Raw genomic sequence first — 54,734 nt, 5'->3', positions numbered from 1 at the left:
CGCCATCGCGCTGACGCGATGGGGGCATACATCAGGTTTGGTCGGCGTTTGCTCTCAAAACTTGAGCAACGAACAGCCACCAGCCCTGGATACAGGGATGAGCGGTGCCGCAAGACCGATCGGCGGCAGCCGCGGCCTCAGAGCTGCCGCAGCAGGCGCCCGACGCTGGCCAGCGCGGCGTCTCGCGTGGCGGCGTCGGTGGCGCTGTCGTCCAGGTAGGCAGTGACGATCAACGGGGCCCGCTGCGGCGGCCAGGCGATGCCGATGTCGTTGGCCGCGTCGCCGGCCGTGCCGGTTTTTTCGCCCACCCGCCAGTCAGCCGGCACACCGGCACGCAGGCGCTTGCCGCCGGTGGTATTGGCCAGCAGCCATTGCCCCAGCCGCTCACGCGAGGCCGGCCGCAAGGCCTCGCCCAGCAACAGCGTGCGCAGGGTGTGGGCCATGGCGCGTGGCGTGGTGGTGTCCAGCGGCGCACCATCGGCCGGGCGGCGGTTCAGCCCGGGCTCGTTGCGGTCCAGCCGCGTGACCGTGTCACCCAGTTGGCGCGCGTAGGCGGTGAGCGCGGCCGGGCCGCCGTAGCTGGCGAGGATGAGGTTGGCGGCGGTGTTGTCGCTGGTGGTGATGGTGGCCTCGCACAGCTGCGCCAGGCTCAGGCCCTCGCCACCCACGTGGCGCTCGGTCACGGGCGACCACGGCACCAGGTCTTGCGCGCGGTAGCGGATGCGCCGCTCCAGCGACTCCTCGCCTCGGTCGGCGCGGTGCAGCACCAGCGCGCTGGCCAGCAGCTTGAACGAACTCAGCATGAGGAAACGTTCGTCGGCGCGCCAGCCCTGTTCGCGCCCGGTGGCGGTGTCGATGATGTGCACGCCCAGGCGGCCCCGCGCCCGTGCTTCGATCTCGCGCAGGCCTGCCTGCAGCGTGCCCGTGTCGGCCCAAAGATTTCCCGTGGTCAAGCCGACCAGGGTGGCGGTGGATGCCCTGCAAAAGAATCGCCGATCAATCATGAAGTTCTCCTTGAAAAGCGCCGTATCGTAGGCAGGCTGGTGGACCACTTCAAATGGAAATAATCGAGGTCACACCCAAGAAAAACCGAGGACGACCCCCATGGACCTACCACTCAATGCCCTGCGTGCCTTCGAGGTGTCGGCACGTCACCTGAGCTTCACGCGCGCCGCGCAGGAGCTGAACCTGACGCAGACCGCGGTGAGCCAGCACGTGAAGAATCTGGAGCAGCGCCTGGGCAAGCCGCTGTTCCGCCGCGTGCCGCGCGGCCTGACCCTGACCGACGAGGGCATGGCCTTGTTGCCGACCCTGGTGGACGCGTTCTCACGTGTCTCGGCAACGCTCGAATCCTTCAAGGGTGCGCACAGGCGCGAGGTGCTGTCGGTCGGTGCCGTGGGCACCTTCGCGGTCGGCTGGCTGCTGCCGCGCTTGCGCGACTTCCAGGCGCGCCACCCGTTCGTGGAGCTGCGGCTGTTCACGCACAACAACCGCATCGACCTCGCGGCCGAGGGGCTGGACTGCGCGATCCGCTTCGGCGACGGCCAATGGCCTGGCCTGCAGACGCGGCACCTGCTGGACGCGCCACTGGCACCGGTCTGCGCCCCCGCGCTGGCGCACCGCATCCGCACGACCGACGACCTCCGGCGTGAGACGCTGCTGCGTTCGTACCGGACCGACGAGTGGACGCAGTGGTTCGAGGCCGCGGGCGGGCACTGCCCGCTGCTCACCGGGCCGACATTCGACGCCTCGCTGGTGCTGGCCGACGCGGCCGCGCAAGGCGCGGGCGTGGCGCTGTTGCCGGTGGCCCTGTTCGACCGCGACCTGCAGAGCGGGCGGCTGGTGCGCCTGTTCGACGTGCAGGTGGACGTGGGCAGCTACTGGCTCACGCGCCTGAAGACGCGGCGCAAGACCACGGCGATGAAGGCGTTCCAGGACTGGATCGAGGCGCCGCACCCGGCATCGAGACCCGGTTGAGGCACCGGCGCGCCACACCGCTGGTGGCGGGCTGAATCCGCCTAGAGCCCGAGCGCGCTCAGGCCCGGATGGTCGTCGGGGCGGCGGCCCAGAGGCCAGTGGAACAGCCGTTCGCTCTCGTGGATCGGGCGGTCGATGATGCTGGCGTGGCGCTGCTCCATGTAGCCATCGGCATTGAACTGCCAGTTCTCGTTGCCGTGCGAGCGGAACCAGTGGCCCGAATCGTCGCGCCATTCGTAGACGAAACGCACGGCGATGCGGTGGGCGTCGAAAGCCCACAGCTCCTTGATCAGCCGGTAGTCCAGCTCCCTGGCCCATTTGCGCACGAGAAAGGCGTGCACCGCGTCGCGGCCCACCGGGAACTCGGCGCGGTTGCGCCAGCGCGTGTCCTCGGTATAGACCTTGACCACACGGTCCGGGTCGCGCGAGTTCCACGCGTCTTCGGCCAAACGCACCTTCTCGATGGCCGACTCGCGCGTGAACGGCGGCAGGGGTGGACGTGATTCCATGAAAGTCCTCGTCTGAAGAAGCGGACCGTGCGCCACGCGCCCATCCAGGGGCGACGAGGGTCCGGCTTCGCCGGCCCAAGCCGCCGCCCCCCTTTCAGGGGGGACGCGCGCAGCGCGGCGGGGGGTCAATATTGCTTGTACGGCAGGAACTTGCCCGACATGACGATCTGCACGCGGTCACCGTTCGGATCGGCCTGGCGCTGCATGTCCATCTTGAAGTCGATCGCGCTCATGATGCCGTCGCCGAACTCTTCGTGGATCAATTCCTTGAAGGTGGTGCCGTACACGCTGACGAGTTCGTAGAAGCGGTAGATCAGCGGATCGGTGGGCACCGAGGTGGGCAGCGAACCCTTGTAGGGCACGACCTGCAGCCACCTCTGTTCATCGACACTGAGGCCGAAGATCTTGCCCAGCGCCTTGGCCTGTGCAGGCGTGGCCGTCATCTGGCCCAGGCAGAGCGCCGTGGTCCATTCCTTGGACTGCCCGACCTTCTTGGCGACGTCCTCCCATTTCAGGCCTTTGCTGACCTTGGTGTTGATGATCTTTTCAGTGACTTCGAGTCGGCTCATGGTGATTGCCTCTTGGTTGACGAAACGGTTGAGTGAAAGGTTTGATCCAGGGGCACCACGGGTCCGGCTCCACCGGCCACAGGTGCTGCCCTCTTGAGGGGGTCGCGCGAAGCGCGGCAGAGGTGGTCAATGGGCTCGCGCCCGCGAGACCAGAAAGTCCACGATGTGGTTGCGCAAGTCGTAGTAGCCATCCAGGTGATGCAGCTGCGCGCGTGTGCGGCTGCGAGGCAGCGGGTTGACCACCACCTCGGCCATGCCGCCGGGCACGTAGCCGCTCGGGCCCTCGTTGCCGTTGCTCATGAGCAGGATGCGGTCGGCCAGCAGGATGGCCTCGTCCACGTCGTGCGTGATCATGAAAACGGTCTGCTGCGTCTCGCGCACGATGGCCATCAGCTCGTCCTGGATGGTGCCGCGCGTGAGCGCGTCCAGCGCGCCGAAAGGCTCGTCGAGCAGCAGCATCTTGGGCTGGATGGAGAAGGCGCGCGCAATGCCCACGCGCTGCTTCATGCCGCCGGAGAGCTGGCTCGGCTTCTTGTCGATGGCGTGCGACAGGCCCACCAGCGCCACGAACTTCTCCACGTGCGCATTGAGTTCGGCGCGCGGCTTGTCGGGCCAGCGCGACTTGACCGCGAAAGCGATGTTCTGCCGCACCGTGAGCCAGGGCATGAGCGCGTGGCTCTGGAACACCACGCCGCGCTCCAGACTGGGGCCGGCAATCTCGCGCCCGTCCATGAAGCAGTGGCCCGCGCTGGCCGTGTCGAGCCCGGCCAGCACGTTGAGGATGGTGGTCTTGCCGCAGCCGCTGTGGCCGATGATGCAGACGAACTCGCCCTTGTCGATCTGGAAGGACACGTCGGCAAACACCGGCTTGTCGGCCTGGTAGGCCTTGGCGAGTTGCTGCACCTGCAGGAAACCGGTGGTCATCTTGGGGACTTTCGTTGAAGCGGCGGGCAATGCGCCGGACAAGGAGGCGGTGCGCTCGCTGGATTCACTCCACATAGGTCACCGCCTTCTGCAGTTGGGCGAACATCAGGTCGAGCAACATGCCGACGACGCCGATCAGCAGCACGGCGAAGATCACGTTGGTGAGCGACAGGTTGTTCCACTCGTTCCAGACGAAATAACCGACACCGGTGCCACCCACCAGCATCTCGGCGGCCACGATCACCAGCCAGGCGATGCCCATGCTGATGCGCATGCCGGTGAGGATGGTGGGCGCGGCCGCCGGCAGGATCACCTGGAAGGCCTTGCGCAGCGGGTTCACCTCCAGCGTGCTGGCGACGTTGAGCCACTCGCGCTTGACCGACGCGACACCGAAGGCCGTGTTGATCAGCATCGGCCATACCGAGCAAATGAAGATCACGAAGATGCCGCTCACGTTCGAGTCCTTGAGCGTGTACAGCGCCAGCGGCATCCAGGCCAGCGGACTGATGGGCTTCAAGACCTGCACGAAGGGATCAAACGCCTTGCGCATCAGCGGCGACATGCCGATGAGGAAACCAAGCGGGATCGCCACCGCCATGGCCAGCGCAAAACCCAGGCCGACGCGGGCCAGCGAGTGCGCGAGCTGGATGCCGATGCCCTTGTCGTTCGGGCCCTTGTCGTAGAACGGGTCGGACAGCTGGGCCCAGCTCGCCTTGGCGACTTCGAGCGGCGGCGGGAAACCGGTGCTCTTGGCCGCACCGGGGTCCTTGCCCATCATCCTGGCGTACTCGATTTCTTCCGCCGTCATGCCGGCCGAAGAGCCGCCGATGCTGGGGCCGGTGGTGGAGAGCTGCCACACCCCCACGAACACGGCGAACAGCAGCAGCGACACCAGGGCGGAGCGCAGATTGAGGTTGAGCTTGTTCATGCTCCAGCGGCCTTCTGGATCGCGAAGCTCTTCAGGTACTCGGCAGGTTTGGCCGGGTCGAACACCTTGCCCATGACGGTGTGCTTCACATAACCCGGGCCGGCGGTGAAGGGCTGGCCGAGCTCCTTCATGTGCTTGCGCGCGTCGGTGATGAGGAACACTTTTTCGGCGATCTGCTGGTAGTTCACATCGCCCTTGATGTAGCCCCAGCGCTGCATCTGCGTGAGCATCCACACCGCCATGCTCTGCCAAGGCATCGGGTCGAAATCGGCGCGGTCGGGCACGGTCTGGATCTTGCCCAGGCCGTCGGCGAAGCGGCCGGTGAGCACCTGCGTGAGCACAGCCTCGGGCTGGTTGAGGTACTGGCTGGGCGCGATCACCTTCGCGATGAGTTCGCGGTTCTTCGGGTCGCGCGCCATCGCGGCCGAGGTGAGCACCGCGCGGTACAGCGCCGCGAAGGTGTTGGGGTTCTTCTGGATGAACTCGGCGCTGGTGCCAAAGGCGCAGCAGGGGTGGCCGTTCCAGAGGTCCTTGGTGAGCACGTGGATGAAGCCGACCTCGTCGAAAACCGCGCGCTGGTTGAACGGGTCGGGGCCGAGGAAGCCGTCGATGTTGCCGGCGCGCAGGTTGGCCACCATCTCGGCCGGCGGGATCACGCGCAGCTGCACGTCGGTGTCCGGGTTCAGGCCGGCTTCGGCCAGGTAGTAGCGCAACAGGAAGTTGTGCATCGAGTACTCGAAGGGAATGCCGAACTTGAAGCCCTTCCAGTTCTTCGGGTCGCGGTTACCCTTGTGCTTGAGCGCCAGCGTGATGGCCTGGCCATTGATGTTCTGGATGGTCGCCACGTTCATCGGCGTGGGGTTGCTGCCCAGGCCCATGGAGATCGCCAGCGGCATGGGCGAGAGGAAGTGCGAGGCGTCGTACTCCTTGTTGATCATCTTGTCGCGCACCAGAGCCCAGCCCGCCGTCTTGGTCACCTCGACGTCGAGCCCCTGCTTGCTGTAGAAGCCCAGCGGGTGCGCCATGATCAGCGGCGTGGCGCAGGTGATCGGGATGAAGCCGATCTTGAGCTTGGTCTTCTCCAGCGTGCCGGGCTTGCCGACCTCTTGCGCCATGGCCTGCATGGTGCCCACCGGCAGCACGCTGGCGATGGCCGCCATGGCCGTGCCCTTGCCGACCGCGCGCAGGAAGCGGCGGCGCACCTCGTCGTGCGGGAACAGCGCCTTGACCAGCGTGGCTTCGATGAACTGATTGCTGTAAGCCTCGAACTCGGCGGTCTCGCTGCGCCGGCGCAACTCAATGGCGGCGCTGTCGGCCGCCACCTCGGCGTGGTGGTCGGCCACGGTGTGGTCGCGCCCGCAGCTGCACTTCATCATGAGCGGACGGTCGGCGTTGTAGGGATCGAAGAATTCGGACATGGCGCACCTCGTGTGTTGAAGACGGGGTGGGCTTTGCAAGCACCGGGCCAGAAACGCCGCCGCAGGCGCCATGGATCGCCTGCGTGCGCAAGTCGTGCCGCGCCGACCGACGCGGTGTAGGGCCAGCCCTACACGGAACGGCGTTTCAGCCGGTTTTGGGGGCGCGCGCGTGGCGCTCGGCGTAGAGCGCGAGTTCCACGTCGTTCTTCACGCCGGTCTTTTCCAGCACGCGTGCACGGTAGGTGCTCACGGTGTTGGGCGCCAGGCCGAGTTGCGCACCAATTTCGCTCACGGTGCGCCCCTGTGTGAGCAGGCGGTAGACCTGGTACTCGCGGTGCGACAGCGCCTCGGGGCCACTCTGTGCGCCAGCGCTGCCCACGGCGGCGGCCAGCGCCTCGGCCGTGGCCTGGCTCACGAACACCGCACCGCCGGCGGCCTTGCGCACCGCGGCCAGCATGTCGTCGGGGTCGGCACTCTTGTTGAGGTAACCGCAGGCGCCCAGGCGGATGCAGCGCACCGCGTACTGTTTCTCTGGATAGGTGCTGAGCATGAGCACCGGCAGGCGCGGGTATTCGCGCTTGATGGCCAGCAGCACGTCCAGCCCATCCAGCCCCGGCATGGCGATGTCGAGCAGCACCAGGTCCAGCCCCTGGCTGCCGCCCAGCGCCGCCACCTCGGCCAACACCTCGGGCCCGGTCTGCGCTTCGGCCACCACCTGGACGTCGGGCGCGTCGGCCAGGATCTGCTTGAGCCCCTCGCGCACGATGCGGTGATCGTCGCCGATCAACACGCGGATGGTTTCGGCCAGCACATCAAAGGTCGTGTTCATGGTTGTTGCCGTCAAGGGGCTCCGCTGAATCGGATTCGCCGGGTCTCTGGTGCCGCCCCTTGGGGGGTGACGCCGCAGGCGGCACGGGGGGGAGCGTCAAAGTGAATCGCGTGCCTTCGCCCGGTGCGCTGTCGATCTGGATGTCGCCGCCGAAATGGCGCGCCCGCTCGCGCATGCCCATCACGCCGTAGGCGTTCGCGGCTTCGAACGCATGCGGCGGCGCACCCACGCCATTGTCTTGCACACACAGGCTCAGCGCAGTACCGCGCACGACGATGTGCACACCCAGCCGGTCGGCGTGCGCATGGCGGCCGACGTTGCTGAGCATCTCCTGGAAGATGCGGAACACCGCCATGGCCAGCGGCTCGGGCGGCTCGGGTGCGTCGGCCACGGCCATGTGCCAGTCCAGCGCCATCTCGGCGGATTGCACGAACTCCTGCGCCTGCCACTCCAGCGCCGCCCACAGGCCCTGGTGGTCGAGGATGCTGGGCCGCAGGTCGGTGATGATGCGGCCGACGTTGTCCACCGCGGTCTCGATCAGGCGGCTCATGTTCTGGCATTTGCAGCGCATGCGCTCGCGCATGTCGTGCGCCGCCTCGGCGCTGCGCTGCTCCTGCTCGGACAAGCGCTTGTCCATCCAGTTCACGTCCATCTTGAGCGCCACCAGCAGGCTGCCGAGCTCGTCGTGCACCTCGCGCGCGATGCGGGTTCGCTCGTCCTCGCGCACGGTTTCCGAACGCGCCGCCAGTTCGCGCACCTGTTTCAGGGCAGTGGCCAGTGCGAGCGTGCGCTCACCCACGCGCTCTTCGAGCTGGTCCTTGGCGCGCTGCAGGGCATCGGCCGCGCGCTTGCGTTCGGTGATGTCGACGAAGGTGACCACCGCGCCGCGCACCGCGCCGCCGTCCACGATGGGGTGGCTGGAGTACTCGACCGGGAAGCACGAGCCGTCGCGACGCCAGAACACCTCGCTGTCGATGCGGCAGGGCAGGCCCTGGCGGAAGGCGTTGAAGATCGCGCAGTCCTCCACCGGGTAGTGCGCGCCGTCGGCGTGCGAATGGTGGGTCAGGTCGTGCATGTTGGCGCCCAGCAGCTCGGCCGGCTCGAAGCCGATCATGCGCGCGCCGGCGTGGTTGATGAAGACGCACAGGCCGTCGAGGTCGACCCCGAACACTCCTTCGCCGGTGGACGCCAGCAGCAGGGCCAGCGGGTCGCGCCAGGCGCCGTTGGACGGCGCTTCGGGGCGGCTGACGAGGTGGGCGGATTCCAGTGGCATGGTCCCGTACACAAGCAATGGATGTGCCAAAGTGGTGCAAATGGGCCGGATGGGGTGACAATCACCCGTTTTCCCGCCCGTTCACCGCCGTTACCTGCCATGGCCTTCTTCTCTGCCCTCTTCGCCAACCGCAACGACAGCGCCAGCGTGTACCGGCGCCGTGTCGAGGCGCGGCGCGCCGGCGTGCGTGCTTCGGTCACGGCCCTGCGCGCGGCCGAGCTGCTGCGCGCGCCCACCGCGCTGATGCAGCTCAACGAGTCCGAGGCGCTGACGGTGGTGGGCTACATGGCAATGCGGCGCTGCGCCGAAGGTGAGGCGGTGATCCGCCAGGGCGACAGCGGCGGCACCGGCGACGACGGCTTCATGGCCCTGGTGATCGACGGCGAGATCACGGTCGAGACCGAAGACATGGGCCGCATCGGGCCACACACCGTGAACGTGCTGGGCCCGGGGCACCTGATGGGCGAGATGTCGCTGATGGACGGCGCGGCCCGCTCCGCCACCTGCATCGCCAGCACCGACGTGCGCTGCGCCGTGCTCACGCGCGAGGCCCTGACCACCCTGATCACCGAAGAGCCGGCCACCGCCGCCAAGCTGCTGAGCGCGGTGGCGCTGCGGCTGAGCCACCGCCTGCGCGAAGTTGACGGCAAGCTGCGCCTGTACAGCCAGCTGGTGCAGAGCATGCAGCAGGAAATCCACCGGCTGGTGCCGGACATGGACTGAGGGCGACGGCAGCAGAGCCGTCGCCTGCGCTCAGGCGGTTTCCTTGTAGAAGTAGTCGCGCCGCACGTCACGCGGCGCCAGCGGCTCCACGCTCAGGCGGATGGCTTCGATGTGCTGCGGCGTGGTGCCGCAGCAGCCCCCCACGATGTTGACCAGGCCCTCGGCCGCGAACTCGCGCAGCAGGCGGCTGGTGTCTTCCGGCGTTTCGTCAAAGCCGGTGTCGCTCATCGGGTTGGGCAGGCCGGCGTTGGGGTAGCAGCTGATGAAGGTGTCGCCCGCGGCCTTGGCCAGCTCCTGGATGTAGGGCCGCATCAGCGCCGCACCGAGCGCGCAGTTCAGCCCCACGGCCAGCGGCTGCAGGTGGCGCACGCTGGCCCAGAAGGCGGTCACGGTCTGGCCGCTGAGGATGCGGCCCGAGGCATCGGTCACGGTGCCGCTGATGATCAGCGGCAGGCGCAGGCCGGACTGCTCGAAGAACTGATCCACCGCGAACAGCGCGGCCTTGGCGTTGAGCGTGTCGAAGATGGTTTCGACCAGCAGCACGTCGGCACCGCCCTCGACCAGGGCCTCGACCTGCTCCAGGTAGGCCGCGCGCAGCTGCTCGAAGGTGACGTTGCGCGCCCCGGCGTCGTTCACGTCCGGGCTGATGCTGGCGGTCTTGGGCGTGGGGCCGAGCGCGCCGGCCACATAACGCGGCTTGTCGGGCGTGCTGAACTTGTCGCAGGCTTCGCGCGCGATGCGGGCCGAGGCCAGGTTCATCTCGCGCGCCAGGTGCGCCATCTCGTAGTCGTCCTGCGCGATGGTTGTGGCGCCGAAGGTGTTGGTTTCGATCAGGTCGGCACCGGCGGCCAGGTAACCTTCGTGGATGTCGCGGATGACCTCGGGCCGCGTGAGGCTGAGCAGCTCGTTGTTGCCTTTGACGTCCTTGTGGAAGTCCTTGAAGCGCTCGCCGCGGTACTCCACCTCGCCCAGCTTGAAGCGCTGGATCATGGTGCCCATGGCGCCGTCGAGGATGGCGATGCGCTGCTTCAGGATCTCGGGCAGCGCTTGGGCATGGGTGTAGGCGGAGGCGGTCATGGCCTCGATTGTATGAAGCCACCCCGCGCCCGGACCGGCCGGCGAACCGGCGGCCTTGCGAATTCCCCGACAATAGCCCGCTATGAAACACCTCACGCCCCAGCAAGCCTGGGCCTGGTTGCAGGCCGAAAGCGAGCAGCGCGCCGCCCGCGGCGACGCGCCTCCGCTGTTCGTGGACGTGCGCATGGAAATCGAATCGCTGTACGTGGGCCGTCCGCCCGGCGTGGAAAACATTCCCTGGTACGAGTACCCCGACCTCATGCCCGACCCGGCACGTTTCGCCGAAGCCGTGGACCGCGAGGCCGGCTCCAAGCAGCGCCCGGTCCTGCTGATCTGCCGCAGCGGCAAACGCACGCTGGACGCCGGCAAGGCGCTCGAAGCCGCCGGCTTCACCGACATCGCGCACGTGCTGCACGGTTTCGAGGGCGAACTCAACGACGACTTCAAACGCTCCAGCATCAATGGCTGGCGGTACGAAGGCCTGCCCTGGGAGCAGATGTGACCGGCGCTTGGACGACAGGTATTTGACCCAAGTGAATCACGACATGATCGACATCGCGCCGGGCAGCGAAATCCTGGAGACCAGCCTCGGCGTGCTGCACGAGGTATTCGGCTACGACAACTTCCGCGGCCCGCAGGCCGAGATCGTCTCGCACGTGGGCGGTGGCGGCGACGCGCTGGTGCTCATGCCCACCGGCGGCGGCAAGTCGCTCTGTTACCAGGTGCCGGCCATCGTGCGCGAGCGCGCCGGCCAGGGCCTGACGGTGGTGGTGTCGCCGCTGATCGCGCTGATGCACGACCAGGTCGGCGCGCTCATCGAAGCGGGCGTGGCCGCGGCCTTTCTCAACTCCAGCCTGTCGAGCGAAGACGCGCAGCGGGTCGAGAAAGAGATGCTGCGCGGCGAGCTCACCCTGCTGTACGCGGCTCCCGAACGCCTGACCACGCCGCGTTTCCTCGCCCTGCTCGACTCGCTGCTGGAGCGCGGCAAGCTGGCGCTGTTTGCAATCGACGAAGCGCACTGCGTGAGCCAGTGGGGCCACGACTTCCGCCCCGAGTACCGCGGGCTGGCGGTGCTGCACGAGCGTTTTCCGCAAGTGCCGCGCGTGGCGCTCACCGCCACCGCCGACGACCTCACGCGCGCCGACATCATCGAGCGCCTGCAGCTGCAGGAAGCGCGCACCTTCATCAGCAGCTTCGACCGCCCCAACATCCGCTACCAGTTGGTGGAGAAGAAGGACGCCACCTCCCAGCTGCAGCGCTTCATCCGCGACGAGCACCTGGGCGCCGACGGCCACGACGCCGGCATCGTCTACTGCCAGTCGCGCCGCCGCGTGGAAGAAGTGGCCAGCATGCTGAGCGAGGCCGGCTTCAACGCCCTGCCCTACCACGCCGGCCTGGACGCCGCCGTGCGCCAGCGCCACCAGGACCGTTTCCTGCGCGAAGAAGGCCTGATCATGGTGGCCACCATCGCCTTCGGCATGGGCATCGACAAACCCGATGTGCGTTTCGTCGCCCACCTGGACATGCCCAAGAACATCGAGGGCTACTACCAGGAGACCGGCCGCGCCGGGCGCGACGGCGAACCCGCCACCGCCTGGATGGCCTACGGCCTGCAGGACGTGGTGAACCAGCGCCGCATGATCGACGAAAGCCCCGCGGCCGACGAGTTCAAGCAGGTGCTGCGCGGCAAGCTCGACGCGCTGCTCACCCTGGCCGAGGCCAGCGACTGCCGGCGCGTGCGCCTGCTGTCCTACTTCGGCGAAGCCAGCCAGCCCTGCGGCAACTGCGACAACTGCCTGACACCGCCCGAGCTGTTCGACGCCACCGAGTCGGCGCGCAAGCTGCTCTCGTGCATCTACCGGGTGCAGCAGGCCAGCGGCACGGCCTTTGGCGCCGGCCACATCATGGACATCCTGCGCGGCAAGGCGACCGACAAGGTCAAGCAGTACGGGCACGAGAAACTCTCCACCTTCGGCATCGGCGCCGACCTGTCCGAAACGCAATGGCGCGCCCTGCTGCGCCAGCTGATCGCACGCGAAGCGGTGCAGGTGCACGACGCGCCCTACAACACCCTGCACCTGGCCGACGCGGCGCGCGACATCCTCAAGGGCCAGCAGCAGGTCTGGCTGCGCACCCTGGCCGACAAGGCCGCGGGGGCGACGCGCAGCGGGCGGCAACGCGCGGCGCGCGCCACCGCCAAGGACGAGGGCGTGCCGCTGAGCCTGTCCGAGCGCGACTGCCTGGAAGCGCTCAAGGCCTGGCGTGCCGAGGTGGCACGCGAACACAACCTGCCGGCCTTCGTGATCTTCCACGACGCCACCCTGCGCGCGGTCGCTGCCCGCAAGCCGGAAAGCCTGGCCGATCTGGACGGCATTGCCGGCATCGGGCAGAAAAAACGCGAGGCCTACGGCAGCGAGGTGCTGCGCGTGGTGAGTGCTTTCGTCTGAGGCCGGCGCGGCCACTTCGCCGCCGCTGTTCACCTAGGTGTGACAGGGCCTTCTACCTATGGTTGCAGGCCCGAAAAACCCGGTTTTCGGCCTCAAGTTCGCGCCCCGTTTGCCGATGATTCTGGTGAGGCTGGGAATGGGTTTCCCGAGCGAAGAAGCCACGAAACGGAGCGCGTCATGTTTTTCAGGTTGCCATGGTTTGGGAAGTCCCGGGCAGCGAAGCCGCAGTACCACGACACGCAAGTGCTGGAGCTGGACTTCCTGGTCGACGAATTCCACGAAGCCATGTCCGACATCCAGGACCCGGTGCAGCAGCGCATGCACGCCGCGCTGATGTCCTGCCAGAGCCCGAAGGACCTGTGGTTCCTGCGCAGCAAGCTGTTCGGTCTGATTTCCAAGCACCACTGCGAAAGCGTGGCCAACAGCCGCGTCGCCCGGCTCGACCAGAAGCTGCGCTTCTTCGTCACCAACCACCCGGACTACTCGTCGGAAGATCTGCCCAGCGGCCCGATGGCCTTGTTGCACTGATCCTCCCGCGGTGCCTGCGGCCCGGCCAAGCCGGTTCCGCGGCACCCTGGAAAAAGAAAAGCCACCGCAAGGTGGCTTTTCTTTTGGGTGCTCGGCGTTCAGTGCATGAAGCCCATGCCTCTGGCTTCGCGCACTTCGGGCTTGATGCGGTGCTCGGCCTCCAGCTGGGCCATGAACTCCTCGGGCTCCAGCGCTTCGGCCAGGATCTCCACCTGGCGCTTCACCGCGGCAAAGTCACCCGGGCAGAGTTGCTCCAGCCTGGCGAGGCGGGCGGCCAGCGCCGCATCGAGGCGCGACGCATCGCCGCCGAGCGCTTCCACCACGAACATGGTTTCGCGCTGCTGCGCGGTGAGTGGCTTGAAGCGGATCTTGAAGGTGAAGCGCCGCAGTGCCGCCTGGTCGATGCGGTCCATCAGGTTGGTGGTGCAGATGAAGACGCCGGCAAAGCGCTCCATGCCCTGCAGCATCTCGTTGACTTCGGTCACCTCGTAGGTGCGTTGTGCGCCGCGCCGGTCCTGCAGGAAGCTGTCGGCTTCGTCGAGCAGCAGCACCGCCTTCTCGGCCTCGGCCTCGCGGAACATTGCGGCCATCTGCTGTTCGGTCTCACCCACGAACTTGCTCACCAGGTCACTCGCGCGGCGGATCATGAGCGGGCGGCCGAGCTGCTGCGCGATGTGTTCGGCCAGGGCGGTCTTGCCGGTGCCGGGTGCGCCGTGGAAACACAGGCAGCCGTGGCCACGCGCCTTGAGCGCGGCGATCACACGCGGCAGCTCGTAGCGCGACTCGACGTTGAGCATGTCCAGGCTGTATTGCGTGGCGCTCGGGCGCTGCACCAGGTCGGGCTTGCGGCCCAGCGCGAGGTCGGCGTTCTTCAACTGCCGTTCGATCAGCTCGTCGAGCACGGGCGCGGCCTCCGCCGCGCGCGCCTTCGCGCCACGCCGTGCCGCCGGCTTCGGCGGCGCCACCGCGAGCTGCGCGAAGCGCAACGCGGTGCGGATCTGCGCTGGTGTGAGGCCCTTGCGTTCGGTCAGCCGCGCCACCAGCCCGTCGGACACCGGCGCGCCTTCGAGCGTCTTGCGCACCAACTGCTCGCGCGCACCGGGCGGCGGGCTCTTGAGTTCGAGGTGGTAGGCGAAGCGGCGGCGGAACGCCGGGTCGATCTGTTCGATGCGGTTGGTCACCCACAGCGTGGGCACGGCATTGGTCTCCAGGATCTGGTTGACCCAGGCCTTGCCGCTGACGCTGCCGGTGTGCGGCGCCGCCACGTGGTCGGCGCGTGCCATGAACTGCGCGGCTTCGCTGGAGATCGGCGGGAACACGTCCTCCACTTCGTCGAACAACAGCGCCGAGTGCGCCGTGCCCTTGAGGAACACCTGTGCAATCTGCAGCGAGCGGTAACGGTCGCGGCCCATGAGGGCATTGCCGTCGCGGTCGGCGTACTCGACCTCGAACAGCTCCAGCCCGGCCGTCTGCGCCACCACGCGCGCGAGTTCGGTCTTGCCGGTGCCGGGCGGGCCGTAGAGCAGCACGTTCACGCCCGGCTCCTTGCGCGCCACCGCTTCGCGCAGCAGGCCGCAGAGCAGGCGCACGTCTTCGCCCACGTAGTCAAAGTCCTTCACGTTCAAGGCCGAGCGCGCGGCGGGCCGCGTGAACACCGCCATCAGCTCGCTCTGCGTGCGGTACTCGCGCATCAGCACCGGCGGCAGTTTTTCGCTCACCTTCATGAGGTCGGCGAGGTCGGTGATGTTGTGTTCGGAGATCAGGTTCTCGACCATGCCGATGCGCTCCAGCCGTGAGCCGGCGCGCAGCGCCTCGCCCACTTCGCTGGCCTTCACACCGGCCACGTCGGCAATGGCCGCATAAGCCTCGGGCGCGTTGTTGACCTTGAACTCGACCAGGATGGAGCGCAGGTCGCGCTGGTAACGCGCCAGCGTGCCGTAGAGCAGCAGTGCGCGCTCGGCGCGGTTGAGCTGCAGCAGGCCGGCCAGCGCGTCGATGTTCTTCTCGACCAGCGTGGACTGCTTCTTCAACGAATGGCTGAGCCACTCGCCGGTGACGGCGAGCACTGACAGCAGGTCCTTGGGTGACTCCTTGGCGTACTCGTCCAGGTAGAAGAACAAGGTGCCTTCTTCGTAGGGGCCGCGCCAGATGCCGTAACGCTCCATGAAGGCGTTGGTGGTCAGGCGGTCGTGGCCGGTCCAGAGCTCGTTGTCCTTGCAGCGGCGGTGCAGGAATTCGCGCAATCGCGCCAGCACGGTGTGCGGCCAGACCAGGTGGCGCCCGGCCAGGGACAACAAGGTGTTGAGGTCGCGCCGCACGTTGAAGCGTGGGCCCTGGCGCGCGGCCAGGGTGAGCACGAAGTGCGAGCACATCAGGTCAAGCACCGGCGCATGGCGCAGGCCATGCGGCACGAACACACGGCCTTCAGGGCCGAGCGGAGTTTTGCCCTCGCGCGTGTCGAGAACGGTACGTGTCGCGGTTGCAGCGGGCGGCAACAAACGCTTGGTCATCCAGCCTTCTCCGGAAGTGCTTCCATATAGACGCCATGCCGGGAGAGCCGACATTTCAGCGGACCATAACCCAGCTTGATGAATCATGGAAGAGAGTGATGCGCGGTGGTTGAGGAATTTGTCGGGCTTTGACCACCGGCGTTCGCGTCATCGCAGGTTCACAATCGCGGCATGCTGCAACTACACGACATCCAGGCCGCCGCCGCCCGCCTCAACGGGCATGTGCTGGACACCCCGTTCGTCGAATCGCGCACCATCTCGCAGCTCACCGGCTGCCAGGTGTTTCTGAAGTTCGAGAACCTGCAATACACCGCATCGTTCAAGGAACGCGGCGCCTGCAACAAGCTGGCGCAGCTGAGCGAGACGGAGCGCGCGCGGGGTGTGGTCGCCATGAGTGCCGGCAACCATGCGCAGGGTGTGGCCTATCACGCGCAGCGCCTGGGCTTGCGCGCGGTGATCGTGATGCCGCGCTTCACGCCGGGCGTGAAGGTGGAACGCACACGCGGCTTCGGCGCCGAGGTAGTGCTGCACGGCGACACGCTGGACGAGTCGCGCTCACACGCACGCACACTGGCCGAACGCGAAGGCCTGGTGTTCGTGCACCCCTACGACGACGAGGCCATCGTCGCCGGCCAGGGCACGCTGGCGCTGGAGATGTTGCGCGAGCAGCCCGACCTCGACACGCTGGTGATCGCCATCGGCGGTGGCGGCCTGATCGCCGGCATCGCCACCGCGGCCAAAGCGATCCGACCCGACATCCGCATCGTCGGCGTGCAGACCGAACGTTTCCCGGCGATGGTCAACGCCATCCAGGGCACGCACCTGCCGCAAGGCAGCAGCACCATTGCCGAAGGCATCGCAGTGGGCACGCCGGGCGTGATCACCGAGGCCATCGTGCGCCAGAAGGTGGACGAGCTGCTGCTGGTGGACGAGGGCGACATCGAGCAGGCCATCGTGATGCTGCTGGAGATCGAGAAGACGCTGGTGGAAGGCGCGGGTGCGGCCGGCCTGGCCGCGCTCATCAAGCACCCGCAACGTTTTGCCGGCCAGCGCGTGGGCCTGGTGCTGTGCGGCGGCAACATCGACCCGATGCTGCTGGCGTCCATCATCGAACGCGGCATGGTGCGCGCGGGGCGGCTGGCGCGCATCCAGGTCGATGCGCGCGATGTGCCGGGCAACCTGGCGCGCATCACCGCCACGGTGGCCGAGGCCGGCGCCAACATCGACGAGGTGCACCACCAGCGTGCGTTCACGCTGCTGGCAGCGCAGAACGTGGCCATTGAACTGGTGCTGCAGACGCGTGGACGCGAGCACATCGAGCAGGTGATCGAGCGCCTGCACGCGGCCGGTTTCACCGCCACGCTGCTCTGAAACGCAGCGGGCTCGAACCCGCATGGGCGCGCCAGCGGTTGACGCTGCGGCGCACGGTCTGACATCATCGGCTGTACCCACAACACCAACAAGGAGAAAAAGATGGACACCCACGCCCTGTGGACTTCTCTGCAAAACACCCTCGGCTCACACATTCCCCAGTTGCTGGGGGCGCTGGCGATCTTCATCGTCGGCTGGTTCATTGCGGTGCTGGTGCGTGCTGCCACGCGCAAGAGCATGGGCTTCGTCGGCGTCAACCACCGCTTCGGAAAACTCACGCACACCCATGTCGACATCGAAGGCGCCGTGGCGCTGGCGCTGTTCTGGGTGGTGATCCTGCTCACGCTGGTGGCGGTGTTCAACTCGCTCAACCTGGCGCTGGTCTCGGGTCCGTTCTCGGCCTTCACCACGCAACTGTTTGAATACGCGCCGCGCCTCATCGGCGGCCTGCTGCTCACGCTGCTGGGCTGGCTGGTGGCGAGCATGGTGCGCGCGCTGTCGCAGAAGCTGCTGGACCAGACCACGCTGGACGAGAAGCTGTCCGAACACGCCGACATGGCGCCCATCGGGCAGAGCCTGTCGGGCGCGCTGTTCTGGCTGGTGATCCTGCTGTTCGTGCCGGCGGTGCTCGGCGCGCTGCAGATGGAAGGCCTGCTCGACCCGCTGCGCGCCATGGTCACCAAGACCCTGGACATGCTGCCCAATGCACTGGCCGCGCTGGTGATCGGTGGCGTCGGCTGGATCGTGGCCACCGTGCTGCGCAAGCTCAGCACGCACCTGAGCCACACTGCTGGCGTGGACCGCCTGGGCCAGCGCGCCGGCCTGGCCGACACGGTGCAGCTCTCGCGCGTGATCGGCATGCTGGTGTTCATCTCGGTCTTCCTGCCCTCGCTGATCGCCGCGCTCGACGCGCTCAAGATCGAGGCCATCTCGGGTCCGGCCACGGCCATGCTCAACACCCTGCTGCAGGCCGTGCCGCACCTGATCGCCGCCGCGCTGATCCTGCTGATCACCTGGCTGGTGGCCTCGTTCGCCAGCCAGCTGCTGGCCAGTCTGCTGGCCGCGCTGGGCTTCGACACCCTGCCCGCGCGCGTGCAGCTCGCCCATGCGTTCGAGAAGACCAGCGCCTCGCGCACCGTCGGCCGCATCGTGTTGTTCTTCGCCATGCTGTTCGCCACCGTGGAAGCGGCCGCGCAGCTCGGCTTCGGGCAGGTCAGCGAGATCGTGGCCAGCTTCATCCGCTTTGGCGGTGACATCCTGCTCGGCTCGGCCATCCTGGTGATCGGCTTCTGGCTCGCCAACCTGGCACACGACGCCATCCAGCGCGCCAGCGGCCCGGGCCGCACCGGCCTGGCGCGCATCGGCCGCTTCGCCATCCTGGGCCTGGTGCTGGCCATGGGCCTGCGCGCCATGGGCATTGCCGACGAGATCGTCACCCTCGCCTTCGGCCTCACGCTGGGTGCGGTGGCGGTGGCGGTGGCGCTGTCCTTCGGCCTCGGCGGACGCGAGGCGGCCGGCAAGCTGATGGAGCACTGGCTGGCGCGTTTCCGCCGCAACCAGGACTGACACACACGATGGGCGACACGCCACCCGGCACCACTGTCGACGCGCTGCAGGGCCTGCTGACCGACTGGTTCGCACCCTGGATCCAGACCCTGGGGCTGCAGGTCGAGTCGTTCGCCGACGGCGAGGTCACGCTGCGCCTGCCCCAGAGCGAACAGCTCGCGCGCGTCGGCGGCATGCTCTGCGGCCAGGCCATGATGGCCGCCGCCGACACCGCCATGGTGCTGGCCATCGTGACCCGCCTCGGCAGCCAGCGCCCCATGACCACGGTGCAGCTCAACAGCAGTTTTCTCAAGCCGCTGTCGAACCAGGACGCGCGCATCACCGCGCGCGTGCTGCGCGCCGGCAAGAGCCTGGTGTTCGGCGAAATCGACATCGCCGGCGCCAGCGACGGGCGCAGCGTGTGCCGCGCCAGCACCACCTATGCCCTGCTCTGAATGAGTCAGGCAGGGCTTTACCTTAAAATCGCGCCAGTTTTAGAAACCTCTGACGGAGCAGCCCCGATGTCCCAGCAAGATCACCACCACCACAGCCACAACGACGAACCCCAGGATCTGGTGGAATCCGTGGTGCCTTATGCCCCCGTGGTCCTGCCGATCGCCGGCGCCGTGCTGATGTTCCTGCTGGCGTTCATCGCCGTCTTCATGGCCTGAGCCCACCCGGCTCCGCCCGACAGCCGAAAAGCCCGTGAGGGCCTTCGGCTTTCTTTTTGCCCTGGTAGCGGGCCCATTTGTCGGTCAAACCGTTCAATGCATCACGTTATGTCGGTTTTGCATGTAACGATCTCGTAACCCGACGGGCACTTTCATAAAATTGGCGTCATTGGCCGACACGCCGAGCGCCTCCGGGTCCACCGACCCGGTTGTGATCACCCCCGCTGCCCCGCCCATCGGCACCGCAGACCACGCGCCGACCGCCCCCTTTTGAGCCCGAGGGACCCCTTTGACAGCCGCCCCGCCATGTCCATGGCGTTTGCGGCTGTTGGTGTCTCCGGGACGCCGGTTTACAAACTTCTGGAGCAACTCCATGAACGCACCCGTGATGCAGGGCCTGTCCCTCAACACCCCCTCCTACGTGAAAAACGCCCGGCTGATCGCCTGGGTGGCCGACATGGCTGCCCTGTGCAAGCCCGACCAGATCGTCTGGTGCGACGGCAGCGACGACGAGTACGCGCGCCTGTGCCAGCAGCTGGTGGACGCCGGCACGATGAAGCGGCTGGACCCGGTCAAACGGCCCAACAGCTTCCTGGCCTGCTCCGACCCCTCGGACGTGGCGCGCGTGGAAGACCGCACCTTCATCTGCTCGGAAAAGCAGGAAGACGCCGGCCCGACCAACAACTGGAAAGCCCCGGCCGAGATGCGCGCCACCCTGCAGCCGCTGTTTGACGGCTGCATGCGCGGCCGCACCATGTACGTGGTGCCGTTCAGCATGGGCCCGCTGGGCAGCCCGATCGCCCACATCGGCATCGAGCTCACCGACAGCGCCTACGTGGCGGTCAACATGAAGCTCATGACGCGCATGGGCAAGCCCGTGTTCGACGTGCTGGGTGCCGACGGCGAATTCGTGCCCTGCGTGCACACCGTGGGCGCACCGCTGGCCCAGGGCGAGACAGACCAGACCGGCTGGCCTTGCAACCCGACCACCAAGTACATCGTGCACTACCCCGAGACGCGCGAGATCTGGAGCTACGGCTCCGGCTACGGTGGCAACGCGCTGCTGGGCAAGAAGTGCTTCGCGCTGCGCATCGCTTCCACCATGGGCCGCAAGGAAGGCTGGCTGGCCGAGCACATGCTGATCCTCGGCGTGACCAACCCGCAAGGCAAGAAGTACCACGTGGCCGCGGCCTTCCCCAGCGCCTGCGGCAAGACCAACTTCGCCATGCTGATCCCGCCCAAGGGCTTCGAAGGCTGGCAGGTCACCACCATCGGCGACGACATCGCCTGGATCAAGCCCGGCCAGGACGGCCGCCTGTACGCCATCAACCCGGAAGCCGGTTACTTCGGCGTCGCCCCCGGCACCAACCAGCAGAGCAACCCGAACTGCATGGCCAGCCTGGAGAAGGACGTGATCTTCACCAACGTCGCGCTGACCGACGATGGCGACGTCTGGTGGGAAGGCATGGGCGAAGCCCCGGCCCACGCCATCGACTGGCAAGGCAAGGACTGGACGCCGCAGGTCGCCAAGGAAACCGGCGCCAAGGCCGCGCACCCGAACGCACGCTTCACCGTCGCCGCCACCAACAACCCGGCGCTCGACAGCGCCTGGGACGACCCGGCCGGCGTGGCGATCGACGCCTTCATCTTCGGTGGCCGCCGCAGCACCACCGTGCCGCTGGTGACCGAAGCCCGCAACTGGACCGAAGGCGTCTACATGGCCGCCACCATGGGCTCGGAAACCACCGCCGCCGCCTTTGGCGCGCAAGGCGTGGTGCGCCGCGACCCGTTCGCCATGCTGCCGTTCACCGGCTACAACATGAGCGACTACTTCCAGCACTGGCTGGACGTGGGCGGCAAGCTGGAAGCGCAAGGCGCGAAGCTGCCGGCGATCTACTGCGTCAACTGGTTCCGCAAGGACGAGGCCGGCAAGTTCGTCTGGCCCGGCTTCGGCGAAAACATGCGCGTGCTCAAGTGGATGATCGACCGCCTGGAAGGCCAGGCCGGCCAGGGCAGCGAACACGCCTTCGGCCTGAGCCCGAACTTCGAGGACATCCACTGGCAGGGCCTGGACTTCTCGGCCGAGCAGTACCGCACAGTGACCCACATCGACCACGCCGCCTGGATCAAGGAACTGGAGCTGCACGCCGAGCTGTTCACCCAGCTCAAGCACCACCTGCCGCGTGAACTGGAAGAAACCAAAGCGCAGATCGAGAAGCGCCTGGCCGCGGCCTGAGGCCCGTGCCGTGACGGACTGGCACACGCTGCCGGCCCGTCACCCATCACACGCACCACCCGGCCCTGAAAAGCCGGGACGAAAAAAAAGCCACCGAGTCCGGTGGCTTTTTTCATGGGCGCGCGAGGCGTCAGATGTAGTGCATCAGGCGGTTGCGGGCGCGGGCATGGCCCAGGCGTTCCCAGTAACCCATTTGCGGCGCAACCGCCTTGGGCACTTCGGGCATGCCCAGCGGGGCCAGGGCTTCGCTGAAGGCGTGCGGGGCGGCCGCGGCAGGTGCCTGCACGTCGGCTTCTTCAGCGGCGCGGTTGCGGGCGGTGATCAGCTCGTTCATCAGGCGGTGGTCCATGCGGGCCATTTCCCACAGGCGGGCTTCGGCGCGCGCTTCGGCCAGGGTTTGCGACCAGCCGTCCAGCGCGACCACCGTGCGGCGGGCCAGCGAACGGGCGGTGTTGGCAAACAGGGCCATGCCGGCGAACACCACGACCCAGAGGAACACCCAGGCCAGGAACAGCTGGCCGTCGGCCCAGGTGCTGATCAGGCGGTCGGCGATAACCACCATGGCGGCCACGACGGCGGCCAGCAGCATGGCGGCGAGACCACGCGCATTGTCGGAACGGCGTTGAATGCCGTCGACACCCTTGTGCGCGGGCGTGGATGCCGGGCGCAGGCCCAGCGGGGCGGAAGGATGGGATGCGTAGGTGCTCATGGCGGACTCCAGATAGGGGAAAAATGTCTTTTGGACCCCGCAATCCTAGGGTTAACCCTGTTATCCGTCCAATTTATCTTTGTGATTGTTTATATTCAGCCGGGTAATGAATCAGCTCAACTTCCGCACCCTTGACCTGAACCTGCTGCGGGTGTTCGACGAAGTCATGACCGAGCGCAACCTGACCCGCGCGGCCAGCAACCTCGCCATGACGCAGCCCGCCGTCAGCAACGCGCTGCGCCGCCTGCGCGAGGTGCTGGGCGACGAACTGGTGCGGCGCGCCGGCTACGGCGTGGAGCCGACCGCCGCGGCCCTGGCCCTGTGGCCCACGGTGCGCGACGCGCTGCACATGCTGCGTGAGTCGCTGGCACCGGGCACGTTCGACCCGCTGAGCGCACGCAACGCCTTCGTGCTCGCCATGGCCGACGCCACCGCCGCCAAACTCATCCCGGCGCTGATGGACCTGCTGGAAAGCGAGGCCCCGGGCGTCAACCTGCGCGTGCTGCCGCTGACCACCCGCGACCCGCGCGGGTTGCTGGAATCGGGCACGGTCGACCTGGCGATCGGCCACTTCCCCGGTGTGCTGGCCGAGCTGGGCGCGCTGCACCTGCAGGAGAACAACCCGCACTTCCACCACCAGCGCCTGTACGACGGCGAGTACGTGGTGGTGATGCGGCGCGGCCACCCGCTGGCCGGCAAGCCCCTGAGCCTGGACGACTATTGCGCCGCGCGCCACCTGCTGGTGAGCTTCTCCGGCCGGCCTTTCGGCTTCGTGGACGAGGCGCTCACCGCGGTGTCGCGGCAGCGCCGCGTGGTGCTGACCGTCAACCAGTTCTTCACCGCCGGGCGCGTGGTCGCCACCACCGACCTGCTGACCGTGCTGCCGCGCCACTTCGTCGGCGCCACCGGCATGGAGCACGAACTGGCGCTCTGCGAGTTGCCGCTGCAGGTCGCGGCCGTGCATGTGGACGCCCTCTGGCACCGACAGGCGACGCAGAACACCGCCCACCACTGGTTGCGCGACACGGTGGCGCGCGCAGCCCGCAGCAGCGAACCTGCGGCAAAGCCGAAGCGCGCCGCCAGAAAAACCCCGTGACCACACTGGCCGACAATGGGCGCATGAAACTCCAGCTGCTCAGTGACCTGCACCTCGAAGCCAACCCCGACTTTGTCCCGGAGCCAGCCCCGGGTGCCGACCTGCTGGTGCTGGCCGGCGACGTCGGCTCCTACCAGCTGCGCCGCGACGGCAGCGCCATGGACGAGTCCGACTGGGGCCTGGGCCGCTTTGCCAACTGGCCGGTGCCTGTGCTGTTCGTGCCCGGCAACCACGAGTACGACGCCCTCGACGTGGACGACGCGCACCAGCGCCTGCGCGCGGTCTGCGAGCGCCTGGGCATGATCTGGCTGGAACGCGAGACGCGCGTCATCCACGGCGTGCGCTTCGTGGGCACCACGCTGTGGAGCGACTACGACGCGCTGGGGGACCGTGAAAAGGCCTACCGCGCCGCCAACCACTACCTGGTGAAGATGGCGGGCCAACGCAACGGCGAGCTGTTCGACGCCGCCGCCATGCGCGAGCTTGCGCTGGAGTGCCAGCAGTGGCTGCGCACGGCACTGGCCCAGCCCTTCGACGGCACCACCGTGGTGGTGACCCATTTCGCACCCACCTTGCACAGCGCCGACCCGCGTTATGGCCTCACGCCCGGCACGGCCGGCTTCTGCAATGCCCTGGACAGCTGGTTGCCGCAGGCCGACCTCTGGCTGCACGGCCACCTGCACTGCCCGACCGATGTGCAGGTGGGCCGCTGCCGCATCGTCGCCAACCCCCTGGGCTACGACATCAAGGGCGAGCAGGATGGTTTCATGCCGCAGCAGCTGATCGATGTGCCGACACGCGATGCGGGCATGGGCACCAGCACCGGCACTTGAGCCAGCGCAAAGGCCGTGCGGGTTCGAGGGTCTACACTGCGCCCTGGAACCACCACAAGGAGATGCCCCGATGAAGATCCTGCTGGCTGTCGATGGCAGCGCATACACCAAGAAGATGTTGGCTTACATCGCCACGCACGACAACCTGTTTGGCGCGGGCAATACGTTCTCGCTGATCAGCGTGCAGCCTCCCCTGCCGGCACGCGCACGCGCGGCCGTGGGCGCGGCCACCGCCAACGAGTACTACGAAGAAGAGTCCGCCAAGGTCACCACCTCGGTGCTCAAGCTGCTCAAGCGCAATGGCATCGAAGCCAAGACGATCCACAAGGTGGGTGCGCCGGGCGAACAGATTTCCAAGGCCGCCGAAAGCGGCAAGTTCGATCTGGTGGTGATGGGCTCGCACGGCCACAGCGCGCTGGGCAACCTGGTGATGGGCTCGGTCGCCACGCAGGTGCTGGCGCACTGCAGCGTGCCGGTGCTGCTGGTGCGTTGAACGCACTGCACACATGAAAAAGGGCCGCATCCAGCGGCCCTTTTTCATGGTCGGTCGAAGGGGGCCGCGTCAGCGCGACTGCAGGCCGTCGAAACAGGTGCTCAGCACCATCTCGATGATCTGCGCGTTGTCGTACTGCTCGCTGCCCCGCAGGAAACCCAGCACCGGGTCGCAGGCGCGCGCGTACAAGGTGTACAGCACGGCAATCGGCGGCAGCGCGCTGTTGAGGCTGCCGTCGGCCTGGGCCGCGGTGATCCATTCCCCCAGGCGTTCGCTCACCTCCATCAGGCCGTCGACATAGGCCTTGTTGCTGGCCAGGGCCGCGCGCAGGCTGGAGTTCTCGCTCGGCAGCGACGGCATCTCGCCGGCCAGCTGCACCTCCATGGTCCAGCGCGCCACGGCCTTGAGCTGGTCGATCGGCCGCACACCGGCGGGTGCCGCCTGCAGCGTGTCCAGAAACGCCAGCGCGCGCTGCATCACGTGCACCATCGCGGCCGCGGCCAGGTCTTCCTTGCTGGAGAAGTGTTTGTAGAGGCTGGCCTTGGCGATGCCGACCTCGATCGCCACCGCGTCCAGGGTCATGGCCTCGAAGCCCTTTTCGGCCAGCAGGCGGTTCACCACGGTGATGATCGCGTCCTCCCGCGCCTGGTGCATCTGGGCGCGGAAGCTGCGCTTGGGCGCGAGCGGGCTGGGGGACGGGGCGGGGGAAGCGGCGCTGACCATGGGGAACCTCGTGACGGTGCAGGCATTCTGCCTCAGTTCAACCGACGGGTCGGTTTCGCGACCGGGCAGTCACCCGGCGCTGCGCCGGTCGCGCCTTCAGGCGACGGCGCGCAGGTTTTCGCCCGCGGCGCGGCGCAGCGCAGTGCTCAGGGCATCGAGCACGTCCGAATTCAGGTTCCAGCAGTGCCAGTGCAGCACCACCTCCAGCCGGTGGCGCGGCGCCAGGTTCACCAGCTCGCCGCTGGCCAGCCGGTCGCGCACCTGCAGCTCGGGCAACACGCTCACCCCCCAACCGGCCTGCACCGCGCGCACCTGGCCTTCGCTGGACGGCACGAACAGTTGCTTGAGCATCACGCGCGGCAAGCCGAAGGCGCGCGAGACGAAGCCATGTTGCAGGTGGTCCTTGCGGTTGAAGGCGATGAAGGGCTGCTTGTGGAAGTTGTGTGCGCTCAGGCCTTTGGGCAGGTGTTCGGCGGCGTACTCGGCGCGCGCCACGGCCACGTAGTCCATGGTGCCGAGCACTTCCATCTTGCAGCCGCGCAGGGCCTGGCCGAGTGAGGTGACGCAGCCCAGAACCTGGCCTTCGCGCAGCCACTCGTGGGTGAACTCCTGGTCGTCGGTGATGATTTCGATCGGCAATCCGCCCTGCGCCAGCGCGTCGAGCGCGGGCAGGGCCCAGGTGGCGATGCTGTCGGCGTTGATCGCCACCGAGATGCGCTCTTCCTCGCGCCCGCGCCCGGTGGTGCTGGGTGCCAGTTCCTTCAGGTCTTTCTCGAGGTCGGCGCGCAGCAGCCGCATCATCTTGGCGTGCTTGAGCATGAGCTGCCCGGCCGCGGTGGGCTTGAGCGGGCGGCTGCGCACGATCAGCACCGTGCCGACTTGCGCCTCCAGTGCGCGCAGGCGCTGCGACACGGCGGACTGGGTGATCGAGAGCCGCTGGGCGGCGCGTTCGAAACCGCCCTCTTCGATGATGGCGGCCAGGCATTCGAGGGCGTCAGGGTCAAAGGTGCTCATGGGAAGCTCCGAAGCGTTCGTTATGGTGAACGGCGCATGACCGTCACATAAGTCATTCTGATGATTTGGATTTTAGTTTAATCCCACTTCACCAACGCCCCGATCTTTCCCATACTGCGGCGCATTCACCATCCCTTTTTCGGAGCGGATCATGCAGGTCACGGTACTGGGCGCGGGCATCATCGGAGTCAGCACGGCATGGCACCTGCTGCAGCGTGGCCACCAGGTCACGCTGGTGGATCGCCAGCCCGGCGCCGCACTGGAAACCAGCTTCGCCAACGCGGCGCAGATCTCGGTCAGTTACTGCGAGCCCTGGGCCAACAAGGACGCGCCGCTCAAGACCCTGAAGTGGATGTTCTCCGACGAGTCGCCGCTGCTGTTCCGCCCGCAGCTCGACTGGGCGCAATGGCGCTGGGGCCTGCAGTTCCTGGCGCAGTGCAACGACAAGGCCTTCGTGCGCAACGTGGCGCAACTGGTGGCGCTGGGCGCCTACAGCCACGCCGCGCTCAAGGAGGTGGTGGCCCAGACCGGCATCGAATACAACCGGCTCGAACGCGGCATCGCGCATTACTACACCGACCAGAAATCCTTCGACGGCGCGGCCGACGCGGCGGCGCTGATGCAACGCTTCGGCGTGCAGCGGCGCGTGGTCTCGCGCGACGAGTTGCTGGCCATCGAACCGGCCCTGCGCGCTTTCGGCGAGCACATCGTGGGCGGCACCTACACCCCCAGCGACGAGTCGGGCGACGCGCGGATGTTCACGCAGCAGCTGGCTGCGTTGTGCGCCCGGCACGGCGCGCAGCTGCTGTTCAACCACGACATCGAACAGATCGAGCGCGACGGTGACGAGGTGCGCCAGGTGCGCGTGCGCGACCGCAGCGACGGCGTGGCGCGCTGCCTGCGTGGTGACGCTTTCGTGGTGGCCTGCGGCTCGTACAGCGCGCCGCTGATGAAGTCGGTCGGCGTGTCGGTGCCGATCTACCCGGGCAAGGGCTACAGCGCCACCCTGCCGCTGCTGCACCCCGAACGCGCGCCCAGCGTGAGCATGCTGGACGACGAGATGAAGTGCGCGGTCTCGCGCCTGGGCAACCAGCTGCGTGTGGCCGGCACCATCGAACTCGGCGGCTTTGATCTCTCGCTCGACACGCCGCTGGCACGCAAGCGCTGCGAGATGCTGGTGCGCCGCATCGAACAGGTGTTCCCCGGCGTGGCCGACACCCGCACGCCCGAGCAAGGTGGCGACCCGCAGTTCTGGTGCGGCCTGCGCCCGGCGACACCGACCAACATCCCGCTGATCGGACGCACGCCGCTGCGCAAGCTGTGGATCAACGCCGGCCACGGCACGCTGGGCTGGACCCATGGCGCCGGTTCGGGCAAGGCGCTGGCCGAACTGATGCACGGTGAACAACCGGCCATGGATTTCGGCTTCCTCGGCCAGGGCCGGCAGCGCCCGGCCAGCACGCCGGTGGCCGCCAGCACGCGCCTGCAGACCACCACGCCGCCCAGCGGCGCCTGAGCCAACGGCTCAGCCGCGCAGGCGCTCGCCCATCCAGCGCTGCAGGTCCATCCACATCTGGCGCATCTCGGCGTCCAGCGGGGTGCGCAGGGCGCTCGGCAGTTCCACCGTCACCACCGGCATGCCCTTGTGCACGCCGCCGTAGTGGCCCAGGCTGCCGGGGAAGATGCCGACCTGGTCGAGGTACAGGCGGCCGAGCTGCGGTGGTGGCACACCCGGGCCGTCGAAGTCGAGCACGCCGTAAGGCGCGTGGATGCTGACGATCAGGTGCGGGTCGAAGCGCGCCATCTCTTCGTGCAGAAAACGCGACTCGGGTTCGGACAGCGGCTCTTTGCCGGGCCAGCGCCGCGGGTCCTTGCGGGTGCGCTGCTCCCAGTAGACCTTGGCGTCGCGGTGCCAGTTCGGCGTCGGGAAGTTGCGGTTGAGGTCGACACCGTTGGCGTTGACGCGGCGCGCCGGGCGCCTCAGCAGGCCGTCGGGGTTGAGCGCGGGAATGAAGCGCCAGTGCGCATTGGCCGGCATCTGCACCGCGTGCTGGATCCAGTGCAGCGCGACCGAAGCCGAGGACAGTTCGTCACCGTGGATCGCACCCACCACCAGCACGCGCAGCTTGGCGTCGGGCGCGATCACGTCGCGGGCGTAGATGCGCCGGCCCTGCACCGAGCGGCCTGGCGTGACCTTGAGCTGGGCCGCCTCGCACAGCGGGCGCTTCAGGTTGGGCAGGCGCGCGACAAAGTCGGCGCAGGGGTTGAACGGGGCGACGGTGCGGTGGTGCGGCGGGCCCCGCAGCGGCTGCACCGCCAGCGCGCTGGTGGCCATGGTGGTCAGCAGCGTCAGGAGCAGGGCCGTGACCAGGGAACGGGGCCGGTGGGTGCAGTGCATCGCCGCATTCTAGGCACGCGCCTTCTGCACACGCCTCTGTGTTCTCGACGCGGCCGTCAGTGCGCGTGGCTCGCGGGGTCGCGCGCCGGTTCGTGCAGGAAGTCGATCAGCAACGCATCGAACTCGTCGGGCGCCTCCAGGTTCGCCAGATGCCCGATGCCGGGCAGCTCGGCGTAACGGGCCTGCGGAATGGCCTCGGCCATCTGGCGCATCGTCTCCGGCGTGGCCACGCGGTCGAACTCGCCGCCGATCAGCAGCGTGGGCACACCGATGCCGCTGAGCGCGGCCTGGCGGTCGAAGCTCACCAGGCATTCGAGCGCGCGGCGGTAGGTGGCGGCCGGCACACCGCCCATGCAGTATTCGGCCAGGCGAACGCCTTCGGGCAGCGAGCCCGGGCCGATCATCTGCGGCACCAGCATGCGCGCCAGGTCTTCCATGCTCTGGCCGGCGTCCAGCGGCGCGGTGCGCTGGGCAATGAAGCGCTGCGCCCAGGCCTCGGCGCTGCGGCCGTCGCTGCGTTTGCCGAAGGCGGACGAGGTGCCGCTGAGCACCAGCCGGCTCACGCGCTCGGGCTGGCGCGCCACCACCTCCTGCGCCACCATGCCGCCCATGCTGTGGCCGACCAGCACCACATGCTCGCACTGCAAGGCATCGATCAGCTGGATGCAGCTCTTCGCCAGGCCCTTGAAGGTGTAGGGCTCGATGGGCGCGCTGTGGCCATAACCCGGCATGTCCCAGGCCACCGCGCGGTAACCGGCCGAGGCCAGCGTCTCCACCTGCGGCGCAAAGGCCTGGTGGCCCCCGCCGATGCCGTGCAGCATCAGCACCGTGGGGCCGCTGCCCAGGGTGGTGAAACGCGGGATCATGGCGCGCTCCTGCGGCGCGGGCGATGGCCGATAATGGCCCCGCCCACGAGGGCGCACGCCAGGCCGGGCAGGTCTTTCAGGGGGGATGCGCTCCGCGGTCGCGGCATGGAAGGTCCTCATGGTGGATCGGGCGGTACCGGGTTGGTGCGCCGTCCGTGCCATTATTCATGCCTGTCCAGCCAGAACGCTCACATGTCTTCAGCCCCCTCCACGCGCGCCCAGGCGCGCACCCCCGATTTTTCGGCGCCCGAGTTCCGCGCCGCGCTGGGCATGTTCGCCACCGGGGTGACCATCGTGACCGCGCGCACCGAAGCCGGTGAGCTGATCGGGCTGACGGCCAACTCCTTCAACTCGGTCTCGCTGTCGCCGCCGCTGGTGCTCTGGAGCCTGGCGCGCGCCGCCGGCTCGATGGTGCCCTTGTCCAACGGGCGCCACTACGCCATCAACGTGCTGGCGGCCGATCAGCAGGCCCTGGCCGAACGGTTCGCGGCACGCGGCACCGACCGCTGGGCCGGCGTGGCCTTCACCGATGGCGTGAGCGGCGCACCGCTGCTCGACGGCGCCGTGGCCAGCTTCGAGTGCTTCAACCGCAGCCAGTACGTTGAAGGCGACCACGTGATCTTCGTCGGCGAGGTGGAGCGCTGCAGCCACCGTGCCCAGGCCTCGCCGCTGCTGTTCCACGGCGGCCGCTTCTACGCCGAACACCCCTTGTGAACGCGGCAATCCCGTGCGACAGCCGGGACACCCGCGGGCGCAGACAATCGCCCGCATGAGCTCAACGGCCGCCACACCACAACGCAAGCCCCACCTCGATTCGCTCGCCATCACCCTGCTGGTGCTGTGCTGCGCCTTCTGGGGTTTCCAGCAGATCCTGATCAAGGTCGCGGTGGCCGAGATCCCGCCGCTGTGGCAGGCCGCCATGCGCATGTGGGGCGCCACCGTCCTGCTCTGGACCTGGTGCGCCGCGCGCGGTGTGCCGCTGTTCCAGCGCGACGGCACGCTGCGCGCCGGCTTGCTGGCGGGCCTGCTGTTCGCCGGCGAGTTCTGCTTCATCTACCTCGGGCTGATGCACACCAGCGCCTCGCGCCTGACGGTGTTTCTGTACACCAGCCCGTTCGTGGTGGCGATCCTGCTGCCACGCATCGTGCCCGGCGAACGGCTGCGCCGGATCCAGTGGGCCGGCCTGGTGCTCGCCTTCCTGGCGGTGGCCATCGCCTTCAGCGAGGGTTTTGTGCACAGCTCGCCGGTGGTGGGCCAGTGGCGCGGTGACCTGATGGGCCTGGCCGCCGGCGTGTTGTGGGGCCTGACCACGCTGACCATCCGCGGCAGCCGCCTGACCTCCGCCAGCGCCGAGAAGACCTTGTTCTACCAGCTCGGTGTCACCTCGCTGGTGGCGCCGCTGCTCTCGCTGCTGCTGGGCGAGCCCTGGGGCTTCGGCTACTCCGCCCTGGCCTGGGGCTCGGTGCTGCTGCAGACGGTGGTGGGCGCGTTCGCCAGTTACCTCACCTGGATGTGGCTGCTGCGGCACTACCCGGCCACGCAGATGTCGACCTTCACCTTCCTCACGCCGGTGTTCGCGCTGATGTTCGGCGTGGTGCTGTTGAGCGAACCGCTCACGGTGCAGCTGGTGGTGGCGCTGGTGGGCGTGGCTGCAGGCATCGTGCTGGTGTCGAGGCGCTGAGCCGGCGCGGTACCCGCACCGCAAGAAACAGCGCAGGGGGTGTTCCCGCCCTATGTTTTGAAATGCCGCTGCAAAGCCTGCAGCGCGTGCCGCACCTTGGCCGGTTGTTCATCGCGGCGCGGCGTGACGGCGAACACCGCCGCCGGTTCCAGCTTCCAGTCGGGCAACACGGGCGCGAGCCGGCCTTCGGCCATGGGCTGGCGCACGTCGTCGGCCATGCCCACGTAGAGGCCCCAGCCCGCCACCGCCATCGCCTGCAGCGCGGTCACCTGCGAGGCCAGCAGGCGTGGCTCCATCCGCACCTCTTCGCGCGCGCCCTGCGCATCCTGAAAGTGCAGGCTGTCCGCCGCGCCGCTGCGCGGTGGCAGGCCCAGCCAGTCGTGGCCCGCCAGTTCGCCCGGATGGCGCGGCCAGCCGCGTTCGGCCAGGTAACGCGGTGCGGCGCAAAGCTGGCGCTGAAGCTCGCCCAGGCGCCGCGCGACCAGCGCCGAATCGGTGAAGCGGCCCACGCGCAAGGCGAGGTCCACGCGCTCGCCGATGAGGTCGATGGGCGTGTCGTCCAGCAGCAGGTGCAGCCGCAGCTTCGGGTGCCGGCGCAGCGGTTCGAGTGCGGTGGACAGCAGCTCGCCGAAACCGATGGGCGCGGCCAGGCGCAGTTCACCCTCGGGTTCGTCGCGCAGGCGCTCCAGGGCCTGGTCGGCACTGCGGGCCTGGGCCACCATGGCGGCGCAGGCGGGGTAGTAACGCTCGCCGGCTTCGGTGAGCGTGATGCGGCGGGTGGAGCGGTGCAGCAGCACCAGGCCGAGCGCCGTTTCCAGCAGGCGCAGCTGCTGGCTCACGGCCGAGGGCGTGCTGCCCACGCGGCGCGCGGCGGCGCTGATGGAGCCGCTGTCCACGATCTCCGCGAACAGCGCCATGCGCTTGAGCTTGTCGGTCCAGGCGGTGGCGTCGCTCATCTTGTAGATTTTCTAAACAAAGAAAGCGAATTCTGCCGCCTACCGCGTTCTTTGTGCAGGCAAGACACTGGATGCACCTCAACAGACCTCAGGAGCCTTGTCATGAAGATCGCCCTCATCGGTGCCACCGGTTTTGTCGGCAGCGCCGTGCTCGCCGAACTGCTCTCGCGCGGCCACGCCGTGACCGCCCTCGCCCGCCACCCCGAGAAGCTCGCTGCCCAGGCCGGGCTGCAGGTGGTGAAGGCCGATGTGGCCGACGCCGCCCAGGTGGCCCGCGCCGTGGCCGGCCACGAGGCCGTGGTGAGCGCCTACAACCCCGGCTGGGGCGAGGCCGACATCCACCGCCTGTTCGGCCTGGGTTACGACGGCATCCTGGCCGGCGCGCGGCAGGCCGGTGTGAAGCGCGTGCTGGCGGTCGGCGGAGCCGGCAGCCTGGAAGTGGCACCCGGCCTGCAGCTGGTGGACACGCCGGAATTCCCCGCCGACTGGAAACAGGGCGCGCTGGCCGCGCGCGATCTGCTCACGCGCCTGCGGGGCGAGACCGAACTGGAATGGAGCTTCGTGTCGCCGCCCATCGCACTCGCGCCGGGCGAACGCACCGGCCAGTACCGCACCGGTGGCGACCAGTTGCTGCCCGGCCAGGGCGACGCACCCGCCGGCATTTCGGTGGCCGACCTGGCGGTGGCGATCGTGGACGAGGTGGAGAAGCCGAAGCACGTTCGCGCGCGCTTCACGGTGGCGAACTGAGCCACCGAACTGCGGGCACGACGCACTACGCGGCCGAGCGCGATGCCGCGAACTGCACGTACCAATCCAGGCAGCCGGGGTTGGCCATCGCCTCGCGGTTGATGACCTTCTCCAGCGGCTGGCCGAGCAGCAGTTTCTTGATCGGCAGCTCCTGCTTCTTGCCGGAGAGCGTGCGCGGAATCTCGGCCACCTGGAACACCTCGTTGGGCACGAAGCGCGGCGACAGCGCGGTCTTGATGCTGTCGTGGATGCGCGCCTTGAGCGCCGCGTCCAGCGTGAGGCCTTCGCGCAGCACCACGAACAGCGGCATGTAGCTCTCGCGCCCGAGGTATTCGAGATCGACCACCATCGAGTCCATCACCTCGGGCAGGGCTTCCACCGCGCTGTAGAGCTCGCTGGTGCCCATGCGCAGGCCGTGGCGGTTGATGGTGGCGTCTGAGCGGCCGTAGATCACGCACGAGCCGTCGGCGTGGATGCGCAGCCAGTCACCGTGTCGCCAGACCGCACCGGCATCCGCCGGGAGATCACCACCGCCGGGCTTGCGCCCCTGCCCCGCGGGATAGGTGTCGAAGTAACTGCCGAGCAGGCGCTGGTTGTCGACGTCACCCACGAAGTACAGCGGCATGGACGGAATCGGCTGTGCGCACACCAGCTCGCCCACTTCGTCGATGACGGGCTGGCCCTGCTCGTTCCACGACTCGACCGCGCAACCGAGCAAGCGGCACTGCATGCGGCCAGGGGTCTGCGGCAGCTCGCGGTTGCCGCCGATGAAGGCGCCGGCAAAGTCCGTTCCGCCGGAAATGTTGCACCACCAGATGTCGCCCCCACGCTCCACCGCTGCGCCCCGAGGGGCCGGATCCCGCTTGGAGTGGCCCGGCGCCAGATCGTCGCTTTGCCCCTCGTTCTTCGTGATGCGGCGGAACTGTTCCGTGCCCCAGCGCTGCGCGTCTTCGGACAGCGGTGAACCAGTGGTGCCGAACGCGCGCACGGCCGACAGGTCGCCGCAGTTGGCGAGGTCCACACCGGCCTTGAGGCAGTTGGCGAAGAAGGCGGCGCCGGCGCCGAAGAAGGTCACACCCTGTTCGGCGGCGAAGCGCCAGAGCGTGGTCCAGTCCGGCTTGTCCTTGGTGCCGCCCGGGTTGCCGTCGTAGATGACGCAGGTCACGCCGTTGAGCAGGCCGCTGGTCTGTGCGTTCCACATCACCCAGCCGGTGGAGCTGTACCAGTGGTACCGCTCGCCCCAGCTGTTGGGCTGGTAGCTGCAGCCGACGTCGTTGTGCAGCACCTTGAGCGCCATCCCCACGATGACGGTGCCGCCGTGGCCGTGCACGATGGGCTTGGGCAGGCCGGTGGTGCCGCTGGAATACACGATCCACAGCGGGTGGTCGAACGGCAGCCACACGGGCTCGAAGGCGGCGGTGGCCGTGTCGTCGCGCGCGGTGGCGGCGGCGAAGCTGGCGCACGGTGCCAGCGCCTGCAGCGCGGCGGCCTGGGCGTCTTCGGTCTCGGCCAGGTTGGTGTGCAGCACCACGTGCCGCACCGTGGGCAGCGCGGCGCGCAGCTCGGCCACCACGGCCAGGCGGTCGTGGTCGCGCCCGCCGTAGGTGACGCCGTCGCAGGCGATGAGCACCACCGGGTCAATCTGGCGGAAGCGGTCGAGCACGGCGTTGGTGCCCATGTCGGGCGCGCAGATGCTCCACACCGCACCCAGAGACACGGTGGCCAGAAAGGCCACCATCGCTTCGGGAATGTTCGGCAGGTAGGCGGCCACGCGGTCGCCCGGTTGCACACCCTGCGCCTGCAAATGCTGCGCGAGCGAGGCCACCTGGCGGCGCAGCTCGGGCCAGCTCAGTTCAACGTGCCGGCCCTTCTCGTTGCGGCTGACGATGGCGGAAAAACCGGCTTCGTGCGCCGGCTGCACATGGCGCAGCACCTGCTGCGCGTAGTTCATGCGCGCACCGGGAAACCAGGGCGCGCCGGGCATCACGTTCTTCGCCAGCACCGCCGTGTGCGGCGTGGGCGACTGCAGGTCGAAGTAGTCCCAGATGCTTTGCCAGAAGCCGTCGAGGTCGGTGACCGACCAGCGCCACATCGCGTCGTAGTTGTCGAACTGCAGGCCGCGTTGCTCGGCAAGCCACTGCTGGTAGAGACGGATCTGGGGCACGTAGGGAGCGGTCATGCAGCAAGCTTAGACCCGGGGCCGGCCTGACACGCCTAGGGTTTGTACGGTTGTACAAGAAGCGCCACGGGTCGTTCAATGCGCTGCATCGCCGCGGTCCGCGGCCCACCGGAGCACGCATGCCTTCGACGACCAATCCGCTGGACGGTTTCACGGTGGACCGCGCAGCGATCCGCACCATCGGCCACGACCTGCAGCGCCCCGAATGCATCCTCGCCGAGCGCGACGGCACGCTCTGGGCCGCCGACGCGCGCGGCGGTGTCACGCGCATCGCGGCCGACGGTTCGCAGCGCTTCATCGGCCAGCGCGCCGACGAACGTTTTGCCAGCGCGGCGCACGCCTCCACCGGCGACATGGAGGCGAAGTACACGCAGGGCACGCTGCCCAACGGCCTCGCGTTCGCGGCCAATGGCGATGTGCTGATCTCCAACTTCGGCACCGACCGGCTGGAGCTGATGACGCGCGACGGCCAGACGCGCACGCTGCACGACAGCATCGACGGCCAGCCGATCGGCAAGGTGAACTTCGTGCTGCGCGATTCGAAGAACCGCATCTGGCTCACCGTGTCCACGCGCGTGAACCCCTGGACGGCGGCGGCCAGCAGCCGCGTGCGCGATGGCTACATCGCCGTGGTGGACGAGCGCGGCCTGCGCGTGGTGGCCGACGGCTTCCACTTCACCAACGAGATCCGCTTCGACGCGCGCGAGGAATGGCTCTACATCGTGGAGACCACCGGCCCGCACATCAGCCGCATGCGCGTGGAGGAGTCGGCGCAGGGCGTGGCCCTGAGCGGGCGCGAGGTGTACGGGCCGTCGCACCTGGGCGTTTTTCCCGATGGCATCGCCTTCGACAGTTTCGGCAACCTGTGGTGCACGCTGGTGATGACCGACCAGGTGATCGCGCTCACGCCGCAGGGCGACAAACGCGTGCTGCTCGACGACGGCAACCCCGAGGCCAACAAGGTGCTGCTGGCGCACATGAACGACGGCACGCTCACCGCCGAGGACATGCTGCGCGCACGCGGCACGCTGGCACCGTGGATGGCCAGCGTCACCTTCGGCGGGCCGGACCTGCGCACCGTCTACATCGGCAGCCTGATGGGCACCACCATCCCCTACTTCACCTCGCCCGTGGCCGGCTTGCCGATGGTGCACTGGTAAGGCCTGCCGGCCCGCCCCCCACAAAGGGTTTGTACGGGTGTACAACAATTTTGTACGGATGTTCAATACGCAAATGGTCACCCGAAAAACCGCCCCCGCGACCGCCCGCCGCAAGCGCGAGGCCGCACCGCGCCCCGACCGCCAGCAGGCCATCCTGCTCGCGGCGGAACGGCTGTTCGCGCAGCGCGGCTACCACGCGGTGACGATCCGCCAGATTGCCGAAGAGGCCGGCGTGCCGCTCGCGCTGGTGGCCTATTACTACGGGCCGAAGCAGGACCTGTTCCACGCCGTGTTCGCGCACTGGGGCCACACCATCGACGAGCGCCTGGCCGCGCTGGAAGCGGTGCCGATCGACCCGGCCGATCCGCAGACGCTCACGCGCATCACCGAGGCCTTCATCTACCCCGTGATCCGCATGCGCTGCAGCCCCGAGGGGCAGTACTACGCGCAGCTGGTCGGCCGCGAGCTGACCTACAACAGCGAAGAGTCCGAGCGCGTGCTGCACGAGTTCTTCGACCCCATGGCCAACCGCTTCATCGACGCGCTGCACCAGACCCTGCCGCACGGCACGCGCGCCGACGCTGCCTGGGGCTACCAGTTCGCCCTCGGCGCGCTGCTGCACCACCTGGTGGACCACCGCATCGCGCGGCTCTCCGACCACGTCAACACACCCAGCGACCCCGCCGCCGCCGAGCGGCTGGTGCGCTTCATCGTGGGCGGCCTGCGCGCCGCTCTCACCCCTCCCGACACGAAACCAAAACGTTCGACCACCCCACCCCGAAGGAGACAAGCATGAAACGTCGCACCGCCCTCGCCGCCCTGGCGTCCATCCCCGCCGCCGTGAGCCTGCCGGCCCTGGCGCAGAGCAACACCAAGATCGTGTTCGGCTACACCGCCGTGACCGACTTCGCCTCGGTGTTCGTCGCCGCTGAAAACGGCTACTTCAAGAAGCGCGCGCTCGACGTGGAGCTCAAGTTCATCCCGATCAACTCCACCATTCCAGCCGCGGTGCAGGCCGACTCGCTGCAGATCGGCGGCCCCACGCCCAGCGTGTACCTGCAGTCCGTGGACGGCGGGCTCGACCACGTGGTGGTGGCCGGTGCCGGCGTCACGTCCAAGACCATCACCGGTTTCGGCCTCGTGGCCAAGGCCGGCAGCGGCATCCGCAAGGCGCAGGACTGCGTCGGCAAGAAGATCGGTGTGCCCGGCCTGGGCGCCTTCCTGCACGTGACCTTCCGCGCCTGGCTCAAGAGCCAGGGTGTGGACTACACCAAGGTGAACTTCGTTGAAGCCGCGTTCCCGCAACACGGCGACCTGCTGCGCGGCGGCTCCGTGGATGCCGTGGTGAGCGCCGACCCGTTCATGAGCCGCATCACCGACACCGGCGTGGGCTACGTGGCCTCGTACTACTCCACCTTCCTGCCCGAGAACCAGCCCACCATCATCCACGTGGCGCGGCGCGACTGGGTGGCGAAGAACCCCGCTGCGGCAAAGGCGTTCCGCGAAGCGGTGCAGGAGGCTGCGGCCTTCATCAACCAGCCGAAGAACGACGCCGCGGTGCGCGCCGCCATCGGCAAGTACATCAAGCTGCCGCCAGAGGTGATCGCCAAGGTGCAGATCTCGCCCCCCGGCCCGGTGGTCACCGAGAAGCAACTCGCCTACTGGGTTGACCTCATGAAAGACCAGGGCATGCTGAAGACCGTGCCCGACGTCGCACGCCTGATCGCCAAGTGAGACACGCCACGCCACGCCACACGCCAGTGCCCCGCCGAGCAGAACCGATTCCGACATGACCGATTCCGTATTGCACTTCGACCGCGTCGCCATCGAGCTCGGTGGCCGGCAGATCCTCTCGCCCGTCGAGCTCACCGTGAAACGCGGCGAGTTCGTGTGCGTGATCGGTCCTTCGGGCTGCGGCAAGACCACGCTGCTGCGTGCCGCTGCCGGCTTCGTCACGCCCAGTGGCGGCAGCGTGCGGCGCAAGGGCGCGGCCATCACCGGCCCGAGCCGCGAGGTGGCCTTCGTGTTCCAGGACTACGGGCGCGCCCTGCTGCCCTGGCGCACGGTGCAGGCCAACGTGAGCCTGGCGCTGGAAGCGGCGAACGTGCCCGCGGCCGAACGGCCCGCGCGCATCGAGCATGTGCTGAAAACCGTGGGCCTGCAGGCGCACGCGCACAAGTTTCCGGCCCAGCTCTCGGGCGGCATGCAGCAGCGCGTGCAGATCGCGCGTTGCCTCGCGCAGCGGCCCGACGTGATGCTGATGGACGAGCCCTTCGGCGCACTCGACGCGATGACGCGCGAGACGCTGCAGGACGAACTGGCCCGCCTGGTGCGTGAAGAGGGTTTGACGGTGATGTTCGTCACCCACGACCTGGAAGAAGCGCTGTACCTGGGCGACCGCGTGATCGCCCTGCGCAGCAACCCCACACCCGAGCTGCCCAGCCTGGCGGCGCTGATCGACGTGCCGCTGCCGCAACCACGCGACCAGCTCAGCACCAAGGAACACCCCGAGTTCCTGCGCCTGCGCCGCGAGCTGTACCACTACCTGGGACATTGAGATGAAGCTCAAATCCCTTGCCTTTCCGGCGCTGCTGATCGGCGCGCTGGAAGTCTGGGCACGCACCACCGGCCAGGGCAGCGATGCCATCGCCCCGCCCAGCGCCGCGGTGCGCGCCTTCTGGGGCGCGGCAATGGACGGCTCGCTGTTCGAGGCCACGGCCTTCACGCTCGGCACCGCCGCGCTGGGCCTGCTGATCGGCGCGCTCGGCGGCCTGCTGCTGGGCACCTTGCTCGGCCTGTCGCGCCGCGCCGCGCGCCTCGGTTTCCTGAGCGTGGAAGTGGCGCGCCCGATTCCTTCGGTAGCGCTGATTCCGCTGGCCATGCTGGTGTTCGGCTTCGGCCTGCGCATGGAACTCAGCGTGGTCGCTTTTGCCTGCCTGTGGCCCATGCTGGTGCTCACGCAGGCGGCGGTGCAACAGGTGGAGCCGCGCCTGCTGGAGGTGTCGCGCGCGCTGGAACTCACGGCATGGCAGCGCTTCGCCTGGATCATCGGCCCGGCCATCGTGCCGCGCCTGTTCGTTGCGCTGCGCCTCGGTGTGGCGATTGCGCTGGTGGTCGCCGTCACGGTGGAGATCGCGGCCAACCCGCACGGCATGGGCTACGCCATGATGATCGCGCAGCAAAGCCTGGACCCGGCCCTCATGCTGGCCTGGCTGGTGTGGATCGGCGTGGTCGGTTACCTCATCAACGTCGGCGCACTCGCGCTGCAGCACCGCGTGGCACGCGCCATGGGGGAGCAGGCCGCATGAGCGCAGCGCCGGGCCGTTCCCAAGCCAGCTCGCACCGCAGCCCGCAGGGCGGAGGTTTCCAATGAAAAACAATTACCGCACCCTCACCGCCATCGGCAACGCTTCGGGCTCGGTGCTCGTGCTCGGCGCCTTCATCGCCTTGTGGTGGATGGCCAGCACCAGCGGCTGGGTGAACCGCGCCTTCCTGCCCACGCCACAAGCCACGCTGCAAAGCCTGGTGCAAGGCCTGTCCGGCGGCGACCTCGCCGGCTACACCTGGGCCACGCTCAGCCGCATGTTCAGCGGCTGGGTGCTGGCCAGCGCACTGGGCATCGCGCTGGGCGCGCTCATCGGCAGCTCGAAGCGCGCCAGCGAATGGATCGCGCCCACGCTGGAGTTCATCCGCCCGCTGCCGGCCTCGGCCATCATGCCGCTGGCCATTGCGCTGTTCGGCCTCTCGGGCGGCATGGTGCTGGCGGTGGTGGCCTTTGGTGCCATGTGGCCGGTGCTGCTGGCCACGCTGCACGGCCTGGCCAACGTGCACAAGCAACTGCGCGAAGTGTCGCGCTCGCTGGAGCTCAGCCACCTCGCCTTCGTGCTCAAGATCGGTCTGCCCAACGCCATGCCCGACATCCTGGCCGGCATGCGGCTGTCGATGACGGTCTCGCTCATCGTCTCGGTGGTGGGCGAGATGATCGCCTCGCAACCCGGCCTGGGCCAGGCCATCCTGCTGGCCGCGCGCTCGTTCCAGGCCAGCGAGCTGTTTGCCGGCATCGTGCTGCTCGGCGCCATGGGCTTTGCCAGCAACGTGGTGCTTGCGCTGGCCGAGCGCTCGCTGCTGCGCTGGCAACGGCCCTGAACCACAACAACACACAACCACGACCCCACCGGAGAAGACCATGTCCCGCAAATTCGTTGACCTGTCCATTTACCTTGAAAACGACGTGGTGAGCGATCCGCCGGCGTTCGCGCCGAAGATCCAGTACTTCACGCACGACAACACCTTCGAGCAGATCGAGCCATTCTTTCCCGGCCTGAAAAAAGAAGACCTGCCCGACGGCGAAGGCTGGGCGGTGGAGCTGGTGCAGCTCTCCACCCACAACGGCACCCACCTTGATGCGCCGTACCACTTCCACTCCACGATGGACAAGGCGCTGGGCGAGAAGAAGCCCGCCATCGCCATCCACGACGTGCCGCTGGAGTGGTGCTTCCAGCCCGGCGTGAAGCTGGACTTCCGCCACTTCGCCGATGGCTACGTGGTGACGGCCGAAGACGTGGAGGCCGAACTCAAGCGCATCAACCACACGCTCAAGCCGCTGGAGATCGTAGTGGTGAACACGCGCGCCGGTTCGCGCTACGGCCACAACGACTACGTGGCTTCCGGCTGCGGCATGGGCTACGAAGCCACCATGTACCTGCTGGAACGCGGCGTGCGCCTGACCGGCACCGACGCCTGGAGCTGGGACGCGCCCTTCGTGCACACCGCACAGAAGTACGGCGAAACCAAAGACGCCTCGCTGATCTGGGAAGGCCACAAGGCCGGCCGCGACATCGGCTACTGCCACATCGAGAAGCTGCACAACCTGGAAGCGCTGCCCCCCACCGGCTTCTTCATCAGCTGCTTCCCGCACAAGATCCGCGGCGCTTCGGCCGGCTGGACACGCGCGGTTGCCATCTTCGACGACGCCCTGCAAGCCACGGCCTGACCCCCACGCTGCAGCACCGCGCAGCGTGACCGGGCCCCGGGCGGCCCGGCGCCGGATCGCCTTTCTTTCGCACAGGAACAACCCTCATGGAACTGAACCACACGCACGACGTCAACACCCGCAGCTGGCTTGAATCGGCCAACGCACCGGGCACCGATTTCCCGATCCAGAACCTGCCTTTTGGCGTCTTCCGTCGCAAGGGTTCAAACGAAGCGTTCCGTGGCGGTGTCGCCATCGGCGACCAGGTGATCGACCTCGCCGCCGTCGCCAAGGCCGGCGCCGTCTCGGGCCCTGCTGCGGTGAAGGCGGTGAACGCCTGCGCGGGTGACGCACTCAACGACTTCCTGGCCATGGGCCCGGCCGCCTGGCGCGCGCTGCGCCACGCGCTGTTCGACCTGCTCAAGACCGGCGCCAGCGGCCCCGGCGTGACCGCGCTGCGCGCCAGCCTGATTCCGCAGGCCGAGGTGGAGCACCGCGTGCCCACGCGCATCGGCGACTACACCGACTTCTACACCTCCATCCACCACGCACGCAACGTGGGCCGCGTGGTCCGCCCGGACGATCCACTCACGCCCAACTTCCAGTGGATCCCCATCGCGTACCACGGCCGCGCCTCCAGCGTCGTCATCAGCGGCACCCCGTTCAAGCGCCCCATGGGCCAGGCCATGGCGCCGGGCGCGAGCGCACCGGTCTACGGCCCCTGCCGCCGGCTCGACTACGAGCTGGAGATGGGCTTCTACGTCGGCCCCGGCAACGCGCTGGGCGCACCCATTCCGCTGACCGAAGCCGAAGACCACATCTTCGGCATGTGCCTGCTCAACGACTGGTCCGCACGCGACCACCAGTTCTGGGAAATGGCGCCACTCGGCCCCTTCCTCGGCAAGAACTTCTGCACCACCGTCTCGCCCTGGATCGTGACGATGGAAGCCCTCGCACCCTACCGCGTGCCCTTTGCGCACCCGGCCGACGAACCGCAACCACTGGCCTACCTCGACAGCCCCGCCAACACCGCCAGCGGCGGCCTGGACGTGCAGCTGGAGGTGTGCCTGGAAGCGCGCGAACACCGCGAACGCGGCATCGCCCCCGACCGCCTCTCGGCCACCAGTTTCCGCCACCAGTACTGGACCATTGCGCAGATGCTGGCGCAGCACACCGTGGGCGGCTGCAACCTGCAACCGGGTGACCTGCTCGGCACCGGCACCATCTCGGGCCCGACCCAACCCGAGGCCGGCGCCATCGTGGAACTCAGCGTGGGCGGCACGAAAGACGTGCCCCTGCCCGGCATCAACGCCCAGCGCCGCTTCCTGGAAGACGGCGACACGGTGATCCTGCGCGGCTGGTGCGAAAAGCCGGGCGCGGCGCGCATCGGTTTTGGTGAGAGCCGGGGTGAGGTGTTGCCGGCGGTGGGGTGAGGTAGGGACGGCTCTGTCGCGGGGGTGCTGCCGTGGTGTGTGGTCCTGCGATGGAGCTGGTCTGTGGCCTCGATATGAGTAGCTGCTGGCCCGCTTGCCTACGTTGCTCCTAGGCTGCTGCTCGCGGGTGGTACTTTCTGTTCGCTCATGCTTTTTCCTTGCGTAGCTGTCGCTCTTTTCGTTCGATGCGTCGCTGCACTTTCACGAACTGCTGTTCAACCTTCAATGAAAGTTCGCCGAGTACACGAGACCAGATGATGCTATCGGTGTTCGGATGAATCAAAAGCAGAACCATCGTGATTTGAGTCAACGAAAGAGCCGCGAGCCGCCCGGCTTCTTGCAAGCCCACGTTGCTGGCCCCCACCAGGATGCAATTTTGGTCGCCGAGGATGCCCAGGCGAAAGAACGTGCCTTTTGCACCTGCATGTACGGAGTTGCTCGCCAGTTTGAAATATGGCCGCAGGCGACTGAAGTCGACAGCGGCTTCAATACTGGCAAAGGACGGGTTTGGATTGTTTAGCGTGTCCGCTGCCCAGCCGTAGTCATTGAGGAAGGGTTTGCCGTATTTGCGCTCCAGATCGGCTGCCAAGGCATCCTGACGTTTCTGGTCACGTGCAGAGATTGGTCGATGCTGCAGAGTGGCTGCGAACCGTGTGTACTGACGGGCGGCCTTGATTGAGTCTGCATCAACATGTGCGACGTACCGCTCCGCTACTGCTGGACCGCGTTTGGCGATCAGCATTGCGGTAACCATTAATTCGTGCATTGTTCGCCAGCGTGACATAGCCCCATCAGCGAATCCGTTGCGTAACAGGGCCTGCACTTCCCCTGCGACCTGTACCGCCCGGCCTTGCAACCGCGTGACAACATCCACTACCGCAATGTCCTTGGACTTGCGGCGCTGCCTTCTAAGCCAATCATTCCGCACCTCCCCAATCTCTTGACAAAGAGCCACTTGGATCTCGAGCAGCTTGAGCGGTTCGGCCCATGTCAGTTCGAGCCGCCGTATGAAAGCGTCGCGCTCATTTGTCAGGTGAAGCAGGCGGACCTCAGAGTCCTTGAGGACACTCTGCAACGCAGAAGCGCTCAGTGATTCGAAGAGGTCGTTAGCCGCTGTTTCAATGGCGCTGGAGAGCTCTTTAGCGATCTGCTCAACGTCCGCGCTATTCAGATGAATATTGACGCTTCGGCCGGCCGTGATCTCGTCATCGAGCACCAAGTCGAAACTGGACGACTCAGCGCCTGACGGTGCGGCCAAAAGTTGCTCTGCGGCATCTTTAATGGCGTCGAAGTGCTTTGAGCTATCAATGCCTTGCTCGAGGAGCTTCTTGTTCAGAATGCGAGCGAGTAGGTGTGCTGATCCTGTTTGACTTCGCACCGCTTCCAAGTAAGCGTGATGAAACTCCGTTGCTGCATGAGGTCGTTTCTTTGGCATGCTTGCTATTGTGGCTGTGAGCCAAAGTCTTCGACTAGCCGGGCAGGAGGACCTGCCTTGTTTACCGGGTTGGCCACGGCAGTAGACATTCACCTCCGAAACTTTCGGGCTCCGCAAGCACGCAGCCGCGGGTACCGAAGGACCGATCAGCTGAAATCCGTTTGAAGCAGACGCCGCTTAAGTCAAAGCCAGCACTGCACTTCCCGCCCACCTCAAGTTGCCCCACCCCGCAACCTTTAAAGGCACAATCCGTGCCGGCGCGAACGCGCCGCATCCCAAACACAAACAACACAACAACGAGGAGAAGCTCGCATGGGCATGTTCCACTGGACAGAAAAGAGCGCCGCCACACTCAACAACGGCGGCGTGATCGCCCCCGACGAACGCTTGCCGTGGCCACAGACCGGCGTGATGGGCGTGCAGCACTTGATCGCCATGTTCGGCTCCACCGTGCTCGCACCGCTGCTCATGGGCTTTGATCCGAACGTGGCCGTACTCATGAGCGGTATCGGCACGCTGATCTTCTTCCTCATCACCGGCGGCAAGGTGCCGAGTTACCTGGGTTCGAGCTTCGCCTTCATCGGCGTGGTGATCGCGGCCAGCGGTTACGCGGGCTCCGGCCCCAACGGCAACATCGGCGTGGCGCTGGGCGGCATCATTGCCTGCGGCGTGGTCTACACCGTCATCGGCCTCATCGTGCAGGCCGTGGGCACGGGCTGGATCGAGCGCTTCATGCCGCCGGTGGTCACCGGCGCGGTGGTGGCGGTGATCGGCCTGAACCTGGCCGGCATTCCGGTCAAGAACATGGCGCCCACCGGCTTCGACGCCTGGATGCAGGGCATCACCTTCGTCAGCGTGGCGCTGGTGGCGGTGTTCACGCGCGGCATGGTGCAGCGCCTGCTGATCCTCATGGGCCTGATCGTCGCCAGCATCATCTACGCGGTGCTCACCAACGGCATGGGCCTGGGCAAGCCGCTGGATCTCTCGGGCATTGCCAACGCCGCCTGGTTCGGCATGCCCAACTTCAGCAAGCCGGTGTTCGAGATGAACGCCATGCTGCTGATCGTGCCGGTGGTCATCATTCTGGTGGCCGAGAACCTGGGCCACATCAAGGCGGTGACGGCCATGACCGGCCGCGACCTCGACCAGTACATGGGCCGCGCCTTCATCGGCGACGGCGTGGCGACCATGGTGGCCGGCAGCGCCGGTGGCACCGGTGTGACGACCTATGCCGAGAACATCGGCGTGATGGCCGCGACCAAGATCTACTCGACCGCGATCTTCCTGCTGGCCGGCGTCATGGCCATCCTGCTGGGCTTCTCGCCGAAGTTCGGCGCGCTGATCCAGGCGATTCCGCTGGCGGTGATGGGCGGCGTGTCCATCGTGGTGTTCGGTTTGATCGCCATCGCGGGCGCGAAGATCTGGGTCGACAACAAGGTGGATTTCTCGGACAACAAGAACCTGCTGGTGGCCGCCATCACCGTGATCCTGGGCACGGGCGACTACACGCTGAAGTTCGGCGAGTTCGCGCTGGGTGGCATCGGAACCGCGACTTTCGGCGCGATCATCCTGTATGCCCTGCTCAACCGCGGCGCCCCCGCTCCGGCCCGCCAAAAGCACTGAGTGTCTGGCGGCCACGCAAGGTGGCCGCCTTTTTTTTGCGGGTGTTCTTCAGCGGCGCGTGCGCTCGCGCCGCGCCCGCTCTGCCGGGGTTTCTGGCGGTGCGCTGAGCACGCCGCCGATCTTGGCACCGAGCACGGTGCCGATGCCGGGCAACACCGCCGTGCCCACGGCCGCACCGGCCAGGCTGCCCCAGGCCAGTTCAACTTCGGGCTGGCTCGTGGGCCCATGCAGCGCGAAGGGCACGTCCACCACGCCGCCCGCCACTTCCAGCCGGCCCTGGGCGTCGATCTGTCGGCGCTGCAATGTGACCCGTCCCGTCGCGCTGTAGGTGCCGGCCACGGCCTTCACGTCGGTGAACACGGTCTTGAGCCCCTGCGCGGTGTTCTGCGTTTCCATCACGCCGCTGAGGCTGTCCAGCGCGGTTTCGCCGGCGGTGTCCCGACCGAGCGACTTGACCGCCTTGTCCAGGTTGAAGCGCAACATCCTGGCGCGCTCCACGCTCAGCACGCTGCGTGTGCGCAGCGAACGGAACAGCGCGTCCAGCGACTCGCCCTCGGCGTGCAGCGTGGTGTCGCCCGAGGCCACGCCGCCGATGGGCGAGCGCCGGTGGAAGGCCTGCAGCATGGCCTGCACGTCCACCTGGCGCGGCGCGAGTTCGCCGCTCAGCGTCATGCCGCCGTCGGCTGCGCCGAGCAGCCGCGCCTGGCCCTGTGCCGTGCCGCCCGCGCCCTGCACGCTCAGCCGGTAGACGTGGGCGCCACGCTCGGTCTTGCCGTCGCGTGTGGCCTGCAGCGTCAACGGCGGCACCACGCCCGGGCGCAGGAGGTGGATGCGCCGCGGCAGGCGGTCGTCGTCAAAGTCCACCTCGCCCTCGTACACCTCGCGGGTGCCGCTGTGCGAGATGTAGGTGGTGTCGGTCACGCGCAGGCGGCGCAACTGCACGGCCTCCACGGCCTGCACAGCTTGCTTGTTGCCTGGCGCCTCGCCCCGAAACGCCGCAAGCGCCTCGCGCGGCAGCACAGCACCGTCCACCTCCAGCCGGTGAATCACCAACCGCTGGCGCAACAGGGGCCACAGCGCGGGGTAGAGGGTGATGCGGCGGGCCTGAATGGCTTCGGGTTGCTGCTGCGTGTGCACGTCGCGCAGCTCCAGCACGGGCCCACCCAGCAGGCGCCAGCGCAAGCCGCCCACCACCAGCGGTTGCCCGAGGCGGGCCTGGAACTCGGCCTCGATGCGGCGCGCCAGCTGTTCGTCGTTGGGCAACATGGCCCACAGCGCCACGGCGGCGGCCGCGAGCAGCGCCGCCAGGGCGCCGAGAGCGCCGAGGACGGGCAGAGGCCGGCGGCGGGTGGGTGTCATGGTGGGTGACTGGGCCTGTTTCGCACCATGATGCGCGCCCGGCGCGCCGCTGTCTGTAGGTGCTTGCCGCCTCCACACGCAGCCACCCGGCCCTGCCGGCGTACCGGGCACGCGGGCGCGGTTTTAATAGGGGCGCCCTTGATCACTGGAGAACCCGTTTGAACATCTGGAAAAAGCCCATCTCGGTCGAAGAACTCACCCGCATCCACCAGGACACGGCGGTGCAGCAGCTCGGCATCGAGTTCCTGGAAGTCGGGCCCGACTTCATCCGCGCCCGCGTGCCGGTGGACGCCCGCACCAAGCAGCCCTACGGCCTGCTGCACGGCGGCGTGAGCGTGGTGCTGGCCGAAACGCTGGGCTCGTGCGGCGCGGCCTACAGCTGCCCGGAAGGCCAGCGCGCGGTGGGCCTGGACATCAACGCCAACCACCTGAAGGGCGCAACCGCGGGCTGGGTGACGGGCGTCACGCGGCCGGTGCACATCGGCCGCACCACGCAGGTGTGGCAGATCGACCTGAGCAACGACGCGGGCGAGCTGACCTGCGTTTCGCGCATCACCATGGCGGTGCTGGGCGGGCGCTGACCGGTGGGCGGCTTGACGTAGGCCCGCGCGCCTCGGTATGGTCGATGCTGTTCGCAGCAGCTGATTTCTCGTTGCGCGTGACCAGCATGCCGCCAACGAGCGCTGAAACCTCCATCGGCCCCACCTCAACCGTCTCTGCCATGACCCACTCCACCCCGCGCACGCCATTGCCCACGCTGTCCCGTTTGCTGCGATCTCTGGGCGCGGCCGCCCTGGTCTTCGGCACCGTGGCGTCTCTTGCCGCAGAACCCCCACAGGCCCCCTCCGGCAACCTGCGTCTTTTCGTTTCAGGCCACAGCCTGACGGACAACCCCGTGGGCGAGTACATCACCCAGATCGCCAGCAGCATGGGCACCCCCGCGCGCTACAACCAGCAGATCGTCATCGGCTCGCCCATCAGGGCACGCACCCACGGCCAGGGCAGCTGGTCAGGCTATCGGCAAGGCAAGAACCGGTCGGGGTCGGACATCGACGTCCTGGGGGAGCTTCGCAGCGGCAAGGAGATCGGGGGAGACCGCTACAACGTGTTGCTGATCACCGAGCGCCACGATCTGCTGGGCCCCCTGATCTGGGAAGACACCGTGCGCCAGCTGCGGCATTTCCACGAGCGCGCCCACGATGCCAACCCGGCGGTGCAGACCTACCTCTACACCTCGTGGTGGGGCATCAAGGACATGGCCAACCCGCAGACCTGGGTGCAATACGAACGCGAAGCGGATCAGGCGTGGCAGTGCATCGCCACGCGCATCAACACCTCGCTGATCCATGAGAACCGGCCGGACCGCATCCGGCAGATTCCCGCCGCCGCCGCCCTGGCGGCCCTGGTGGACCGCTCCACCCGCCAGCAACTGCCGGGTTTCTCGCAGGCCGACGTCAAGGCCACGATGGGGCAGTTGTTCACCGACGATGTGCACCTCACGCGGGCCGGGGCCTACTACGTTGCGCTGGTGTCCTACGCCACCATCTACGGGCGTTCGCCGGTCGGGGCCTGGTCCCCTTCCGGGGTGGGTGCGGCCCAGGCGAAGGCCCTGCAATCCGTGGCCTGGGACTTTCTCTCCCCGTCAACGCCACCCGCCAAGCCCCTCACCCTCGCGCAGTGCAACAGCTACATGGTCAAGACCTTCTGCGAGGCCTCCGGGAACTTCGTGAGCAAGGGCGATGCCGGCACCATCAACGGTTGCAAGCAGAGGTTCTCCCAGTCCGGCCCGGACAACCCCCTGAGCTTCGACGCGCAACGCGACGCAGCCCACTGGCACCCCGCGCCCTGAACTGCACGGTGTGCGGTCACACCATCGCCGGCCACGGGCGAGGCCCTGCGGTCCGACACCACCGCGGGCGGGCTGACCTCCAGCGCGTGCACCGGCATGGTGGTGGCGCGCGAGTCCCCGGGGACGCCTGCCGCGTTCAGAGCCCCAGGCGCATGATGGACACGGTCTCGCCGTTGGCCTCGACCTCTTCCACCGCCACCCAGCCCAGGCGGGCGTAGAGCGCCTGCTGGTCGGGCGTGTAGAGGTACAGCGCCGGCAGACCCTGCCGCCGGCTTTCTTCGATGCAGGCGCAGACGAGCGCGCTGCCGATGCCACGGCCCCGCGCCTGCGGCGCCACGAACACCTCGCCCAGCCAGTGCGGCTTGTCGGGGTGGCCGGGCAGCTCAAACAGCTTGACGCTGGCGGTGCCCAGGAAGTGGTCCGCGCCCGCCTCTCCCCGCTCTCCCGCCCCTCCCTCCAGTGCCACGAACGCAAACGGCACCCGCCCCTGCTGGCCTTGCTGCGCGTGTTGCGCCAGGCGTTGTTCGATGGCCGGCAAGGAGGCCCAGGGTGCGAAGTCGCGCCACTCGGCGTGCAGTTGGGCGGCGATGGGGCCGATCAGGCCGGGGTGCTGCTGCAGCTCTTCGATGCGCAGCGTGTTGTTTGCGTTGGCATTGGCAGTTGCACGCAGCGCACCCGGTGCACCCGTCTCAGCCGACATGCTGGTAGGTGCTGTCGCCGTGCGGCGCGGCGCGGAAGGCGGGCAATGCTTCGGCCTGCGCAGACCAGGCCACGAGCGCCGGGTGGTCGGCGGCGGGCACCACCTCGGGCAGCATCTGCTGCGTGAAGTGCCAGGCCACGGCCACCGTCACACCGGCCTGGGTCAGGCGGGCGCCGGTGACGGCGGGCAGTGTGCGCGCGGCGAGCGAATGCTCCAGCTCAGCATAGGCCGCGAGCAGCTGGCCGCTGACGCGCTCGACCCAGGGCTGGTGCAGTTTCTCGGGCGGGCGCAGGCCGCGCTCGTAGACGATCTGCACGCTCTTCTCGCAGGCCGCCAGCGCAAGGCCGGTGAGGCGCAGGTCGAGCGCGAGTGCGGGCAGTTCGGCGGGCAGCAGGCTGCGTGGCCGCGCGCGGGCTTGTGCGTAGTCCAGGATCAGGTTGGAGTCCATCAGCACCGTGCCGTCGTCGCACACCAGGGTGGGCGCCTTGACGACCGGGTTGATCTTCTGGAACTGGTCGAAGGTGCTGAACACCGAGAGCGAGCGGTGCTCGAAGCGCAGGCCGAGCAGTTGGAGGGAGATGGCGACGCGCCGCACGTAGGGCGAATCAAGCATGCCGACGAGTTGCATGGGAGGTCCAATGGGTGGATGGCGGGCCAGTGTGCCCGATTCCGGTGTCACCCCCAAACGCCACCGAACAACGCCACGCCAGCGGTGCCGGCGGGCGCGCAGGATCACTCGCGCTCGCAACGCCCCTGGGCCGTGGCCTGGCCGCGGAAGTCGCTGCTCCAGGTCTGGGCGGCAACGTCGATCTGGATGCGCTCGTTGTCGAGCGCGGTGGCGATGGTGTTTTTCTGGACCGAGAAGGTATAGGCCGGCACGCCGTCGATGTGCACCGCCTGCACACGCTGCTTGTCGTAGGCGATGCGCACGGTGCGCGTCCAGGTGGTTCGCGCGGGCAGGTAAACCGCTTCGCAAACCAGCGTCACCGTTTCCCGCGCATCAGCGGCCGCGGCCTTGTCTTTTTTCTTCGCCTGTTGCGCCCCGGCCGGGAGCGCGAGAGCCGTCACCGCGAGGCCCAGCGCCAGCGCCATGGCGGTTCGCGCAGGTCTCATGGTGCGTCGGCCTTCGCCATGCGCTCGCTCTTCCAGTACACGTCATCGCCACCGTGCATGCGGTTGAGCACGCGGGCCAGCACGAACATCAGGTCGCTCAGGCGGTTGAGGTACTGGCGCGGCGTGTCCTTCAGGGTTTCGGCGGTGTCCAGTGCCACCACCGCGCGCTCGGCGCGGCGTGCCACGGTGCGGCACACGTGGGCCTGGCTGGCGGCGCGGTTGCCGGCGGGCAGGATGAACTCCTGCAGCCGCGGCAGCGCCTCGTTGTGTTCGGCCAGCGCTTCGTCGAGCGCAAGCACGGCCTCGGGCTTGAGCAGCTCGAAGCCGGGAATGGACAGCTCACCACCGAGGTTGAAGAGCTGGTGCTGGATCTCCACCAGCAGCGCGCGCACGCCGTCGGGCAGCTCTTCGCACAGCAGCAGGCCGATGTGCGAATTGAGCTCGTCGACATCGCCCATGGCGTGCACGCGCAGGCTGTCCTTGGAGACGCGGGTGTTGTCGCCCAGCCCGGTGGTGCCGGCGTCGCCGGTGCGGGTGGCGATCTGGGTGAGTCGGTTGCCCATGGTGTTTGTGTGTCCTCTCGTCGGGTCGCTGCGGGTCGCATCGGACCGGTGGCGGCATGCCACCCGGGGATTGTGAGGGAATGCAGGCAAATGTGTCCCCCGCAAAGCGCATGTGATGGAGGCAACGTCCGGCAATAGTGCTGGCCTCACCCGGCGATGCGGGCGGTAATGGGCCTCTTGTTCCACCCACCGCAGGAGCCACCACCGATGTCGCGATCCCGCCCCCGTACCACCTCCCAGCGCCTGTCCCAATTCGAAGCCCGCAGCGTGCAGCTCATTGCCGCCTGCACGCTCGGCCTGGCCGGCATGGCCAGCGCCCAGACCGGTCCGCCTGCCCGCCAGGCGTCTTCCTCCTCCCCCTCCTCTTCTTCTTCCAGCGTGCCGGCACCGCGCCAGGCCCAGCTGCCGCGCATCGCGCGCCTGGACGCCACCGACAACACCTCCCCACGCATCTCCCGCAGCGAACGGCGCTGAGGCGGCGGCGCGCGCCGCGGCCGCACACAGCGCGACCGCAAGGCTTAAACTGGCCCGCTGTCACCTACACAGCGACCGGAGACCTGCCCCATGAACGCCCCCACCACCCTGCACCACCTGGCGCCCGAAGTACACGCACGCGCCATCCCGGACGGTTTCCTTGACGCCCTGCAGGCGCGCTTCGGCGCGCAATGCTCCACCGCCCTGGTGGTGCGCGAACAGCACGGCCGCGACGAGTCCATCTACCAGGTGCCACCGCCGGTGGCGGTGGTGTTCGCGCAGAGCACGCAGGACGTGGCCGATGCGGTGGCGCTCGCCGCGCAGCACCGTGTGCCGGTGATTCCCTTCGGCGTGGGCTCCTCGCTCGAAGGCCACCTGCTGGCCGTGCAGGGCGGCATCAGCATCGACCTCAGCCGCATGAACCAGGTGCTCTCGGTCAACGCCGAAGACCTCACCGTGACGGTGCAGCCCGGCGTCACGCGCAAGGCGGTCAACGAGGCGGTGAAGAGCGAGGGCCTGTTCTTCCCCATCGACCCCGGCGCCGATGCCTCCATCGGCGGCATGTGCGCCACCCGCGCTTCGGGCACGAACGCGGTGCGCTACGGCACCATGCGCGAGAACGTGCTGGCGCTCGAAGTCGTCACCGCCCAGGGCGAAGTCATCCGCACCGGCACGCGCGCCAGGAAGAGCAGCGCCGGCTACGACCTCACCCGCCTGCTGGTGGGCAGCGAGGGCACGCTGGGCGTGATCACCGAGATCACCCTCAAGCTCTATCCGCTGCCCGAAGCCATCTCGGCCGCCACCTGTTCCTTCCCCACCATCGAGGCCGCCGTGCGCACCGTGATCCAGGTGATCCAGCTCGGTGTGCCGATCGCGCGCTGCGAGCTGATCGACCACAACACCGTGCGCATGGTCAACGCACACAGCAAGCTGGGCCTGCGCGAAGAGAACATGCTGCTGATGGAGTTCCACGGCTCGCCCGCGAGCGTGAAGGAGCAGGCCGAGACGGTGCAGGAGATCGCCAGCGACTTCGGCGGCAACGCCTTCGAGTGGGCCGACACGCCCGAGGAGCGCACGCGCCTGTGGACCGCACGGCACAACGCCTACTTCGCCGCCATCCAGAGCAAGCCGGGCTGCCGCGCCATCTCCACCGACACCTGCGTGCCGATCAGCCGCCTGGCCGACTGCCTGCTCGACTCGGTGACCGAGGCCGACGCCGCCGGCCTGCCCTACTTCCTGGTCGGCCACGTGGGCGATGGCAACTTCCACTTCGGTTACCTGATCGACCCGGACAAGCCGGAAGAACACACGCTGGCCGAGGAGCTCAACCACAAGCTGGTGGCGCGCGCGCTGAGCCTGGGCGGCACCTGCTCGGGCGAGCACGGCGTGGGCCTGCACAAGATGGAGTTCCTGCTCACCGAGGCTGGTGCCGGCGCGGTGGACATGATGCGCAGCATCAAGCGCGCGCTGGACCCCGACAACATCATGAACCCGGGCAAGATCTTCGCTCTTTGAGTGCGGCGCTGGCTCTGGACAAAAAAGCCTCCCGAGCGGGAGGCTTTTTTCATGGGCGCATATGCCGGGCCGCTCAGGGCGCGGGCTGCGCCTCGAACAGGGCCACCTGGGCACCCAGGCGGTCGAGCAGGCGCAGGCGACGGCCTTCCATGGCCCATTGTTCGGTGGTGGCGAGTGCAAACAGCAGGGCGCGCTCGCGTTCCATGTCGGTGGCGCAGACCTTCAACTCGCGGCGTGGGCCACGCAGCATCTGCAGCGCCGAACCGCTCAGGGTGTACGTGCCCACCAGTTCATTGCAGCCACCCGAGCCGGTGACGCGGTGGCCATCGGCGTTGAGCACGAAGTACGGCGTGGTGGCCGCGCTCTGCGACGGCAGCGGCTGGCCGTCCAGCGCGACCAGGGCCCAGCGCACGTTTTCGATGCGCGGTGCCGCGGGCTGCGCGCGTGTGTCGACCGGGCGCAGCAGCACGTCGGCGTGGCTGGTGCCCGAATGGCCGAGCACCAGGTAGGCGCTGTCGGTCACGTACAAGGCCTTGCCGTCCACCAGCACCTCGGCACGCACCGAATAACTGCCACGCTCCTGCACCAGCCGGCCCGCGACGGGCAGGCTGAAACGCAGGGGTTGTGCGCCATTGGCGGGCAGCGTGGCCTGGGCCAGGGTGTTGGCGCGGGCATCGGCGCGCGAGACGTCGGCCACCGACACGTCCAGCACCGCGTTGGCGGGCAGCACCACCTGGCCCTCGAAACGGGCCGTGCCGGTCACGGTGAGCGGCGGCAGGGTGCCCGGTGGCGGCGTGGCACAGGCCGAGAGCAACAGGCCCGAGGCCAGGGTGGCCAGCAACAACAAAGGGCGGCGCGTGAACAGGCGAGGCGATGAAGTCTTCATGAGCGATCCTGAAAAAAGAAAAAGCGGTGCGCGATAACCGGCCCACGCATTGTGCGCAGAAGGCCGACGCGCCTGTCAACGCATGCTACAGCCACCGGAGCAGAACCCGTATCGCATGTGAGCACGGTGACCCGTGAGCCGAAAGCGGATGCCAGCGCGGGGCACAGAGGCGCCAGCCGGCGCGCGACCCACAGCGCACGCAACAAGCGCCCGCCAAGGGGCAACGACGGTCCGACTGGGCTGGCCCCAAGGGCCGCCCGCCTCGTAACGCCGCAGGCCCAACACAGAGGGAGACGCCGCGCAGCGGCGCAGAGGCACCAGCCGGCGCGCAACCCACAGCGCATGAGAAAGCGCAGACCAAGGGCACCGAGGGTCCGGCTTCGCCGGCCCCAGGTGCCGTCCCCCCTCGTAGCGCCGAAGGC

The 54,734-nt window shown here is 67.9% G+C and carries 54 protein-coding genes; 30 read left to right on the top strand and 24 right to left on the bottom strand.

Features of this window, described 5'->3' with window-relative positions; translation table 11 throughout:
* Positions 1 to 137: 137 nt before the first annotated feature.
* The gene (gene bla, locus HPA01S_RS15390; RefSeq protein WP_157085049.1) at positions 138 to 1,004 is read right to left on the bottom strand and encodes a class A beta-lactamase; all 867 of its coding nucleotides are present in this window, start codon (positions 1,002 to 1,004) and stop codon (positions 138 to 140) included.
* Positions 1,005 to 1,104: 100 nt separating this feature from the next.
* Between bla and HPA01S_RS15385 the strand changes: the two genes are divergently transcribed.
* Positions 1,105 to 1,977, top strand: a complete 873-nt coding sequence (locus HPA01S_RS15385) for a LysR family transcriptional regulator (RefSeq protein WP_066271642.1) — start codon at positions 1,105 to 1,107, stop codon at positions 1,975 to 1,977.
* Between the two features lie 41 nt (positions 1,978 to 2,018).
* On the opposite strand, the gene HPA01S_RS15380 is transcribed toward HPA01S_RS15385, so the two are convergent.
* The 7 genes from HPA01S_RS15380 to HPA01S_RS15350 all read right to left on the bottom strand — a co-directional run bounded on the left by HPA01S_RS15380 (position 2,019) and on the right by HPA01S_RS15350 (position 8,427).
* Positions 2,019 to 2,486, bottom strand: coding sequence for a nuclear transport factor 2 family protein (locus HPA01S_RS15380; protein ID WP_066271641.1), 468 nt, complete (start codon positions 2,484 to 2,486; stop codon positions 2,019 to 2,021).
* A 125-nt stretch (positions 2,487 to 2,611) separates the two neighbouring features.
* Positions 2,612 to 3,055, bottom strand: a complete 444-nt coding sequence (gene cynS, locus HPA01S_RS15375) for a cyanase (RefSeq protein WP_066271640.1) — start codon at positions 3,053 to 3,055, stop codon at positions 2,612 to 2,614.
* 126 nt (positions 3,056 to 3,181) lie between these two features.
* Positions 3,182 to 4,054 (bottom strand): ABC transporter ATP-binding protein, encoded by an 873-nt coding sequence (locus HPA01S_RS15370; RefSeq protein ID WP_066271639.1) that lies wholly within the window; start codon positions 4,052 to 4,054, stop codon positions 3,182 to 3,184.
* Positions 4,044 to 4,907, bottom strand: coding sequence for a nitrate ABC transporter permease (ntrB, locus tag HPA01S_RS15365; RefSeq protein ID WP_066271638.1), 864 nt, complete (start codon positions 4,905 to 4,907; stop codon positions 4,044 to 4,046). Before ntrB ends, HPA01S_RS15370 begins: the two co-directional genes overlap by 11 nt.
* A complete protein-coding gene (locus HPA01S_RS15360; protein WP_066271637.1) occupies positions 4,904 to 6,325 on the bottom strand; it encodes a CmpA/NrtA family ABC transporter substrate-binding protein in 1,422 nt (473 codons plus the stop codon). Before HPA01S_RS15360 ends, ntrB begins: the two co-directional genes overlap by 4 nt.
* 145 nt (positions 6,326 to 6,470) lie before the next feature.
* The gene (locus HPA01S_RS15355; RefSeq protein WP_066271636.1) at positions 6,471 to 7,154 is read right to left on the bottom strand and encodes a response regulator; all 684 of its coding nucleotides are present in this window, start codon (positions 7,152 to 7,154) and stop codon (positions 6,471 to 6,473) included.
* Positions 7,138 to 8,427, bottom strand: a complete 1,290-nt coding sequence (locus HPA01S_RS15350) for a sensor histidine kinase (RefSeq protein ID WP_084360721.1) — start codon at positions 8,425 to 8,427, stop codon at positions 7,138 to 7,140. Before HPA01S_RS15350 ends, HPA01S_RS15355 begins: the two co-directional genes overlap by 17 nt.
* Positions 8,428 to 8,526: 99 nt before the next feature.
* On the opposite strand from HPA01S_RS15350, the gene HPA01S_RS15345 reads away from it, so the two are divergent.
* Positions 8,527 to 9,150, top strand: a complete 624-nt coding sequence (locus HPA01S_RS15345) for a cyclic nucleotide-binding domain-containing protein (protein WP_084360720.1) — start codon at positions 8,527 to 8,529, stop codon at positions 9,148 to 9,150.
* A 30-nt stretch (positions 9,151 to 9,180) separates the two neighbouring features.
* Here HPA01S_RS15345 and HPA01S_RS15340 read toward each other — a convergent pair whose 3' ends face one another.
* On the bottom strand, positions 9,181 to 10,227 hold the full coding sequence (locus tag HPA01S_RS15340) for a homocysteine S-methyltransferase family protein (RefSeq protein ID WP_066271635.1): 1,047 nt from the start codon (positions 10,225 to 10,227) through the stop codon (positions 9,181 to 9,183).
* Between the two features lie 82 nt (positions 10,228 to 10,309).
* Here HPA01S_RS15340 and HPA01S_RS15335 point away from each other — a divergent pair, with 82 nt between their 5' ends.
* The 3 genes from HPA01S_RS15335 to HPA01S_RS15325 all read left to right on the top strand — a co-directional run bounded on the left by HPA01S_RS15335 (position 10,310) and on the right by HPA01S_RS15325 (position 13,202).
* The gene (locus HPA01S_RS15335; protein ID WP_066271634.1) at positions 10,310 to 10,729 is read left to right on the top strand and encodes a rhodanese-like domain-containing protein; all 420 of its coding nucleotides are present in this window, start codon (positions 10,310 to 10,312) and stop codon (positions 10,727 to 10,729) included.
* 43 nt (positions 10,730 to 10,772) lie between these two features.
* Positions 10,773 to 12,674: a DNA helicase RecQ gene (gene recQ, locus HPA01S_RS15330; RefSeq protein WP_066271633.1), complete on the top strand. Its 1,902-nt coding sequence runs from the start codon at positions 10,773 to 10,775 to the stop codon at positions 12,672 to 12,674.
* 177 nt (positions 12,675 to 12,851) lie between these two features.
* Positions 12,852 to 13,202 (top strand): hypothetical protein, encoded by a 351-nt coding sequence (locus tag HPA01S_RS15325; protein ID WP_066271632.1) that lies wholly within the window; start codon positions 12,852 to 12,854, stop codon positions 13,200 to 13,202.
* A gap of 98 nt (positions 13,203 to 13,300) precedes the next feature.
* Here HPA01S_RS15325 and HPA01S_RS15320 read toward each other — a convergent pair whose 3' ends face one another.
* Positions 13,301 to 15,574: an ATP-binding protein gene (locus tag HPA01S_RS15320; protein WP_370670996.1), complete on the bottom strand. Its 2,274-nt coding sequence runs from the start codon at positions 15,572 to 15,574 to the stop codon at positions 13,301 to 13,303.
* A 309-nt stretch (positions 15,575 to 15,883) separates the two neighbouring features.
* Here HPA01S_RS15320 and HPA01S_RS15315 point away from each other — a divergent pair, with 309 nt between their 5' ends.
* The 5 genes from HPA01S_RS15315 (at position 15,884) to HPA01S_RS15300 (ending at position 21,535) form a co-directional block, all read left to right on the top strand.
* Positions 15,884 to 17,083, top strand: coding sequence for a threonine ammonia-lyase (locus HPA01S_RS15315; RefSeq protein ID WP_066271631.1), 1,200 nt, complete (start codon positions 15,884 to 15,886; stop codon positions 17,081 to 17,083).
* Between the two features lie 102 nt (positions 17,084 to 17,185).
* Positions 17,186 to 18,649 (top strand): mechanosensitive ion channel, encoded by a 1,464-nt coding sequence (locus tag HPA01S_RS15310; protein WP_066271630.1) that lies wholly within the window; start codon positions 17,186 to 17,188, stop codon positions 18,647 to 18,649.
* Between the two features lie 8 nt (positions 18,650 to 18,657).
* Positions 18,658 to 19,083, top strand: a complete 426-nt coding sequence (locus HPA01S_RS15305; protein WP_066271629.1) for a PaaI family thioesterase — start codon at positions 18,658 to 18,660, stop codon at positions 19,081 to 19,083.
* Positions 19,084 to 19,149: 66 nt separating this feature from the next.
* Positions 19,150 to 19,299, top strand: a complete 150-nt coding sequence (locus HPA01S_RS23370; protein WP_169801538.1) for a hypothetical protein — start codon at positions 19,150 to 19,152, stop codon at positions 19,297 to 19,299.
* Between the two features lie 373 nt (positions 19,300 to 19,672).
* Positions 19,673 to 21,535, top strand: coding sequence for a phosphoenolpyruvate carboxykinase (GTP) (locus HPA01S_RS15300; protein WP_066271628.1), 1,863 nt, complete (start codon positions 19,673 to 19,675; stop codon positions 21,533 to 21,535).
* 130 nt (positions 21,536 to 21,665) lie between these two features.
* Here the strand turns inward: HPA01S_RS15300 and HPA01S_RS15295 are convergent, their stop codons facing one another.
* A complete protein-coding gene (locus HPA01S_RS15295; RefSeq protein WP_066271627.1) occupies positions 21,666 to 22,244 on the bottom strand; it encodes a hypothetical protein in 579 nt (192 codons plus the stop codon).
* 106 nt (positions 22,245 to 22,350) lie between these two features.
* On the opposite strand from HPA01S_RS15295, the gene HPA01S_RS15290 reads away from it, so the two are divergent.
* The 3 genes from HPA01S_RS15290 (at position 22,351) to HPA01S_RS15280 (ending at position 24,666) form a co-directional block, all read left to right on the top strand.
* Positions 22,351 to 23,340, top strand: coding sequence for a LysR family transcriptional regulator (locus HPA01S_RS15290; RefSeq protein ID WP_066271626.1), 990 nt, complete (start codon positions 22,351 to 22,353; stop codon positions 23,338 to 23,340).
* A gap of 23 nt (positions 23,341 to 23,363) precedes the next feature.
* Positions 23,364 to 24,173 carry a metallophosphoesterase gene (locus tag HPA01S_RS15285; protein WP_066271662.1) on the top strand — a complete coding sequence of 270 codons (810 nt, stop codon included), beginning with the start codon at positions 23,364 to 23,366 and terminating at the stop codon, positions 24,171 to 24,173.
* A gap of 70 nt (positions 24,174 to 24,243) precedes the next feature.
* Positions 24,244 to 24,666: a universal stress protein gene (locus HPA01S_RS15280; RefSeq protein WP_066271625.1), complete on the top strand. Its 423-nt coding sequence runs from the start codon at positions 24,244 to 24,246 to the stop codon at positions 24,664 to 24,666.
* Between the two features lie 69 nt (positions 24,667 to 24,735).
* On the opposite strand, the gene HPA01S_RS15275 is transcribed toward HPA01S_RS15280, so the two are convergent.
* Complete coding sequence (locus HPA01S_RS15275; protein ID WP_245638669.1) at positions 24,736 to 25,389, bottom strand: TetR/AcrR family transcriptional regulator; 654 nt, start codon at positions 25,387 to 25,389, stop codon at positions 24,736 to 24,738.
* A 96-nt stretch (positions 25,390 to 25,485) separates the two neighbouring features.
* Positions 25,486 to 26,403 (bottom strand): LysR family transcriptional regulator ArgP, encoded by a 918-nt coding sequence (locus HPA01S_RS15270; RefSeq protein ID WP_066271624.1) that lies wholly within the window; start codon positions 26,401 to 26,403, stop codon positions 25,486 to 25,488.
* 151 nt (positions 26,404 to 26,554) lie between these two features.
* Here HPA01S_RS15270 and HPA01S_RS15265 point away from each other — a divergent pair, with 151 nt between their 5' ends.
* Positions 26,555 to 27,919: a D-amino acid dehydrogenase gene (locus tag HPA01S_RS15265; protein ID WP_066271623.1), complete on the top strand. Its 1,365-nt coding sequence runs from the start codon at positions 26,555 to 26,557 to the stop codon at positions 27,917 to 27,919.
* A 9-nt stretch (positions 27,920 to 27,928) separates the two neighbouring features.
* Here HPA01S_RS15265 and HPA01S_RS15260 read toward each other — a convergent pair whose 3' ends face one another.
* Positions 27,929 to 28,801: a M14 family zinc carboxypeptidase gene (locus HPA01S_RS15260; protein ID WP_157085048.1), complete on the bottom strand. Its 873-nt coding sequence runs from the start codon at positions 28,799 to 28,801 to the stop codon at positions 27,929 to 27,931.
* A 56-nt stretch (positions 28,802 to 28,857) separates the two neighbouring features.
* Positions 28,858 to 29,667, bottom strand: a complete 810-nt coding sequence (locus tag HPA01S_RS15255; protein ID WP_066271622.1) for an alpha/beta fold hydrolase — start codon at positions 29,665 to 29,667, stop codon at positions 28,858 to 28,860.
* A 192-nt stretch (positions 29,668 to 29,859) separates the two neighbouring features.
* Between HPA01S_RS15255 and HPA01S_RS15250 the strand changes: the two genes are divergently transcribed.
* Positions 29,860 to 30,381: a flavin reductase family protein gene (locus HPA01S_RS15250; protein ID WP_066271621.1), complete on the top strand. Its 522-nt coding sequence runs from the start codon at positions 29,860 to 29,862 to the stop codon at positions 30,379 to 30,381.
* A 55-nt stretch (positions 30,382 to 30,436) separates the two neighbouring features.
* On the top strand, positions 30,437 to 31,348 hold the full coding sequence (locus HPA01S_RS15245) for a DMT family transporter (RefSeq protein ID WP_066271620.1): 912 nt from the start codon (positions 30,437 to 30,439) through the stop codon (positions 31,346 to 31,348).
* Positions 31,349 to 31,398: 50 nt separating this feature from the next.
* Here HPA01S_RS15245 and HPA01S_RS15240 read toward each other — a convergent pair whose 3' ends face one another.
* Complete coding sequence (locus tag HPA01S_RS15240) at positions 31,399 to 32,304, bottom strand: LysR family transcriptional regulator (RefSeq protein WP_066271619.1); 906 nt, start codon at positions 32,302 to 32,304, stop codon at positions 31,399 to 31,401.
* 102 nt (positions 32,305 to 32,406) lie between these two features.
* On the opposite strand from HPA01S_RS15240, the gene HPA01S_RS15235 reads away from it, so the two are divergent.
* On the top strand, positions 32,407 to 33,051 hold the full coding sequence (locus HPA01S_RS15235; protein WP_066271618.1) for an NAD(P)-dependent oxidoreductase: 645 nt from the start codon (positions 32,407 to 32,409) through the stop codon (positions 33,049 to 33,051).
* Between the two features lie 25 nt (positions 33,052 to 33,076).
* On the opposite strand, the gene HPA01S_RS15230 is transcribed toward HPA01S_RS15235, so the two are convergent.
* A complete protein-coding gene (locus tag HPA01S_RS15230) occupies positions 33,077 to 35,230 on the bottom strand; it encodes an acetoacetate--CoA ligase (RefSeq protein WP_066271617.1) in 2,154 nt (717 codons plus the stop codon).
* Positions 35,231 to 35,349: 119 nt separating this feature from the next.
* Between HPA01S_RS15230 and HPA01S_RS15225 the strand changes: the two genes are divergently transcribed.
* The 8 genes from HPA01S_RS15225 (at position 35,350) to fahA (ending at position 42,795) form a co-directional block, all read left to right on the top strand.
* Positions 35,350 to 36,390 carry an SMP-30/gluconolactonase/LRE family protein gene (locus HPA01S_RS15225; protein WP_066271616.1) on the top strand — a complete coding sequence of 347 codons (1,041 nt, stop codon included), beginning with the start codon at positions 35,350 to 35,352 and terminating at the stop codon, positions 36,388 to 36,390.
* A 73-nt stretch (positions 36,391 to 36,463) separates the two neighbouring features.
* Entirely contained in the window at positions 36,464 to 37,186 is a 723-nt protein-coding gene (locus HPA01S_RS15220) for a TetR/AcrR family transcriptional regulator (protein ID WP_066271615.1), read from the top strand.
* Entirely contained in the window at positions 37,183 to 38,124 is a 942-nt protein-coding gene (locus HPA01S_RS15215; RefSeq protein WP_066271614.1) for an ABC transporter substrate-binding protein, read from the top strand. Before HPA01S_RS15220 ends, HPA01S_RS15215 begins: the two co-directional genes overlap by 4 nt.
* Before the next feature lie 55 nt (positions 38,125 to 38,179).
* Complete coding sequence (locus tag HPA01S_RS15210; protein ID WP_066271613.1) at positions 38,180 to 38,947, top strand: ABC transporter ATP-binding protein; 768 nt, start codon at positions 38,180 to 38,182, stop codon at positions 38,945 to 38,947.
* 1 nt (position 38,948) lies between these two features.
* A complete protein-coding gene (locus tag HPA01S_RS15205) occupies positions 38,949 to 39,698 on the top strand; it encodes an ABC transporter permease (protein ID WP_066271612.1) in 750 nt (249 codons plus the stop codon).
* Between the two features lie 61 nt (positions 39,699 to 39,759).
* Entirely contained in the window at positions 39,760 to 40,536 is a 777-nt protein-coding gene (locus tag HPA01S_RS15200; RefSeq protein ID WP_084360718.1) for an ABC transporter permease, read from the top strand.
* Positions 40,537 to 40,576: 40 nt separating this feature from the next.
* Complete coding sequence (locus tag HPA01S_RS15195; protein WP_066271611.1) at positions 40,577 to 41,383, top strand: cyclase family protein; 807 nt, start codon at positions 40,577 to 40,579, stop codon at positions 41,381 to 41,383.
* A gap of 86 nt (positions 41,384 to 41,469) precedes the next feature.
* Positions 41,470 to 42,795: a fumarylacetoacetase gene (fahA, locus tag HPA01S_RS15190; protein WP_066271610.1), complete on the top strand. Its 1,326-nt coding sequence runs from the start codon at positions 41,470 to 41,472 to the stop codon at positions 42,793 to 42,795.
* A gap of 145 nt (positions 42,796 to 42,940) precedes the next feature.
* On the opposite strand, the gene HPA01S_RS15185 is transcribed toward fahA, so the two are convergent.
* Positions 42,941 to 44,230 carry a DUF5677 domain-containing protein gene (locus HPA01S_RS15185; protein WP_157085047.1) on the bottom strand — a complete coding sequence of 430 codons (1,290 nt, stop codon included), beginning with the start codon at positions 44,228 to 44,230 and terminating at the stop codon, positions 42,941 to 42,943.
* 312 nt (positions 44,231 to 44,542) lie between these two features.
* Here HPA01S_RS15185 and HPA01S_RS15180 point away from each other — a divergent pair, with 312 nt between their 5' ends.
* On the top strand, positions 44,543 to 45,853 hold the full coding sequence (locus HPA01S_RS15180) for a solute carrier family 23 protein (RefSeq protein WP_066271608.1): 1,311 nt from the start codon (positions 44,543 to 44,545) through the stop codon (positions 45,851 to 45,853).
* Positions 45,854 to 45,901: 48 nt separating this feature from the next.
* Here the strand turns inward: HPA01S_RS15180 and HPA01S_RS15175 are convergent, their stop codons facing one another.
* A complete protein-coding gene (locus HPA01S_RS15175; protein ID WP_066271607.1) occupies positions 45,902 to 47,212 on the bottom strand; it encodes an AsmA-like C-terminal region-containing protein in 1,311 nt (436 codons plus the stop codon).
* 158 nt (positions 47,213 to 47,370) lie between these two features.
* On the opposite strand from HPA01S_RS15175, the gene HPA01S_RS15170 reads away from it, so the two are divergent.
* The gene (locus tag HPA01S_RS15170; RefSeq protein ID WP_066271606.1) at positions 47,371 to 47,793 is read left to right on the top strand and encodes a hotdog fold thioesterase; all 423 of its coding nucleotides are present in this window, start codon (positions 47,371 to 47,373) and stop codon (positions 47,791 to 47,793) included.
* Positions 47,794 to 47,933: 140 nt separating this feature from the next.
* Positions 47,934 to 49,061: a hypothetical protein gene (locus HPA01S_RS15165; RefSeq protein ID WP_066271605.1), complete on the top strand. Its 1,128-nt coding sequence runs from the start codon at positions 47,934 to 47,936 to the stop codon at positions 49,059 to 49,061.
* 136 nt (positions 49,062 to 49,197) lie between these two features.
* Here HPA01S_RS15165 and HPA01S_RS15160 read toward each other — a convergent pair whose 3' ends face one another.
* The 4 genes from HPA01S_RS15160 to HPA01S_RS15145 form a co-directional block, all read right to left on the bottom strand.
* The gene (locus tag HPA01S_RS15160) at positions 49,198 to 49,761 is read right to left on the bottom strand and encodes a GNAT family N-acetyltransferase (RefSeq protein WP_084360717.1); all 564 of its coding nucleotides are present in this window, start codon (positions 49,759 to 49,761) and stop codon (positions 49,198 to 49,200) included.
* Positions 49,751 to 50,389, bottom strand: a complete 639-nt coding sequence (locus tag HPA01S_RS15155; protein WP_066271604.1) for a glutathione S-transferase — start codon at positions 50,387 to 50,389, stop codon at positions 49,751 to 49,753. Before HPA01S_RS15155 ends, HPA01S_RS15160 begins: the two co-directional genes overlap by 11 nt.
* 104 nt (positions 50,390 to 50,493) lie before the next feature.
* On the bottom strand, positions 50,494 to 50,874 hold the full coding sequence (locus tag HPA01S_RS15150; protein WP_157085046.1) for a hypothetical protein: 381 nt from the start codon (positions 50,872 to 50,874) through the stop codon (positions 50,494 to 50,496).
* Positions 50,871 to 51,437, bottom strand: a complete 567-nt coding sequence (locus tag HPA01S_RS15145; protein WP_066271599.1) for a cob(I)yrinic acid a,c-diamide adenosyltransferase — start codon at positions 51,435 to 51,437, stop codon at positions 50,871 to 50,873. Before HPA01S_RS15145 ends, HPA01S_RS15150 begins: the two co-directional genes overlap by 4 nt.
* 207 nt (positions 51,438 to 51,644) lie before the next feature.
* Between HPA01S_RS15145 and HPA01S_RS15140 the strand changes: the two genes are divergently transcribed.
* Entirely contained in the window at positions 51,645 to 51,911 is a 267-nt protein-coding gene (locus tag HPA01S_RS15140) for a hypothetical protein (RefSeq protein WP_066271598.1), read from the top strand.
* Between the two features lie 90 nt (positions 51,912 to 52,001).
* Positions 52,002 to 53,426 carry an FAD-binding oxidoreductase gene (locus HPA01S_RS15135; protein WP_066271596.1) on the top strand — a complete coding sequence of 475 codons (1,425 nt, stop codon included), beginning with the start codon at positions 52,002 to 52,004 and terminating at the stop codon, positions 53,424 to 53,426.
* A gap of 73 nt (positions 53,427 to 53,499) precedes the next feature.
* Here the strand turns inward: HPA01S_RS15135 and HPA01S_RS15130 are convergent, their stop codons facing one another.
* Positions 53,500 to 54,312: a YbaY family lipoprotein gene (locus tag HPA01S_RS15130; protein WP_084360716.1), complete on the bottom strand. Its 813-nt coding sequence runs from the start codon at positions 54,310 to 54,312 to the stop codon at positions 53,500 to 53,502.
* Between the last annotated feature and the right edge of the window lie 422 nt (positions 54,313 to 54,734).

Source organism: Hydrogenophaga palleronii NBRC 102513 (assembly GCF_001571225.1).
GTDB lineage: Bacteria > Pseudomonadota > Gammaproteobacteria > Burkholderiales > Burkholderiaceae_C > Hydrogenophaga > Hydrogenophaga palleronii.
Note: the sequence above shows the minus strand (reverse complement) of the source record. Positions and strands in the feature narration are given on the sequence as shown.

Bases quoted from the DNA above. Each gene is read 5' to 3' on its own strand.
- HPA01S_RS15335 (WP_066271634.1), top strand. From the start codon at position 10,310: ATGAAACACCTCACGCCCCAGCAAGCCTGGGCCTGGTTGCAGGCCGAA.
- HPA01S_RS15255 (WP_066271622.1), bottom strand. From the start codon at position 29,667: ATGATCCCGCGTTTCACCACCCTGGGCAGCGGCCCCACGGTGCTGATG.
- HPA01S_RS15205 (WP_066271612.1), top strand. From the start codon at position 38,949: ATGAAGCTCAAATCCCTTGCCTTTCCGGCGCTGCTGATCGGCGCGCTG.
- HPA01S_RS15195 (WP_066271611.1), top strand. From the start codon at position 40,577: ATGTCCCGCAAATTCGTTGACCTGTCCATTTACCTTGAAAACGACGTG.
- HPA01S_RS15235 (WP_066271618.1), top strand. From the start codon at position 32,407: ATGAAGATCGCCCTCATCGGTGCCACCGGTTTTGTCGGCAGCGCCGTG.
- HPA01S_RS15145 (WP_066271599.1), bottom strand. From the start codon at position 51,437: ATGGGCAACCGACTCACCCAGATCGCCACCCGCACCGGCGACGCCGGC.
- HPA01S_RS15315 (WP_066271631.1), top strand. From the start codon at position 15,884: ATGCTGCAACTACACGACATCCAGGCCGCCGCCGCCCGCCTCAACGGG.
- HPA01S_RS15350 (WP_084360721.1), bottom strand. From the start codon at position 8,427: ATGCCACTGGAATCCGCCCACCTCGTCAGCCGCCCCGAAGCGCCGTCC.
- HPA01S_RS15325 (WP_066271632.1), top strand. From the start codon at position 12,852: ATGTTTTTCAGGTTGCCATGGTTTGGGAAGTCCCGGGCAGCGAAGCCG.
- HPA01S_RS15265 (WP_066271623.1), top strand. From the start codon at position 26,555: ATGCAGGTCACGGTACTGGGCGCGGGCATCATCGGAGTCAGCACGGCA.
- HPA01S_RS15210 (WP_066271613.1), top strand. From the start codon at position 38,180: ATGACCGATTCCGTATTGCACTTCGACCGCGTCGCCATCGAGCTCGGT.
- ntrB (WP_066271638.1), bottom strand. From the start codon at position 4,907: ATGAACAAGCTCAACCTCAATCTGCGCTCCGCCCTGGTGTCGCTGCTG.
- HPA01S_RS15300 (WP_066271628.1), top strand. From the start codon at position 19,673: ATGAACGCACCCGTGATGCAGGGCCTGTCCCTCAACACCCCCTCCTAC.
- HPA01S_RS15280 (WP_066271625.1), top strand. From the start codon at position 24,244: ATGAAGATCCTGCTGGCTGTCGATGGCAGCGCATACACCAAGAAGATG.
- bla (WP_157085049.1), bottom strand. From the start codon at position 1,004: ATGATTGATCGGCGATTCTTTTGCAGGGCATCCACCGCCACCCTGGTC.
- recQ (WP_066271633.1), top strand. From the start codon at position 10,773: ATGATCGACATCGCGCCGGGCAGCGAAATCCTGGAGACCAGCCTCGGC.
- HPA01S_RS15180 (WP_066271608.1), top strand. From the start codon at position 44,543: ATGGGCATGTTCCACTGGACAGAAAAGAGCGCCGCCACACTCAACAAC.
- HPA01S_RS15135 (WP_066271596.1), top strand. From the start codon at position 52,002: ATGAACGCCCCCACCACCCTGCACCACCTGGCGCCCGAAGTACACGCA.
- HPA01S_RS15250 (WP_066271621.1), top strand. From the start codon at position 29,860: ATGTCTTCAGCCCCCTCCACGCGCGCCCAGGCGCGCACCCCCGATTTT.
- HPA01S_RS15215 (WP_066271614.1), top strand. From the start codon at position 37,183: ATGAAACGTCGCACCGCCCTCGCCGCCCTGGCGTCCATCCCCGCCGCC.
- HPA01S_RS15155 (WP_066271604.1), bottom strand. From the start codon at position 50,389: ATGCAACTCGTCGGCATGCTTGATTCGCCCTACGTGCGGCGCGTCGCC.
- HPA01S_RS15200 (WP_084360718.1), top strand. From the start codon at position 39,760: ATGAAAAACAATTACCGCACCCTCACCGCCATCGGCAACGCTTCGGGC.
- fahA (WP_066271610.1), top strand. From the start codon at position 41,470: ATGGAACTGAACCACACGCACGACGTCAACACCCGCAGCTGGCTTGAA.
- HPA01S_RS15140 (WP_066271598.1), top strand. From the start codon at position 51,645: ATGTCGCGATCCCGCCCCCGTACCACCTCCCAGCGCCTGTCCCAATTC.
- HPA01S_RS15380 (WP_066271641.1), bottom strand. From the start codon at position 2,486: ATGGAATCACGTCCACCCCTGCCGCCGTTCACGCGCGAGTCGGCCATC.
- HPA01S_RS15385 (WP_066271642.1), top strand. From the start codon at position 1,105: ATGGACCTACCACTCAATGCCCTGCGTGCCTTCGAGGTGTCGGCACGT.
- HPA01S_RS15270 (WP_066271624.1), bottom strand. From the start codon at position 26,403: ATGAGCACCTTTGACCCTGACGCCCTCGAATGCCTGGCCGCCATCATC.
- HPA01S_RS15260 (WP_157085048.1), bottom strand. From the start codon at position 28,801: ATGCACTGCACCCACCGGCCCCGTTCCCTGGTCACGGCCCTGCTCCTG.
- HPA01S_RS15230 (WP_066271617.1), bottom strand. From the start codon at position 35,230: ATGACCGCTCCCTACGTGCCCCAGATCCGTCTCTACCAGCAGTGGCTT.
- HPA01S_RS15340 (WP_066271635.1), bottom strand. From the start codon at position 10,227: ATGACCGCCTCCGCCTACACCCATGCCCAAGCGCTGCCCGAGATCCTG.
- HPA01S_RS15245 (WP_066271620.1), top strand. From the start codon at position 30,437: ATGAGCTCAACGGCCGCCACACCACAACGCAAGCCCCACCTCGATTCG.
- HPA01S_RS15165 (WP_066271605.1), top strand. From the start codon at position 47,934: ATGACCCACTCCACCCCGCGCACGCCATTGCCCACGCTGTCCCGTTTG.
- HPA01S_RS15150 (WP_157085046.1), bottom strand. From the start codon at position 50,874: ATGAGACCTGCGCGAACCGCCATGGCGCTGGCGCTGGGCCTCGCGGTG.
- HPA01S_RS23370 (WP_169801538.1), top strand. From the start codon at position 19,150: ATGTCCCAGCAAGATCACCACCACCACAGCCACAACGACGAACCCCAG.
- HPA01S_RS15175 (WP_066271607.1), bottom strand. From the start codon at position 47,212: ATGACACCCACCCGCCGCCGGCCTCTGCCCGTCCTCGGCGCTCTCGGC.
- HPA01S_RS15220 (WP_066271615.1), top strand. From the start codon at position 36,464: ATGGTCACCCGAAAAACCGCCCCCGCGACCGCCCGCCGCAAGCGCGAG.
- HPA01S_RS15225 (WP_066271616.1), top strand. From the start codon at position 35,350: ATGCCTTCGACGACCAATCCGCTGGACGGTTTCACGGTGGACCGCGCA.
- HPA01S_RS15160 (WP_084360717.1), bottom strand. From the start codon at position 49,761: ATGTCGGCTGAGACGGGTGCACCGGGTGCGCTGCGTGCAACTGCCAAT.
- HPA01S_RS15310 (WP_066271630.1), top strand. From the start codon at position 17,186: ATGGACACCCACGCCCTGTGGACTTCTCTGCAAAACACCCTCGGCTCA.
- HPA01S_RS15290 (WP_066271626.1), top strand. From the start codon at position 22,351: ATGAATCAGCTCAACTTCCGCACCCTTGACCTGAACCTGCTGCGGGTG.
- HPA01S_RS15370 (WP_066271639.1), bottom strand. From the start codon at position 4,054: ATGTGGAGTGAATCCAGCGAGCGCACCGCCTCCTTGTCCGGCGCATTG.
- HPA01S_RS15240 (WP_066271619.1), bottom strand. From the start codon at position 32,304: ATGAGCGACGCCACCGCCTGGACCGACAAGCTCAAGCGCATGGCGCTG.
- HPA01S_RS15320 (WP_370670996.1), bottom strand. From the start codon at position 15,574: ATGTGCTCGCACTTCGTGCTCACCCTGGCCGCGCGCCAGGGCCCACGC.
- HPA01S_RS15285 (WP_066271662.1), top strand. From the start codon at position 23,364: ATGAAACTCCAGCTGCTCAGTGACCTGCACCTCGAAGCCAACCCCGAC.
- HPA01S_RS15295 (WP_066271627.1), bottom strand. From the start codon at position 22,244: ATGAGCACCTACGCATCCCATCCTTCCGCCCCGCTGGGCCTGCGCCCG.
- HPA01S_RS15275 (WP_245638669.1), bottom strand. From the start codon at position 25,389: ATGGTCAGCGCCGCTTCCCCCGCCCCGTCCCCCAGCCCGCTCGCGCCC.
- HPA01S_RS15305 (WP_066271629.1), top strand. From the start codon at position 18,658: ATGGGCGACACGCCACCCGGCACCACTGTCGACGCGCTGCAGGGCCTG.
- HPA01S_RS15185 (WP_157085047.1), bottom strand. From the start codon at position 44,230: ATGCCAAAGAAACGACCTCATGCAGCAACGGAGTTTCATCACGCTTAC.
- HPA01S_RS15345 (WP_084360720.1), top strand. From the start codon at position 8,527: ATGGCCTTCTTCTCTGCCCTCTTCGCCAACCGCAACGACAGCGCCAGC.
- HPA01S_RS15355 (WP_066271636.1), bottom strand. From the start codon at position 7,154: ATGAACACGACCTTTGATGTGCTGGCCGAAACCATCCGCGTGTTGATC.
- HPA01S_RS15130 (WP_084360716.1), bottom strand. From the start codon at position 54,312: ATGAAGACTTCATCGCCTCGCCTGTTCACGCGCCGCCCTTTGTTGTTG.
- HPA01S_RS15360 (WP_066271637.1), bottom strand. From the start codon at position 6,325: ATGTCCGAATTCTTCGATCCCTACAACGCCGACCGTCCGCTCATGATG.
- cynS (WP_066271640.1), bottom strand. From the start codon at position 3,055: ATGAGCCGACTCGAAGTCACTGAAAAGATCATCAACACCAAGGTCAGC.